Origin of the sequence: Tardiphaga sp. 37S4 (genome assembly GCF_021044645.1) — a bacterium.
GTDB classification, from domain to species: domain Bacteria; phylum Pseudomonadota; class Alphaproteobacteria; order Rhizobiales; family Xanthobacteraceae; genus Tardiphaga; species Tardiphaga robiniae.
Genome location: NZ_CP088008.1, coordinates 1,598,924 through 1,653,689, shown reverse-complemented (window position 1 = coordinate 1,653,689; position 54,766 = coordinate 1,598,924). Strand labels below are relative to the sequence as shown.

Genomic DNA, 54,766 nt, shown 5'->3' with positions numbered 1-54,766 from the left:
GCCCGATCTCTTTATTGCGGCGAGCAAGAGTTGTGCCAACAGCAGTACTAAGAGAGCGACGGCGGATGTAAACTAACGTGGCAGCGCGCCTCCTCCAGTGGCCTGCATTCTATTCATCATCCAGCATACCGCGGCACTGAGCGGCACCGTTCAAATTATAGCTGCTTGGCCTTTTCGATCACGCTCGTCGTCTGACTGCGCGAGGGTGGAACGCCGTTGCCATCGCCGTAAGCGGCCCCTTTGCGCGGGTCGCCGCGACGAATCTGCAAGCATCTGACCGCTCGACTGTATTTTAACCTATTCAATCTACAGTTGATCAAAGACTCGTCAGAAGTTGAGTAGTTCGGCGCGACGCCGCCAGACGGAACAAGACATGCTTGCAAATCTGAGCCTGAAGGCCCGCATTACAGCAGCACTTGCAGTGTCTGCGGCAGCAACCGCCCTCGCCGTGCTTTTCGGGGCCATGTGGATCATCGGTGGCATCGTCGATCGGGCCGATCGCAGTGAACTGCAAAGCAACTACGATGCCCTGCAGTCGCGATTGATGCAGGAATCCCGCCGGGCGGCGGCCATGAGCGCCGTGGTAGCAACCATTCCGGCGGTGCAGGACGCGGTCGCACGTAACGATCGTGACGCGCTGTTGCAGTTGTTCGGACCGGGCTTCGCCCAGCTCAAGTCGGACTACGGCGTCGACCAATTTCAGTTCCATACGCCATCGGGATTGTCCCAGTTCCGGGTGCATCAGCCTGCCAAGTTCGGCGATGATCTGACCGGCTTCCGCAAGACCGTGGTCGTGGCCAATTCGACAATGAAACCCGTTGTCGGCCTGGAAGGCGGCGTCGCCGGCCTCGGCATTCGAGGCGTCGTGCCGGTTGCACAAAAAGGCAAACATCTCGGCACTGTCGAGTTCGGGTTGACGTTCGGACAGGGCTTCTTCGACGAGTTCAAGCGCGCGCGCAGCGTCGACGTCGCGTTCTATCTCGCAGGGAATGACGGCTTCAAAACCTTCGGCGGTACGCTGGGCAGCACGAGTTTCTTCGATGCCGACGCCTATCGCAACGCCACGAACGGCAGTTTCATCGTCCGGCAGGGCGAGATGAAGACGACACCCGTGGTCGCCCTGCTGGGACCAATCAAGGACTTCTCCGGTCAATCCATCGGCGCCGTCGAGATCGTCATGGACAACAGCGAATATGCGGCGTCCATCGCGCACGCGCGTCTGCTGGCCGCCAGTATCGCAGCGATCTGTCTGGTGCTAGCTGCCGCCGGGGGCCTTCTGATTGCCCGCGGCATTTCGCGACCAATTCTTGCCATCACGCAGGCGATGCGCGAACTCGCCGAAGGAAATCTGTCGGTCGCCCTGCCGCAACATCGCGGCAAGGACGAAGTCGGCCAGATGGCGCAGGCGGTCGAGGTCTTCAAGCAGAACGCAATCCGGGTCAGTCACTTTCAGGCCGACCAGGATGCGAGCGCTGCACGCGCCGAGCAGGAAAAACGTGCGATCTTCGCCTCGCTCGCCGACAGCTTCGAGGGCAATGTCCGCAAGGTCGTCGACCACGTCTCATCGGCTGCGGCAGACATGCAGAACACGGCGCAGTCGATGTCGTCAGTGGTCGAACAGTGCCGAATCCAGTCCAACGAAGTTTCCGATGCGTCATTGTCGGCGACCGACAATGTGCAGACCGTCGCTGCAGCGTCGGAAGAGCTGTCGTCCTCGATCGGCGAGATCAACCGGCAACTGGCGCAATCTTCCGCTGCGGTCGGAAAGGCCGCCGACAGCGGACGGCGCTCCAATGCGCGCATGCAGAGTCTGGCCGCAGCGGCCCAGAAGATCGGCGAGGTCGTCGCCTTGATCAATCACATCGCCAGCCAGACCAATCTCCTGGCGCTGAATGCCACCATCGAGTCGGCGCGCGCCGGCGAGGCTGGCAAGGGATTTGCGGTCGTGGCGGGTGAAGTCAAATCGCTGGCGACCCAGACCGCCAAGGCCACCGAGGAAATCCGCGCCCAGATCGCGTCAATCCAGGGCGAGACCAACGCCGCGGTGGAGGAGATCCAGGCGGTCTGCGCCACCATCGACGAGGTCGACAAGATCTCGTCGGCTATTGCCGAAGCTATTGAAGAACAGGGTGCTGCAACCCAGGAGATTGCCCGCAATGTCAATCAAGCAGCGGCGCGTACCGACGACGTGTCTCGCAACATCTCCAGCGTGACGTCGGGCATCTCCACGACCGGCTCTGCGGCGCAGGAGGTGCTGGGCTCGGCAACAAAACTCGCATCGCAATCGGAAGTGCTGCGCAACGAAGTCGACCGCTTCCTGGCGAGCATCAGGGCCGCTTAAGAAGCGACGGCGCTTTAGCCGCCCTTCTTGCCGTCGACGGCGAACTGCTTCAGGAACGCGGTGAGATCCTTGATCTCCTGCTCGTTCTTGATGCCGGCAAAGCTCATCTTGGTGCCGGGGATCTTGCCCTTCGGGTCCTTGATATAGTCGGTGAACACCTGATCATCCCAGGTCAGGCCGGAATTCTTGTTGGCGTCGGAATAATTATAGCCCGCGACAGTGCCGGACTTGCGCCCGAATAGACCGTTCAGGATCGGCCCCACGGTGTTCTTCGCGGTCTCGCCGACCTGATGACAGGCGCGGCACTTGTTGAAGGACTTCTCCCCGGCTGCAACATCCTGCGCCATGGCATCGGTCATCATCAGTGCGAGTGACAAAGCGAGCAGCGAAAAGCGAAGCGTCATCCTGATCAAACCTCAAATGGAGTGATTGTTATGGCGTGTGCGCCATCGTGACATAGACGAGTGCCCTCGCCTGCTACTCGACCTTGGGGCCGGACTTGCCGTCAGGCGTGACGTCGATGGCCATGGCCCGCCCGGTGACCTTCGGCGCCGGCCGGCAATCTTTCATGCATGGGGTCTTGTTCCAGAACTGCTTCTCTGAGGTCTCACGATCGTCCTCAAAGAACGCCGCTGCATTCGGCATCTTGATCGACGTGAAATTCTTCTCGTTGAGTTCGAATGTCTCGTCCTTGACGATATCGTTCATGCTGAGAATGTAGGCCGTCAGCGCATAGACCTCATCATTGGTCAGCGACTGCGCATTGCCGTAGGGCATCGCGCGCTTGATATAGTCGAACACGGTGGACAGATCGGGCCAGAATGAGCCGACGGTCTTGTCCGGCCGATCCGCCTTCAACGTCCCGGCGCCGCCGGCAAGCACCGGCCATCGACCGACGCCCTGTCCGAATTCGCCGTGACAGGACGCGCACTTCTCCTGAAACAGATCGTCACCCTGCTTCACAGTGCCCTTGCCGACCGGAAGACCTCGCCCGTCCGGCCGCACGTCGGTGTCCCAGGCCGCGATTTCCTCAGCGGTGGCCGCCCGCCCCAGCCCGAGCTTCGCAGAGGGCTTGACCACGTCGCGGCCCGCCATCTGCTGGGCAGCGCTTGGCGCACTCGTGCCGCCGAGCAGACATGCCGCCAGCACCAGCGTCAGGGCATTAGCCGATTTCGACATTTTCAGTCTCCCCGCCCGAACGCACCAGCCAGGTCTGAATGCCGTTATTGTGGTAGATCGAATTGACGCCGCGCACCTTGCGCAGATCGTCCTTCGACGGCTGCACGTAGCCAGTGGAGTCGATGGCGCGAGACTGGATCATCAGCTCCTGTCCGGTCCAGTCGAAATCCACATAGAAGCGCACGACGGATTTGTCGAAGACCGGGCCGTCGATGCGCGCGGTCTGCCAGTTGCGGCCGCCATCCATCGAAACATCGACGCGCTTCACGGTGCCGCGCCCGGACCACGCGAGCCCGCTCAGCACATTGCGGCCCTTGTGCTTCAATGGCGCCTGCGGCGACGGATTGGTCACCACCGATTTCGCATCCATCACGAATGTATGCTTGCGGGAATTTCCGTCGGCCAGCAGATCCGTATATTTCGACGTCTCCTCGCGGGTCTGCCACGGCTGGTCGCCCGCCTCGATGCGGCGCAGCCACTTGACCCACAGATTGCCTTCCCAGCCGGGAATGACGGCGCGCAGCGGATAGCCCTGCTCAGGACGCAATGCCTCGCCATTCATGGCGAAGGCAATCATGACATCGTTCAGCGCCTTCTCGATCGGCAGCGAGCGGTTCATGCCAGCGGAATCGGCGCCCTCCAGCATCAACCATTTGGCATTCGGCTTCAGCCCGGCCTCATCCAGCAACACTTTCAAAGGCACGCCGGTATACATCACGTTGTGGATCATGCCGTGCGTGAACTGGCAGCCATTGAGCTGACTGCCGCGCCATTCCATGCCGGAATTGGCAGCGCATTCGAGGAAGTACACCCTGTTGATGCGCGGCATCCGCTTGATGTCGTCCATGGTGAACACCAGCGGCTTGTCGACAAGCCCGTTGATCATCAGCCGATGATCGGCAGGATTGATCTCGGCGACGCCGCCGTGATGACGCTCGAAGCACAGGCCGGACGGCGTGACGATGCCGTCGAGTTCGTGCAGCGGCGTGAAGTTGACCGACGATTCAGCAGAAGCCGTCAGCCACGGTACGTCGCGCCGGATCACATTCTTCTCGAATTTCGAGGGAACGCCGTAGGGATGTTTGTCGACGCCGTCGCCAAGATAGCGCTGCCAGTCCTGCACATCCGTAATGAGCGCTTCGGATTTTGCCGTCTCACCCGCGAGCGCCGGAATCGCCGAAAGTGCTGCACCGGCACCGGCCAGGCTTGCCGCGCCGAGAAAGCGGCGGCGATTGAGCGTTTCCGCTGATGTTCGATCAGTCATGCGACAAGCTTTCCTGTCTCTGCAATACGACGCCTGAATCAGGCCCCGGTCACCTTGACCGCGGTGTTGGGTTCGATCCTGACGGTTGAGACCTTCGCTACATGCGCCGCGACCACGTCCCAGATCGGCGGTCCCTGCGTATTCTCGTTGATGCTGGCCCAGCCCGAGACCGTGTAGGTCTTGCTGGCCTCGATCGGCTTGCCGGACTTCAGATGGGTCATCCCGGAAATGCGCGATCCCATCGGCTTGGAGATATCGATCGCGTAGCCCATGCCGCCCATGCGGACCATGTCGCCGCCACCCTGGAAGTACGGATCGGGATGGAAGATGTTGTCGGCGACATCTTCCAGCACTTCCTTGATCTGGGTGCCGGTCATCTGGTTGCGATAACAGTTCGGATAGGTGATCGCGGTGGCATTGGTGATCTGCTCCCAGGTGATCGCATCGCCGGGGATCAGCGTGCCTCCCCAGCGGAAGCCGGGCGACAGCACGATCTCCGCATCGCGCTCGGACATCATCGCGTTGCAGATCAGATCGTCGAAGGTGCCGTTGAAATTGCCGCGGCGATACAGCAGCGAATCCGTCTTGCCGATTTCCCGCGCCAGATCCCCCGCGAAAGGCGCCCTCACCTTCTCCACCAGCGCGGTCATCGCCGGATCGGGTTTGATGGCATCGGCGAACACCGGCATCAGCTTGAAGCGGATATCGGAGACCTTCTTGTCCTTCACCTCGATATCGAGGCGCGAGACGAACTTGCCGTGCGAGCCGGTGGCGACCAGCACCGTGTTGCCGACCTTGATCAGGCCGGGCATCGCGTCATGAGTATGCGCCGTCAGGATGACGTCGAGCCCCTTCACGCGGCCAGCCAGCTTGCGGTCGACATCGAAGCCGTTATGCGACAGCAAGACGACGATGGAGGCGCCGGCAGCGCGCGCTTCGTCGACCTGTTTCTGGATGTCCTCTTCGCGGATGCCGAATTCCCAGTTCGGGAACATCCAGCGCGGATTGGCGACGGCCGTGCGCGGCAATGCCTGGCCGATCACGGCGATAGTGGCGCCGCCGCGCTCGAACATCTTGCGCGCCTCGAACACCGGCTCCTGCCATTCGTTGTCGCGAATGTTCTGGGCAAGGAAGGCGAACGGCGCGCTGTCGGCGATCTGCTTGACGCGCTCGGCGCCGTAGGTGAATTCCCAGTGGCCAACCATGGCGTCGAGTTTCAGGGCCGACATGACGTCGACCATGTCCTGGGCCTTGGTCTGCAGTGACGTCCAGCTGCCCTGCCAGCTATCGCCGCCATCCAGCAGCAGCACCTTGTCATCGCCGCGCTCGGCGCGGACGGCGCCTATCAATGTCGCGATGCGGTCCATGCCGCCCATGCGGCCATAGTTTTTGGCGAGTGCGACGAAGTCATCGGCGGTCAGTGCGAAGGCGTCGGCCGAGCCGGCTGCGATCTTGAAGTAGTTGCGAAACTCTGCATCCGTGAGATGCGGCGGCATGCCCTTCACTTCGCCGACGCCGAGATTCACTGACGGTTCGCGGAAGTGCAGCGGCATTAGCTGCGCATGCGTGTCGGCGACGTAGAGGATTGTCACCGTGCCCAGCGGATCAAACCGCAGGATATCGGCCTGTGTCAGGCGCTGCTGCGCCGCCGCGCGGCCGAGCGAACCAAGGCCGCTTCCGATCGTCAGCGCAGACGCAGCCGCCGTCGCTTGCAGGAAATCCCGCCTCGATATCATGATCCACCTATGATCCCTTCCGCTATGGAAGGGTGAATGTTCAGAAGAACGTCAGATCCAGGGTCTGCAATTCCAGGATCTGCAATTCAAAGTCTGCAATCCGTCAGGCCACGGTCAGCTTGTTGGTCGCGACATAATCGGAGCCGTCGTCATCCTTCCAGGTGAAGGTGAATTCGCCGGACTCGGCAGCCTTGTAGAAAAACGACTGATAGGGATTGGCCGAGATGGCGGGATTCCAGTCGGCCTCGAACACCGTCTTGCCATTGAAGGCGGCGGTGAACTTGTTGATGATCTTGCGCGGCACGACCTTGCCGGCCGCATCCTTGCGCTGGCCGGATTCCATTTCGTGAGAGATCAGCGTCTTGATCTCGATCAGCTCGCCCGGCTTGGCCTGGGTCGGAACGCGAACGCGCGGGGTTGGTTTGGTTGCCATGAGAAAGTCCTCGCCTGATAAATCTGTTCTGTGAACGAAGCCGCGCGACTAGCCGCCGCAGCCGCCGATCGTGACTTTCACATTGGCCTTCGCCATGTGCAGCTTGCCGTTGGACATTTCGGCGATGCAGACGATGTTCTGGGTTTCCGCAAGACGCATGCGGGTCGATGCCGAGGCCTTGCCGCAAGCCGGCGTGAACCGGTAGCTGACGACGGCCGGCAGCGGATTGCCTTCGGCGAACACATGCACCGACTTGACATAGTCGGCGTCGGTCATCGGGCTTTCGACATCGACATTGACCGGGACCACAAGGCCGTTCTCGGCGATCTCGGGCACATCGAGCTTGATCTTGCCGCTCTCGAATTTCTTGTCGCCATACAGCTTCTTGATTTCGGCGGCGACCGCCTGCTCATCGGCCAGCGACAGTCTGGGAGCAAGGATTGCTGCGAGGCCGGCGATCGCGGCCATGGCCAGCGTTTCGCGACGGGTCTTCTCGACCGACTTCAAAATCATGAGTGCTTCCTCCTGCGGGATTTGAGCAATCCCTTTACAATAGTATCGCTTGACGATTCCAAGTCTGATCTATCTTATCTGGGACATATCATTATATTCTTTTTCTTGAATGTAAAGATCTGAAATGCACAAGTGCCGCACAGACGGCGATGTGGGAGGGGACAGATGAGGAAGACCGTCATTCGGTCAGCGGCAGCGGCCATTCTGGTACTCTGCGCGGGGAGCTTCGGCGTTTACGCTCAGGACGCCAGCGAGAAAGAGATCGAACGCTATCGCGAGATGATCTCGGACCCGATGTCCAATCCCGGCTATCTCGCCGTCGACCGCGGTGAAGCGCTGTGGAGCGAAGCCCGCGGCACCAAGAACGTCTCGCTCGAAACATGCAATCTCGGTCTCGGCGCCGGCAAGCTCGAAGGCGCCTTCGCGCAATTGCCGCGCTACTTCGCCGATGCCGACAAGGTCATGGATCTCGAACAGCGCCTGTTGTGGTGCATGCAGAACATTCAGGGACTTGATACCAAGGATGTCGTCGCGCGGCGCTTTTCCGGCCCGGGCCGTGCGTCCGACATGGAAGACCTCGTCGCTTACATCGCCAACAAGTCGAACGGCATGAAGATCGACATTCCGCTGAGCCATCCCAAGGAGCAGGAGATGGCGGCGGTCGGCGAAGCGCTGTTCTATCGCCGCGGCGGCGTCAATGATTTCTCCTGCGCCACCTGCCATGCCGACGAAGGCAAGCGCATCCGGCTGCAGGGATTGCCGAACTTCTCCAAGCCCGGCAAGCCGGCGCAGGAAACCATGGGCGGCTGGCCGACCTACCGCGTCTCGCAGGGCGCGCTGCGCACCATGCAGCATCGCCTGTGGGACTGTTTCCGCCAGCAGCGCTGGCCCGTGCCGGAATACGGCTCGGACGTCATAACCGCCCTCACCTCTTTCCTGCAGAAACAAGCGGTGGCCGGCGAACTCAACGTCCCATCGATCAAGCGATAAGGAGCCCGGGATGAAACGCGTTTTGACACTCGCCGCGCTCGTTCTCGCAGCAGGCTCGCTCACGACATCCGCATCGGCGCAGACCGCTGCCAAGGCGCCGGATCCGGCCCTCGTCGATGCCTATATGAAATCGACCTTCGGCAAGGCACCGCCGGAATGGCAGGCACGCATCGAGCCGGACGAGACGCTGAAGGCCTGCAACGCCTATCACAACGAGGTGCCCAGCGCGGAAGCCGACAAGATCACCGCGCGCGAACTGGCGCGGGTGGTCTATCCCGCCGACGGCAAATTTCTCGGCAACTGGAAGGAAGGCGCCAAGATCGCCAATAACGGTCGCGGCGGCCAGTTCTCGGATCCGCCTGACACCGTTGCCGGCGGCAACTGCTACGCCTGCCATCAGATGGAGCAGAAGGAAGTCAGCTACGGCACGCTCGGGCCGAGCCTGACCAATTACGGCAAGGATCGCAAATACGATCCGCAGGAAATCAAGAACGCCTTCACCAAGGTCTACGACTCGCAAGCCATGTTCGCCTGCTCGAACATGCCGCGCTTCGGCGTCAACAAGGTGCTGAGCGAACAGCAGATCAAGGATATTGTGGCTTTCCTGTTCGATCCGGAATCGCCGGTCAACAAGTAACCGAAGCTGAGAGTGCACGACATGACGATGCGAAACGCATGGATTGCCATCGTCCTGTCGATGCTCTCGTCGACGGCGGTACGGGCGGAAGAAGCCGTCGTCAGTTACAAGTCCCTCGGACTTGAGCTGGCGCTCGACGCCGCCCGTGCGGCGCTGAGCGACTGCCAGAAGCGCGGCTATCAGGTGGCGGTTGCTGTGGTCGATCGCTTTGGCACGCCGCAAGTCCTGCTGCGCGATCGCTTTGCCGGGCCGCACACGCCGCCGACCGCGACCGGCAAGGCATGGACCTCCGCGACGTTTCGCAACAGCACCACCGAACTCAATGCGATCAGCCAGCCCGGCATGATGCAGGCAGGATTACGTAACCTACCGAATGTCGTGATCATCGGTGGCGGCATGATGATCGAAGGCGGCGGTTCGATGCTAGGCGCCATCGGCGTCTCGGGAGCCCCGGGTGGCGATGCCGATGAGGCTTGCGCCAAGGCCGGCATCGCCGCGATCCAGGACAAACTGGATTTCTAGCTCGACCGCGCGCCTACGCCTGCTTCTTCAGCCATTCCGGAAACGTCGCGGTCTCGTAGCCCTTCTGGCGCACGTAGCGGAACATCGCCAGAAACTCGGTCGGCTCCAGCAGCCCGGGCATGCGCGCGACTTCCCGCGCCTGTCCGCTTTTCGATGCCAGTCCCGCGACGGTCTCCGGAAAGAACTGGATCGTCGGCGTGAAGCGAATGCCATAGGCTTCGCCAAAGGCTTTCTCGCCGCGCTTGCGGCCGTCGAAATCCGTCACCTCGCGCGCGCCGATGTGATTGAGATGCAGGATTTCGAAATTGTCGCGGATGTAGCTCTCGATCTTCGGATCGGTCATGTAGCTCTCATGCATGCGCTTGCAGGCCGGACAGCCCTTGAGCCCCCACATGATGGCGAAGCGCTTGCCCTTGGCACTCGCGCCCGCCAGATCCTCGGAGAGATCGAGGAAGCTCTCCAGATACCAGTCCATCTGATAGAGCCCGTCATCACCAAGCGTCGCCTTTGCGGATGCCGGTGCAGCGCGTAACCCGACCACGCCGAGACCGATCGCGGCCAGGGCGTGCCGTCTGGTGATCACGCCAGTTACCTCAGACATTCGATCCTCCCGAGCCACACATCATCCGATCGTGCCGAAGGCCGGAAAGGTCTCCAGCATCCAACCAGAAATCCGCGGCATGGCGCCAGTCAAAAACAGAACGCCGGTCAGGACAAGGCCGGCACCGATCACCTTCTCGATAGCCAGCATATGGCGACGCAGCCGCGCCATCAGCCGCATGAAAGGCCCCGAAAACAGCGAAGCCAGCATGAAGGGAATGCCAATCCCCATCGCATAGGCCGCGAGCAGAAGTGCACCCTGCGCCGGTGCGCCTTCAGCACCTGCGACCATCAGAATAGCCGCCAGCACCGGCCCGACGCAGGGCGTCCAGCCGAAGGCGAATGCGAGGCCGACCAGATAGGCGCCAAGAAAACCCGCCGGTCTGCGCACCGCTTGAAAGCGCGCTTCGCGAAACAGCAACCCGATCCGGAAGATGCCGAGAAAGTGCAGCCCGAGAATGACGATCAGCACGCCGGCGACGATGCCCAGTGTCTCGAAATGCGCCGTGATCGCCTTGCCGATGAGCGATGCCGATGCGCCCAGCGCAACGAAGACCGTCGCAAACCCCAATACGAACGCAAAGGACAATGCGACCACACGACCGTTCGGGCGCCAGCCGGCCTGACCACCGTGGTCGTCGAGTTCGTCCAGGCTGACGCCTGCCAGAAAGCAGAGATAGGGCGGCACCAGCGGCAGAACGCATGGCGACAGGAACGACAACAGCCCTGCGCCCAGTGCACCAAGGAACGAGATTGAGGACACGACGGCGGATCCGGTTCTGGCATAAATATTCAAATTCGTGTATGTGTAACACATGACGTGGAAATTGCCTCTTAAAACCTCGTTGATCGCGACTTTGTTGGTGATGACTGCGGCGCTGTCGCCGCGCATCGCTGATGCGTCCGAACTACTGATGTTCGAGCGCGATGGCTGCGTCTGGTGCGCGCGCTGGAATCGCGAGATCGCGCCGGTCTATGACAAGACCGACGAAGCCAAGCTTCTTCCGCTGCGCCGCATCGATATGGATCGCGACAAATCGCCCGGCGTTGCACTGGCGTCGCCGGTGCGTTTCACACCGACCTTTCTGATCGTCGACAACGGCCGCGAGATTGGCCGCATCACCGGTTACATGAACGACGAATCTTTCTGGAGCCTGCTCGGGAAGTATGCTGCCAGACTGAGCAACTCACAGCCCAACGCCAATCGTTCCTGATCCTCTTCAAACATTCGCGGGACACGCACGCTGCCATGGCTTCTATCATCCCATCCGAACTCGAAGACGAACTGCGCGACGGTGCGGAATATTCGCCCGAACTCGACCAGTTGATGCGCAAGGCCCGCAAGGCCAGCAATTTCCTCAAAGCGATCTCGCACGAAAACCGCCTGCTGCTGTTGTGTCTGCTGGCGGAGCGAGAGCGGTCGGTGTCGGAGCTGGAGAACATCCTGTCGCTGCGGCAGTCAGCCGTGTCCCAGCAACTCGCGCGTCTGCGCTACGACGGCATGGTGGAGACCCGCCGCGACGGCAAGACGATCTATTACAGCCTGGCCAATGACGATGTGCGAAGCGTCATCTCGGTCATCTACGATATTTTCTGCGCCACACCGGCGCCGACCAAGAAAAAATAACGCCGCCGATCCGGCAGGCGGAGGCGCGCGGCCCGTAAGGCCAGCGCACCTCGCATCGGGAGGAAACCCATGCAGAACATGTCTGCCTGGTTATCGGCGCTGGCTGGCTTTGCCATCGGCGCCATCGCGGGATTTGCCGTGCGACGCGCGCGCCTTTGCACATTTGGCGCCATCGAAGATGCGTTGATGGGCGGCGACAATCGCCGCCTGAAGATCTTTGGGCTGGCGCTGGGTGTCGCCGTGCTCGGCACTCAGGCCTTGGTGCTCACCGGCTTTCTCGCACCCGAACACACCACTTACGTTCCCACCGCATTGCCCCTCATTGCGATCGTCATCGGCAGCATCATGTTCGGCACCGGCATGGCAATGGTTGGCACTTGCGGCTTCGGCTCGCTGGTCCGGCTCGGCACCGGCGATCTCAGGAGCCTGATCGTGATCCTCGTGCTGGGTGCGACGGCCTATGCCACTCTGCGCGGACTGTTCGCCGATCTTCGCATTGGCGTGCTTGAGCAGCTATCGATCGGGATGCCGGACGGCATACGCTCCGATTTTGCATCGCTGCTGACGCAAGCGACCGGCCGCGATCTGCGCGTGCCGCTCGCCATCATTGTCGGCAGCGGCCTTTGTTGGCTGGCACTCAGCGACAAACGCCTGCGCCGCGCGCCGCGCCTGCTCACTGCCGGTGTCGCACTCGGATTGCTCACGATTGCCGGCTGGATCGTCACGGTGGGATTGAACGACGATTTCGCTGGCCCGCCCCGCCCGCAAAGCCTGACATTCGTATCGACGATCGGAAAAGCATTGTATGCCGGGGTTCTGAATGTCGCGAACTTCGCCGATTTCGGCGTCGGCAGCGTGTTCGGCGTCATTGCCGGTGCATGGGCTGCAGCGTGGTTCGCGATTGAACTGCGATGGGAAGCCTTCGACGACGATCACGAAATGCGCCGTCATCTTATCGGTGCCTGCCTGATGGGTATCGGCGGCATTCTGGCGGGCGGCTGCACCATCGGTCAGGGCATCACCGCGGGATCGATGCTGGCGCTGTCCTGGCCGATTGCAGTCGGCGGCATGATACTTGGCGCGCGCATCGGCATTGCGATCCTGGTCGATGGCTCGCCACGCGACCTCATCCAGCGCAACTGGATGCTGCTGGCGCGGAAAGCGCCGCCGTCCAAGTAGTTATAGCGTTTTCGAGCGAAGTGGATGCCGGTTCGCGTTAAGAAAACGCGTCACAACAAAAAGGCCAGGGCCCGGTTCTCATGCAATCAGAACCAATAAGGCTCTAGCGTCAGGGTTTGAGGTAGCTCCAGCCGGCTTCCTGCAACTCAATCAGCCGAACCGCGCCCGATGGCACCACCGTCGCCTCGGATACAACACTGATAGCCTTGCCCTCGCGCTTCTCCATGCCCTCTTTGGTATTACCGCAGGCGATGAATTTGACGCTGGACGGGAAGCTGGCATCGACGATCTGCTTGATGCGGTCCTTCACCGGCGAGGTGTCGTCGCGCAGCATGTGCAGACCCGGACCATAAGTGACGATCTCGATCTGAACGTCCTCACCCTTGGCCTTGTAAAACTCGATGACATTGGTCGCGTTATTCAACGCCAGATTCATCAGAGCCGGATCGTTCTGATTGACCTGAATGGCGACGCGATGCTCCTTCGCGCCCGCTGCATAAGTGGACAACGCGATCAGTGACAACAGGACGGCTCCGGCAATCGATCTCAACAATGATCGCATCTCAAAATTCCTTTTCAGGGACATACAATTTCAGGGACGCACAATCGTGAAACCGCGCTCGGTCAGATCCAGCAGATGGCCGACGCCGACCTGCACTTCAACCGCATGCGGATTGATCGCCGGCCGCTTGCCGGTGTCGCGCTCGATCGTATCCAGCGTGTTGCCACAGACGCTGAAGCGCACGCCTTGGGTGATCAGACTATCGACCAGTGCGCGGTGTTCGTTGGTGTCGCGCAGCAGATCGATGCCGGGGCCGAAGGTGACGACTTCGACGGCAACCTTGTCCGGTCCATAGGCTTTCAGGAGATTGCTGGCGACGCTGAGAACGAGGCGTTCTTTCTTCGGATCGGAATCGGACAGCTGCAAGGCGATGAAATGCTCGGCGAAGGGCTTGTCCGGCGCGGCATCCTGCTTGGCGGGCCGCGTCTGTGCAGTGACCGAGCCCGTTGCAAATGACACCAGCGCAAGGACCGACAAAAAGAAAAACAGCCCTCGCCTCTTCATTGCGCACAAAACCTCTGACGATCAGGGGATTGATTAGCAATCGCCCTGCGCCAGCGCAATCAAACTAACGAAGCGGACTAGAGAGGATTTATTGCGTCGCAAACACAGGACGCAGTGCCAGGCCGCGGATCGCAACTGCAGCGCCCGCAAAGATACCCGCAGCCGCAACGAAGGATGGCAATGCGAGCGTTGACACACCCGTCAGCCCCTGCCCGATCGAACAGCCATAAGCCATCGCACCACCGATCCCCATCAGCGCGGCACCTGCCATCGAACGGCCCGTATGGCGTGCCGACGTATAGCCCTCAAGCTCAAAGCGTCCGGTCAGCAAGGCCGTGAGAAGACTGCCGACGAACACACCCGCTACCAGCGCGATGCCGAAATTCAGCGTCATGCCGGTCGACAGCATGATGAATTGCAGCGTATCGGCAGCCGGCGACACGAATGTCAGCGACGCCACCGGAATCGGATCGAACTCATCGGCACCAAGCCAACCGGTCGTCAGCCAGCCGGCGATCACCAGGAGGCCCATCACAAGACCGGCCGCGAGTTGCCCCGGCGAACGTCGGAACGCACGATGCGACAGTGCGAAGACCAACAGCGCAACGCCGACAATCAAAGTTGCTACGACGCGCGCCGTCGCGTCAGACAGGCCGAGCGTTCCGAACAGCGACGGGAGAGAATTCACCCCAGGCGTCGTCTGCGTCCATTGCAGGATCGACAGCCGCATCGGCGCGAGCAGGCCCTTCAATGTCATCTGTGCGGTAACGCCAATCATCGCGATCACGACCAGCGAGCGTAGATTCCCCTTGCCGAGCAACACCAGTGCACGTGATGCACAGCCATTCGACAGCACCATGCCCAGGCCGAACAACAGCCCGCCGACGAAGATCAACGGCGCCGAGAATGACGGCTGCAGATAAAGCGACTTGGCGATCTCGACGATCCCCGCGCCGGCAATGAATTGTGTGCCGACAACCGCCACGGCAACCGCCAGCGCGTAGCTGCGGATCTTGCGTCCGTCGTCATGCGCCCACCAGTCGCGCAGGCTGCTCATGAGGCAGAACCCGCTCAGCAGACCGACCACGCCGAAAACGGCGCCAATCGCAAAACCCGCGATAACCGGGAGCGCAAACATCGAATGATCCGAACGTGATTTTGAGGTGATGACACTGGATTACTACCGGCAGTTTCAGAGGCGGTCCAGTTGACGCATGATTTAAGGAGGAAGTTCTACGGACGGTGAAAAACAGGAAACATAATTCCATCAGATCCGGAAGCACGATGCAGAATGACTATCGCTCTGGGAGCGGCAGAGATCGCCACACGCGTGTTTCGCACCCAATTTTCGAAACGGCATTTTCGATCTTGCCCGGCTCAACACGGGGCATAGCGCTCAGTTCTTTGGAGGACGCGGCAAGCGGATCTGAAGCTTCATCGATCAAAGCAACATCAAGGGCTAGGCTCGCGCTCCCGAATAAGGACGGCGGGGCTCGGCGAAGGGTGCACGCCACCGGTCGCACGGCCGTGCAACGCTGAGTTCATGCGACAGAGAAAGTTGAACGAAAACTTCTCCAAGTCAGACCAAGAGATCTTGGAGATGATTTTATGAAGCGACTGCTCGTTTTCACGATGCTGTTTCCGCCACTCGTGCTGTTCGTCTACATCACAGCCGATCAGTTGTTGCGTGATGGTTTTCCCGACATCGGGTTCCTGGCGTGGCTGGCGGGAATTGCGTATGTGCTCGCCGTCATTCCTGCTTGGTTGACGGCAGGAGTGGACTGGGCGCTTTCCGGCCAGCCGCTTTACGTGCGGCTCATCGCGACGATGCCGGTGGCTGCTGTCCTGGCCGAGCTTGTCGCACGCTACATGGGCCAGCCATATTTCGATGTGTCCGTTGCGATAGCGGGAGCAGTTCCAGCCGCGGTGTGTTCGTGGCTGTCAGATAAACCAATGAGAAGCGTGCATGCGTGAGCAAGCTTGGCGCCACCACGGTCATGACCCATCTGCGCAAGTCTTGACGGCCACACGTGTTGACGCAGCCGTCCATCGCCAAGTTGTCTATTTTTATAGACAACACGCCAATGATTGCGGTAGCGTTTACAAACCTTTCGCAGCAATCACGGGGTGTGCTTCAGTCGTGGCCTACAGTATCTACGGGACCCCTCACGGGCAGCCGGAGAAGGTCTGCTACGGAACCGTACAGACCCTCGATCAGACGGCGAGCGAGCTACGGAAGCTGCGTGAAGCTGGCGTCTTGGACGTCTACGCTATTGGCTTCGATCCCGAGACCGCCCACCTGCGGAAGCCGCCGTCGGACCCCAAATCGAATTAGGCAGGCGCGTTCGGAACCAGGCAAATATGCGCTGCTTCGCGAATAACACCGAAAATGGAATTGCTTACAGGATTGCCTGCAACCCACCGCCCCGCAGGGCCAATTCGTCAGTGATTTGAAAATGGTGGGGGAAGAAGGACTCGAACCTTCGAAGTCATAAGACGGCTGATTTACAGTCAGCTCCCTTTGCCACTCGGGACACTCCCCCGCCTGACGCCATCGGACCCAAGCCCAACAAGACCTTGGCCCAACACGGCAGTCCCACCGAATAAGTGGCTGGACGGCCATGGATGACGTTAAAACGCGCGCCCGTAAACGGGCTCCCGGTTGGCGCGTTTATGACGGAAGCCATGGGGCAAAGTCAACCGACCCTGGCAGGAATATCCCCCCTTCCCGACCTCTTTCCGGGGGCCCCAAATTGCCATTATTCGGCATGCGTGAGACAAGCCAGCCATGAGCGATCGAGAACGAAAACAGCGATTCCAGCGTGGACCTGACAAGGGACGCGACGGCCAAAGCAGTCAAAACCGGGACAAACCGCGCGATCAGGGCCGGGATCACGGCAGGCGGCCGCCCCGGCGTGGCCGGGAATCCGGCGGTGACGGCCCGGCCATCCTCTATGGCTGGCATACCGTCACCATGGCGCTGGCCAATCCGCAGCGGAAAATTCTCAAGCTGATTCTGACCGAGAACGCCGCCCGGCGTCTTGCCGAGGAGAAGATCGATACCCGCGTGGCACCGATCCTGGTCCGTCCGGACGAGATCGATCGCCGGCTGGGGCCCGATGCCGTGCATCAGGGCCTCTTGGCCGAGGTCGAACCGCTGGAATCGCCGGATCTGGACAGCCTGCCCCAGGACGGCATCGTGCTGGTGCTCGACCAGATCACCGACCCGCATAATGTCGGCGCCATCCTGCGCTCCGCCGCCGCCTTCGCGGTCAAGGCGATCATCACCACGGCGCGGCACAGCCCGGAGGCCACCGGCGTTCTCGCGAAATCCGCATCCGGTGCGTTGGAACTGGTGCCGATGATCACGGTGCCCAATCTGGCGCGGGCGCTGAACGAATTGAACGATCTCGGTTTCATGACCGTCGGTCTCGACAGCGAAGGCACCGAGAACATCAGCGCGATCCCGCTGCAGCAACCGCTGGCGCTGGTGCTCGGTGCCGAAGGCAGCGGATTGCGACGGCTGACGCGAGAGACCTGCAGCGTCGTCGCGCGGCTCGACATGCCCGGTGAGATCAAGAGCCTCAACGTGTCGAACGCCGCCGTGCTCGCGCTCTATGTCGGCGCCAGCAAGCTCGGCCTGATGGGCTAGAGCGTTTTCGAGTGAAGTGGGTCCCGGTTCGCGTCAAGAAAACGCGTCAAAACAAGAATCCCTCTATCCAAAACGAGAACGCCCGCCCGCATTGCTGCGAGCGGGCGTTCGTCGTTCGATCATATCAGTACGCGCGGCGATGCTGCTGCGACTGGTGATAACCACGCTGCGGTGCTGCGGCGCGCGGCGCATACATCACCTTCGGCGCGCCATAGCGATGCGCCTGATGATAACCGGTGCGCGACACGTAGCTGCGCTGCGTAGTGCCGTAACGCGTGCGCGGCTGCATGCTGTAACCGTAGCGATAGCTCGGGCGCGCACGATACTGGCTGCGCGACGGATAGCTGTAGATCGCCGGCGCGCGATAGGCCGGACCATAGGAGTAGTTCACCGGATTGGCATAGGGGCCGCCGTAATAGCCGCGACGATAGCCGTAACCGTAACCTTGACCGTAACCCTGGCCATAGCCGCGCCAGCCGATCGCGGTTTCCTGATAGGTCGGAACCGGCGCGAACATGCCCGGGCCGCTGAAGGTCGGGCCCTGATTGGCGTAATAATACTGACGCGTCACCGGCGTCGGATCGGGCAGCCGCTCATAACCGGCGCCATAGCCGCAGGGGCTGACATAGGCCTGGCCGCAAGGCGAGCAGCCGTTTGAGGTGAACAGGCCTCCACCGCAGGCCATTGCAGGCGCTGCGCCGGCCGTGGCGGTGACAACGGCAAATGCCACAACCCATTTTGAAATCACGTTACGCATGAATACTCTCTCCTGTCGGGTGTCTTTTTTTGGTGTTGGTGATTGGTCGGTCAGCGTCGGAATTCCGGCGGTGCGACGATGACCTCAGGTGGATTGAACGGCACTTCATTATGCCGCTCCATCGGCGCGGATTTCGCCGACCAGTGCTCGTGGAAGCTCTCGGCCGGCTGCGGCAATTTGCGATTGGCCGGCGGCTCGATTTCCAAACGCCCGTAGCCGGGCTTGTGGCCGAGGCTCGGATAGTAGTGGCCGACATTCGGCACCGGATCGACGTAACGACCGCCATAGACTGTCGGTTGAATATGAATGCCGCGCTGCAAGCCCCAATCGCCTTCGATCACGCGATAGGACGCATCGACGCCGTTGATGATGATCGGCACGCCGGGACGACCGGGCACGACGATGTTGAAACCATCGGCGGCTGCAGCCGGAAGCGTGGTCGCAATCACAAAAAGCAGTGCTGAAAGGGTTCGCATGGCCATGTCCTGCATCTCGGCGGTACGATATTCGAACGCCTGGCAGGATGGGTTAAGGGCGCGGTCTAAACTGCCGGTAAGCCTAACGCGCAAGCATCAGGCGAAGTTCAAATGCGCGGGATCGCAGCGTGGATTCGTTAACGCAACGCGCCCGCACGGCGATCTGATCCCGGTCGAAAGACGTCAAGCGCGCGCCGCACACATCTTGCGCGTTGCCTTGGCAACGTGGTCTGATCCCTTCAGCCGTCGTTGTCGCAAACATCTGCAGTCGTCATGTCCGGAGAGCCCCGATGAAGTTTCTCAGTGCAGCCATCATCCTGTCGACGCTGGTCGCGACCCCTGCTTTCGCGCGACACTGGAAACATCATCACAGCGCCGAAACCTTCGTCTTTGCCGCACCCGGCCAGCCCTACCGGATCCAGTTCGGGCACAATTACGGTCCGGGTCTGCAGCCGGGCACCTTCGCCTATTACGACGGTCCCCTCGCCGCCCGCTGCAAGCAATCGGCCGCGGCCTATCGCGGCCAGGACGGCCGGGCGTATCCCTGCTTCTGATTAAGGTTCAACAGGCCGGTTGACGGGTGGGCAGATTGGCCACTGCGATCGAACTACTCAACCTCCGCCGCGTTGCCGCGTCGGAGGTGGCACATGCCCTACGCGCTATTCGAAGACGACCAGAAGCTCAGCCAGGAATTCCCGACCGAGGAGGACGTCTGGCAACATGCCGACGAAGCCGGGCTCGTTGATGTTGTGGACGGCAAGACGGTGCTGGAGGACGGCTACACTATTCAGCCATGCAGCACCGAAGAGGACACGGGCAAGCCGATCGCGGTACCGCCGGCAGTGACCTAGGAACGACTCTCACAATCCTTGGTTGGAAGACTGAGCGTCCTGAGCGCAGGATGGACGTTCCGAAAGTCCTGCCACCTCTCTAGGGGTGGTGGGGCTTTTGCTGTCGTAGCCATTGGTATGCAGTAGCCGCACAAACTCATCCATGGACGCGTTCAGTCGCCTGGCGCGCTCTTCAGATTCGGGCGTTGAGGTGCTGCCGAAAAGCCGGGTGATGGATTCGCGAAAAGTCATGCGATTCCCCTTACTCATTGAGACGCGCTTTGGTCGCGCGAACGGCAAATTGGTTCAACTCGCCGCGGGGCTTATTTAACGGTTTAGCACACACGCCGCTTGACGGCGAATCACATGAAGGATTCTCTATCCCCGTTCAGGGAGGCGGAGATGGAAGACCACTTCACTCACCAGTATTTCAGCCGGCAGTGCTTCGAGCGACATCACGCACGCGAGGTTTGGGAGCGCGCCCTCTGCGCAGGCGCCCTACTCTTCGGCCTGACGGCCTCGTTCGCAGCCTGTCTGTTTATTTGATTATTTGACGCCCGTTCGCCTTCGGCGAACCTCCCACAGCCAGCCGCCCAAAGGCGTCAGCAGGCCGCTTGGAGACGCATTGGCGCTGACACGACGACGGAGCCAATTCTGCACTGTGCCCCGTTAGGCTTAACCCGCTGACGCGCTTGCACTAACGTCGCTCAATCTAAATGATGACGCCATGAGTTGGGTCGAAGAGCGCGATCATTTAATCGCGGAGACATTGGCGTTTGTAAAAGAGGTCTCGGGCAACCAGCCCGAGCTGGCCGCGAAGTTGACCGTTGCGGTAGACGCCGAGATGAAAGCCGCTGAAAATCCGAAGCAGATCGTCCCGGAACCTGCGCAGCCGATGAAGCTGACTGATCTCCGGGAAGACATCCGCAATCGCGTTGCATCATTCAAGGCACGGCAACAGGAAATGCAGGACAAGCGGGAGGCCGATTATCAGGAGGGCATCGCAAAAGTCCGGGCTACCTTGGAACAACGTTCATAGGTTGAACCCATGGCGAGCCGGTGCGAAAAGACCGTTTGGCCAAATTATTGAAATGGTGGTGCCGGTTGAGAGGATTGAACTCCCGACCTTCGGTTTACAAAACCGCTGCTCTACCGCTGAGCTAAACCGGCAACAAGATCAATGGGTTAATTGATTTTCCAAGATCGAAATGGGACGTCCGGATCAGTCGCCTGCCCGCGTCGCGCAGTCAGATATCAGAGTTGTCCGGCAAGGGCTACTCCCGCGCGCGCCAAACCGGCGCATGGGCTTACAGCCACGCGTAAAGCAGCAGCAGATTGACCGCACAGGCGGCCATCAGGGCGACCGTCAGTGCCACCTGCACCCCGTCGCTGCGGATATTGTCGATCATTTTCATCGCCCGACAACCATCAAGCGATTCTGGCAAGGGAGTCTCGAACCTTATTTTTCCCGGGATTCAGGACTCGTTTACTTTCGATTCCTGGTGCGGGGGCAGCGGAGAGCTCGACTGTCTACTGCCCCGCGCTCGTCATTCCGGGGCGCGCGTCGCCGGCGAAGCCGGCAGAGCGCGAACCCGGAATCCCGCTGTGTTTGGCGCGATCGTAGTCTCCCACGCTGAGATTCCGGGTTCGCGTCCGGCAAGTGCCGGCCGCGCCCCGGAATGACAATTTGTGGCCAGGGACGCGCTAAACATTTTTTCCTATCTAGTGTTGACAATATCCCGCCATGGATTATATTCCCCTCCGTCCGGCCCCACCGAGAGGGGCGATCGCGATCGTCACGTTCGCGGGGCAGGATGCGGTGGACGCCGGAGATGCGGCGTCACGCGGTTTGGGGGTAACGTCTGTCTTCGGGCAGGACGGATCTGCGCCAGCACTGCCACTGGCAAGGAGACGGCCGACCTTCGGATGGAAAGATCCCTGGACAGTGTGACGGACGACCAAATCGAAACGCGTTCGGCCAAGTGCTTTGCGGCTACCCTGTCCCTCCGCCCTGGGACATTAATTTTGGTGATGGGACCGTTCGCCATGGCAGATGCGCAGGCAACCGAAAAAACACCGTATGCGGAACGTCGGGCACTTGCTCGGCGCCTCCGAAAGTCCTGATGCACTCTAGATTGCGGAAGACCGCATTCGCATCAGGCCCAAGGGTGCAACGGGCACCCGGCGTTCCGCACGCCCTCTCACAAGAGGGTGGGAATGCAAGCGACGACGGCGCCCCCGCGCCGTAAACAATGGGGGCGATGACGCATGTCTGAAGAGCAGTGGCTGTTTGACAGTTGAATCTACGACGGCGCGATGAAGGCGCCGCACCCACAGGTGTCATCCCCGGGCTTGACCCGGGGATCCAGCTTGGCCCGCACACCGTCGCACAAGAAAGATGGATGGCCGGGTCAAGCCCGGCCATGACGTGGAGAGGATGACGATCGCATTGAAGCGATAATCAGCGACGCGCAGCGGCACATGACGAATCCCCACACAGAAAAAGGCCGGCGTGATGCCGGCCTTTCCGTCAAAGATCGAATCGATGTCGTACTTGCTCAGTACTTGGCGACCACCGGGCCGCCCCAGCCGAAGCGATAGTTCAGGCCGGCCTTTATGGTGTGCTCGTCGTTGTTGAAGCTCGTCGAGCCGCCGGGAATGGCCGTCGAGGTGATCGTGGTGTTGCCGAAGTTATAGTACTGATATTCGACCTTGCCCGACCAGTTCGGCGAGAACATGTATTCGAGACCGCCACCGACCGTATAGCCGTCCTTCTTGTTGCCATCGATCACAGCAACCGCGGGAGCCACAGCGGCGATGGTCAGGTTGTTGTTATCCTTCCAGGCGTAACCGCCCTTGGCGTAGAGCAGTGCCGGACCCCAGGTGTAACCGAGACGACCGGTGACCGAGCCGAGCTGATCGTTACCGCCGCCCGTAATGGTCGTGCCATTCGGGAAGACGAGGCTGGTATTGCTGCTCGCCAGCCAGCTGTACTGGGCTTCGACACCGACCACCCAGTTGGTGGCGAACTGATAGTCGAAACCGCCCTGCACACCGCCCATGAACCGGCCGCTATCGCCGACGAGGCTGTTGCCGTCACCGAAGGCGCCGCCGAGATGGCCGCCGATGTAGAAACCGGTCCAATTGTAGACCAAAGCCGGCGCCGTATAGGCCGGGGCCTTGGTATAGGTCCGCGCCGGAAGGTCGGCAGCGAAGGCTGAAGACGAGATCGCGGCCACGGCAACGATGGCCGACGCGCTGAGCAAAAGCTTCTTCATGGTTGTTCCCCTGTGTTGCGTAATGACCATCGAAAAACAACGTGGCGGCAGTTTGGTTGCTTCACGGCAGGCGTTGCCACATCGATGTTTGCCGACTGCGACAAAGCAGCAACACTTTTGGATTTATTCATTTTCAGGCGGAGCGAAATGGCTTTTGGTTCAATGCTCACACGAACTTGATCGGGTTTTTCAGTGTCCAGATACCCACGCCGGGCTGCGGCAATCTCGTGGCGACGTTGCGGTCAGTTGAGGGCGCCAACGTCGACATTGATCGTGCTCGCATCGAGCACCGACAGCAGACCTAAAGAGCTGCCAACAACGCGCTACCGCGTCATCTTTTCCATTTCGGGGAACGGCGCGTAGGTGGCGCCGGCACAGGCCTCAGTGACATTCTCGACAATGCGATCGAGGCGCTTGTCGACATAGGATACCGCCCGCTCCTGCGGCGCGGTGTATCTGCCGTCGAAATCCTTCGCCGTATAGCGCACGCAACTGACATAGCGCAGGCGCCCGCCAACGGTGCGTTGCACCGGCTCCGCCATCATGGCGTCACGAACGCCGACCGGATTGTTCAAATAGGTCTTGAAGAACGCCAGAAGGTCCACGCGATAATTGGTCGGAAATGGCTGCGCGGCCACGCCCTGATCATCCGTGAAGCTGATGCCACCGGCGCCGCCTCCTCCGCATGCTGCAAGCCACAGCGGCAACAGCACCGCTGCTGCCCGTCTCGAAGATATCCCCAAATGTCGTCTCATCCGTCGTGCCGTCTCGCTTGCGTAGGCATATCCCCGTCATGCCTCTCCTAGACGGTTCGCTCCGGAATTGGAATTCGCATCTCGGTGACGGACCCGCGCAAACGAACCGGCCTGCTGCACCTCAGGGATGTTATGCATCCCAGGGGATAGGTACAGCAGGCCGGCCGTTGAAACTCCGCGATCGCGGCTGGGCAATATGAGGCCGCGACCGCGGAGCCCCCTCAGCCGCGCTTGTGCACGACTGTGGTCTGGATGGCGGTGTGCTTGTGAACTTTGTGAACGCTCATCTTCTTGTGGAAGCGATGATGAGGACGGGCATGGCGGTGATGATGGCGGACCATTTTCGCATTTGCGTTCAGCACGCCGGGCTTGGCCTGCACCTTGTTATCGGCCGACGTCACCGGCTTGGTGATCGGCGCCGGCGTGGTCTTGGCGATACCGGCAGCCATCGCGGGAGCGGCAAGCATGGAAACTACGATCAACGCGGTGGAAATTTTCTTCAACATGGTCGTCTCCTGTCGGTCTCGATCACGAAGTTGACCGGTCGGTTGGCCGGGCTTGTCGATCAATGCAGTCAGACTAGCGACGCTGCGCTGAACCCACTCTGAGGAAGCCGGACAGGCTTCGTTCATCTCGGTGACATCCTCGTCATGATCGCTGGGTCAGGCGTCCTGCCCCAAGTCTGCTGCCACAAGTCTGCTCCCCACGTCGGCACAAGCGGGAATGAACACCCACGTCCGGTGTTCACAACCTGAGACTTCCGTGTCAGATTATTGCTGTTGCAAACAGGAGCGCTGCATGACCCACCTCGCGATCAGGCTGACGACGCTGGCAATGTTTTCCGTGGCCGTTGCCGCCACGCCCTTCATGACCTCGGCCTATGCCGCAGGCGGCGATACGCCTTCCGCACCGCCGGCGTCCGACACCAAGGGCACCAAGGACAAGAAGAAGAAAACCGAGACCAGGAATCCGAACAGCGAGAATGCCGCGTTCCTCGCCGACTATCGTGCGGCCTATGCCACGGTCTATGACAAGCAGGACTACACGGCCGCCATTGCGCAGCTCAAGGCGCTCGGCCAGGACGACCGCGCCGATGTCGCCAATCTGATCGGCTACTCCTATCGCAAGCTCGGCGACTACAAGGTCTCGCAGATCTGGTACGAGCGCGCGCTGAAGGCGGACCCCGCCCATGTCCGCACCTGGCAGTATTACGGCTTGTGGCAGGTCGAACAGGGCAACCGCGATCAGGCGCAGTATCATCTCAACAAGATTGCTTCGCTGAGCGGCAAGGACTCCGCCGAATATAAATCGCTCGCTGCTGCGCTGGAAAAGGCGCCCGGCTCCGGTCCCACCTACTGATCCCATTCGCGGATCAGTCAGCCGGTGCAATCCTTCGGATTGTGCCGGCTTTGTTATGGCTGAGAGATCAGCTCATATTCGCGGCTGGGACGCTCTCCTCACATTGAGACCTCTGATGGATCCCTGGCTGAAGCCCGCACTCGACTACATCCACGACTGGCTCTCATTCCAGATGGCAACGACGCAGCAACCCGGCTGCCTCGTGGCCATCGCGCATCGCGGCAAGATCGTCGCTGAATATGCCTTCGGTCATGCCGACCTCGCGACCGGCGAGAAGCTGACGCCGCGGCATCGCTTCCGGATCGCCTCGCATTCGAAAAGCTTCACATCTGCCGGACTGATGAAGCTCCGCGAGCAACGCAAATTGCGCCTCGACGATCCCGTTGGCGACCATGTGAAAGCCCTGCATCCGCAGGTCGCTGCAACGACTATCGGACAATTACTGTCGCATAGCGCCGGCCTCACGCGCGACGGCGTCGATGCCGGGCAGTTCATCGACAGCCGCCCCTATCTCGACAAGAAGGAGCTATTGTCCGAGCTGCAGCAACCGCCCGCGATTGCGCCCGGCACGCGGCTGAAATATTCCAACCATGGCTTTGGCCTGCTCGGCCTCGTCATCGAAGCTGTCACCGGCGAGCCCTATCGCGACTGGATCAGGCGCGAGATCATTGATGCCGTCGGCCTGCGCGAGACCCAGCCCGACATGCCGCTGGCAAAGGGCGCGCCCCTCGCGCAAGGTCATACGCCGCGGCTTCCGCTCGACCGCCGTCTGGTCATTCCCGGCGACACGCCGTGCCACGCCATCACGCCTGCTGCGGGCTTCGTCAGCACCGCAGCCGACGTCGCGCGCTTCTTCGCGCAGCTTGCACCCAATGCAAAGCACAGCGTGCTGTCTGCGGCGGGCCGGCGTGAGATGACGCGGCGGCACTGGCGCAATCCGCACGCAACTATCGAGAGCTATTACGGCCTCGGCACCATGAACGGCACCACCGCCGGCTGGGACTGGTTCGGACACAATGGCGGATTTCATGGCTATATCTCGCGCACCGCCGTGATCCCGGCCTGCGAGCTGACGATCTCGGTTTTCACCAATGCCACCGACGGCTGGGCGCCCATCTGGGTTGATGGCGCCATGCATATCCTGCGCGCATTCGCCCGGCGCGGCGCGCCGCAGAAGCGCGTCCGCGACTGGACGGGACGCATGTGGACCTCAGGGAGCGCGTTTGATCTGGTGCCCATCGGAGACCGGGTGCTGGTCGCCACGCCTCAGGCGATCAATCCCTTCATGGACGTCGCAGAGATCGAGGTGACCGGCAAGGACAAGGGCACGATCGCCGCGGCCGCGGGTTATTCCAGTTATGGGGAAGCAGTCCGGAGGGTCCGTGGCAAGACCGGGAAAGTGACCGAGGTTTGGCTCGCCGGCAGCAAATTGAGGCCCGAAAAGGCGGTCGCGGAGGAGCTGACCCGCAAATATGGAGCAACCGGGCGCCGCTCGCCCCGTTAACGATGCGGCGCTCCCTGCAGCCCGGCCGTCTCAAAGACCTGCTATCCTTTCGCTCGACAAGCCCCAGCGAGGTCGGCTAGACGACCCCGCGCAATCACGCAGCATGAGCCGGCGATCCCCTGATGAACCCGTCCAAGCGCTATGACCGGATCGCCTTCGTGGCCAGTACCAGCGGTGAAGCGCAGGCAGCGCTCGACCAGCTGACGCAGCTCTATGGCAATGCCGATCCGGAAACCGCCGATATCATCGTAGCCCTCGGCGGCGACGGGTTGATGCTGAAGACGCTGCACGACTTCATGCGCACGGGCAAACCGATCTACGGCATGCATCGCGGCACCGTCGGTTTCCTGATGAACGAGTTCTCAACGCTTGATCTGCATGCGCGCCTCGCTGCGGCGCGCGAGACGTTGATCAACCCGCTGCTGATGCGCGCCACGGACGTCCATGGCGGCGTACACATCCATCACGCCATCAACGAGGTCTCGCTGTTTCGCCAGACGCATCAACTGGCGCGCCTGCGCATCCTCATCGATGAACGCGAACGGATGGCCGAACTTGCCGCCGATGGCATCCTCGTGGCTACGCCGGCCGGCTCGACCGCCTATAACCTGTCGGCGCAGGGTCCGATCCTGCCGATCAATGCCGCGCTGCTGGCGCTGACACCGATCAGCGCGTTCCGCCCGCGGCGCTGGCGCGGCGCGCTGCTTCCCAATACGGCGATCGTCGCAATCGAGGTGCTGGAAGGCGAAAAGCGCCCGGTGGCCGCCGTCGCCGACAACGAGGAAGCCCGCGACGTCCGGCGGGTCGAAATCATCTCCGACAGGTCGATCTCGATGCGCATGATGTTCGACCCCGGCCACAGCCTGGAAGAACGTATCCTGAGCGAACAGTTCGGATACTAGAATTCATCCAACTAATACCGCCGAGGGACTTATGCCGTTCGATTTCGTCCTTGTGGCAGGCCCCTTGGTCCGAGGATCAAGTTGGGAGTCGACGGCCGAACATCTGCGGGGGGCAGGATGCCATGTCCAAGTACCGGACATATTGGCTTACCATGCCTCGCCACCTGCATGGAGCGCATGGACCCAAAGTCTTCTCGATCATATCGTGCCGAGCAACCAACTGATTGTGGTGGGACATAGTTCTGCAAGTCATCTTGCTGTCGATCTGGCGACCAGGCTGCCCATGCGTGGCGTCATCATTTTCGATGGCGATGTGCCCCCATCGCATGGCGCAGCCTCACCCGTCAGACCCGCCTTGCACGACCACGTGAAAAGCCTCGCCGGTGCCGACGGGACGCTTCCGATTTGGTCACAATGGTTTTTTGGGGATGCCCGTCGCGCATCTCTGGTTGGCATTGATATCTTGGCCAGAGATCCCGTAGCCTTCGCGCAATTCGAAAGTGAACTTCCCAAAATGCACGTCGATTGGTTCGATGACACGATCGAACTCCCGCGCTGGGATCATGTGCCTGCCGGCTTCATCCAGACTTCAACAATTTACGATCATGCAGCCGCAGAAGCTCAGCGACGCGCCTGGCCAGTTACGAGGCTAAATGGCACGCATTTGCATCCCATGCTCCGCCCCGCAGAGACCGCGGACGCGATTCTTGGAATATCGCGTCGACTTGGGACGTCCTCATAGCGGACTGGGCTCCTGCAGTGCCTCAACTATTCGTTAAGACGCAGCGCGGTATGGTTAACGTCGGGTAACGGTCCCAGCCCGGTTCGAGCCGCATCATGTTCCGTATCGACTTCAACAAGCTGCGTTTTCTGGTCTGCGACGACAATCCGCACATGCGCCGCATCCTGCGCACGCTGCTGCATTCGTTCGGCGCCCGCGAAGTCTATGAAGCCGAGGACGGCGCCACGGCGCTAGAAATGTACAGCCACTATGTGCCGGACATCGTGATCGCCGACTGGGCGATGCCGATTTTCGACGGGCTGGAACTGGCGCAGATGATCCGGCAGCCGGACTCCAAGGGCAATCCCTACGCGCCGATCATTATGCTGACCGGACATTCCGAGAAACGCCGCATCACCATGGCGCGCGATGCCGGCGTCACCGAATTTCTGGCCAAGCCGATTTCGGCCAAGGGTCTCTATCTGCGCATCATGAGCGTGGTCGCGCATCCCCGCCCCTTCATCAAGACGAAGAACTATTTCGGGCCCGACCGCCGCCGCAACACCACCGTCGCCTATATCGGACCGGAACGCCGCAATGGCGGTGAAGCCGAGGTTCTGCAGCAGCCATCGCTGCTGGATAAAGCCCGTGTCACTGGCTAGCGCAATGTTCGGAGAAACGACCATGGCCAAGAACAAAGCGCCGGCGCCGCCGAAGGTGCAGGCTTTCGCCGATCACCAGGTCATCACGCCGCCGAACACGCTGAAGCACGCGATCCGCCGTGTCATCGATCGCGAGCTCGACGATCCCGTGGCGCGCGCCGAACAGGCGCTGGCCAATCTCTCCGGCGAGTTCAAGACCTGGATGCGCAGCGAATGCGACCGCCTTGCCGCAGCACATGCCGCGATCCTGAAGAAGGGCTTCGATACGCACACCCGCGGCGAGCTGTTTCGCGCCGCTCACGACATCAAGGGCGACGCCTCGACCTTCGGCTTTCCTGCCGCTGGCGTCGCCGCCGAAAGCCTGTGCCGGATTCTCGAACACGCCCCCGATCTCGATGCGGTGCCGGCGGATCTGATCCAGCACCATATCGATGCGATCCAGGCCATCGTGCGCGAACACAACACCATCGAGAAGGCCGGCGTAGCCAACGAACTCAGCGCCCGCCTGCGTGCCGTTGCGGATGACTATCTGACGCTGGTCAATCGGGATCGGCCGGACCATCTTGAGATGATCTCGGCGCCGAGCATCGTTCCGAAGGAATAGCTGCTTTCGTAGGATAGGTAGAGCGCAGCGAAACCCATCACAGCAATTCCAGAAGATGATGGGTTTCGCGAAGACGCTCTACCCATCCTACGGCTTCATGGCGATTTTGGATACTTACGCCGCGATCAGCTGATACTCGTCGCGCGCATTCGCCTGTTCGGCCAGTTCATCGCAGAACACCCGCGCTTCCTCGCGGGCCGATTCCGTCGCGAAGCGCCGCAGCAGGATCAACAGCGGCTCGGACGCCGCCTCATCGGTCTCGCACACCGTCAACACCCGCTCGACCATGCGACGACGCAGCCGCACGGCGCCGCCGACAGAGCCGATGAAACCGATTTCATTGCGCGCAGCCAGCGCGGCGCGGAAGGCAGGGAATGTCGACTCCGGCAGACCTGCGCGGGCAAGCAATGCGTTCAGCCCGGCACCGACGCCGTCATAGACCAGCGCGGCCACGCGGCTCTGCGGCAGGCCGGACAGCTCCACCAGCGCCTGGTCGAACAGGTCGAGATTGCCCGACAGCAGGGCGCGGAGGATCAGGCCGACGGTCAGTTGCCCGGCTTCGCGCAAGTGATGGACGAGATCGCGCATCTCGTCGCCGCGCGAACGCGAGGCAATGTTGACCGTGGAGCGCGCCATCGCCTCGTCGGCAACGCGCTCGGCACGATCCGGCGACAGCCAGTTGCGTGCAACGACGAAGCGGGTCAGCGTTTCGGAGAGCTTGGCCACCAGTGCGAGGCGCGTCGTGGCTGGCAGGTCGCCAAGGGCTAGCATCGCTTCGCGGATGGCGGCGAGATGACCGTGACGCTCGACGATACGGTCCCAGGAGAATTGCGCCAGTTCGGCATACGGATTTTCAATCAGTTCGAGCGCAGCCGCGGCAGAGCCGACTTCGGCAATGGCGGCGCAGATCGAGATCGGCAGATTGATGCGGCGCGCGACCGCGCATTGCAGTTCGCTGTTCCCCGTCGCGACGATGTCGACCAGATCGGCATCGATCAGCAGCGGCGAATGTTCGAGCACCGGCAGCGACACACAGGGCTGATCCACCGACAGCGCCTGCACGATGGCCGGGGGCGCCGACGGCGCGCGGGCAAAAACCTGCGCCATGGCCTGGCGCACCAGCGGCGATGCGTCATCGAGCAGCATCAGCAGCGCGCCTTCGGCGGCGGCACGGTCGTCGTCTGAAAGATCAGAAAAAATCCAGGCCCGCGCCAAAGAGCGCGTTGCCTCTGCCCGCTCGCTGGCTGGAGCGGTCCGTACCCAACTGATGAACTGCCGAACAATCATGGTTCTGCCAGCCTACGCAACAAGATCAACACCGAAACGCGATGCCACTGTCAGAGAAAATAAACCATCCCACTTAACAAACGGTTCACCATAAGCTTATGGGTTTGTTGAGGTTTTATTAAGGGATCGGACACGCGGGGAAATCTGTGGCTCCCGGTGAATATCACACACTCCGCCCTCATCCTGAGGAGCGCGCCCTTGCGCGCGTCTCGAAGGATGGCCGCTAGCGGCGATGCCTGCCAACAGCTCATGGTTCGAGACGGCGCTGCGCGCCTCCTCACCATGAGGGGACGGAGCTAACTACTAAAAGTCCCGGCGCGATCGCTGAACAGATCGAGCGGCTTGGGCACGCCGACTTCAGGTGCCTTCGGCAGCGACGTGGACGTCAGTGACGTGCGGTTGCCCCACAATTCCTGCACGGCCGGCGACACAGGTTGCGCACGATCGCCGCCCTGGAACAGCGACCGGAAAATCGGCTGTTCCTGCACGGCCGTCGATGACTGATCGGACGCAAAGCTTGCGACCTGCGCGGTGCTCAGATCCGGGAAGCGCGACAGGAAAGTCGCATTGCTGGCAGGCGTCAGTGGCGAGACCGCCTGCGCCGTCACCACGCCTGCGGATGCCATCGCCGTCCGCGTCGCCGTGGAATTCGCAGCACTGTCATAGCGCGCCGACAGCACCGAATAGACCTGAGACACGCTGCGCGCGCTGCCGCTCTGATCGTAGAAGATTGGCCGGTTCGCTGCGGCGGCATTCGGGAATAGCGCAGCGCCCGATGCGCTCGGATTGTTCGCCGCATTGTTGATCAGCTTCGATGCACCACTGACGCCCATGAAATGCGCCATGTATAGTTCGGAGTCGCTGGGACGGCGCCCGATCTCGCCAGTGAGCTTGAAACTGTTGGACTGCGTCAGCACGCCGGCCATCGCTGAACTCGCGACGGGATCGTCACGCAGTTTCAGGATCTCGGCCTTCGCAGCCGGATCGCTCACCGAATAACTTCCCGACGGCGACTTGGTGATGGCGTCGGCATATTTGCCGTAGCCGAGCTGCGTGCCGGCTTCCTTCACGGTGCCGAGCCAGGTCTGCTCGATGAACTGGAACAGGCCCTTGGCCGAGGATGTCGAAGCCGTGGCCGAGGGATTGAAATTGGATTCCATCTTGGCGGTGGCGAGCAGATATTCGAAGCTCGTGCCCGTGATGCCGGCAGCATTCTTGATCGCGCCGGTCACCTGACTGCGCGTTGACGAGAGTGCTGATGCGAGGTTGGTCGCGTCGACCGCCATAGTGTGGTGCCCCGCTGCCGCGAAATGACTACCGGGAATCGCGCCCTGCCAGCCGTGCGGAAGCCGCGGACACAGTGGGACATTCATGGTTAACGAAACGCTAAGGCGGTTTTGGCGCCCAACACCTCCATCCGTGGTTGCATATTTTACAGAGCATTAACGCGAGGGTGTTTCCGTATGTGTCTGACGGAGATTCGCTCCCGTCGGCAGCGGAAATGGAGCTCACGATGGTTGCGGTCGCAAACGCGCATTCGACGTCGACCCAACCGTGGGACAAAGCGGCCCCCGCCGCCGTTGCGCCCGCCAAGCCATCCGTCTCATCCGACAAGCCCGCATCTGCGCCGGCAGCCCCTGCCGCCTTCGTATCGCTGTCAGACCGCGCCAAGGCGATTATCGAAAAGGCCAAGGCCGATCAGGCCGCGACCGAGGGACTCACCGATACATTCGACGAAATGCTGACGAAGCGGACCGACGCCCTGGCCGACCGCCTCTCCAAAGCGTTCGAGAAAATGAACATCCCGCCGGAATATGCGACGCATATGAAGGTCGACAAATTCGGCAACGTGACTGCCGAAGGCCCCTGGAAGGCCAAGATCGAGAAGATGTTCAGCGACGATCCGGCGCTTGCCAAGGAGATGAAGGAAGTCTCGGGCCTGAATGCCCTGAAGGCCGCGCAAGCTTCGCTCGATCTCTATAACGAGCAGAAAAAATCGACCAATAGCGAAGCGAAACAGGCGGAAGCCTGGAAGAACTACAATCTCCGTTCGATGAACATCCAGACCCTGTCTGGCGTGATGACCATGAAGGACGGCAAGCTCAGGTCGGCGGCCGTCGATTACATGGACATGATCGCCGATCCAACCGGCATCAACGCCGCCAAATCCCGGCAGGATTTCGCAAGCCGGCTGGCGTAACCCAAGATCGGAGCCAGTTCAGCTTCCGTAGACCGACGCCGGATCGAACACCTTGTCCGCATCGATGAACGAGACCTTCGCTGCCCCGCCCTCGCCCTTGGTGATCGCGCGGTAGAAGCATGAGCGACGGCCGGTGTGGCAGGCGGCTCCGCCGATCTGCTCGACCTTGATCCAGATCGCATCCTGGTCGCAATCCATCCGCATCTCGACCACGCGCTGGGTCTTGCCCGAGCTCTCGCCCTTGCGCCATAGCGCCTTGCGCGAACGGCTGTAATACCAGGCATCGCCGGTTTCGATAGTGTTGCGCAGCGCCTCTTCATTCATATGCGCCACCATCAACACGTCGCCATTCGCCACGTCGGTCGTCACGACGGTAACGAGACCGGCAGCGTCGAATTTCGGCGTGAGCACGAGGCCTTCTTCGAGATCATGGCTGTGCGCGTGCGATGTATTGGACACGGGAAAATCTCTCGCTGTGGTCGTCAAACGAAAATCGGGCGCCTGATGCGCCCGATACTCTAGCAGCAAATCACGATCGTCGCGCGATCAGCGCGACGTGGGTTTAGCGCGACATGGACTGGATCATCGACATGAACCGCGCCTGCTCGGCAGGATTGTCGCGGAAATTGCCGGTGAAACGCGTGGTGAAAGTGCGTGAGCCTTCCTTGCGGATACCGCGGGCCGACATGCAGGTGTGCTCGGCCTCGACCATCACCGCAACGCCGCGCGGCTTCAGCACTTCATCGACCGCAGCAGCAAGCTGCGCGGTCAGATGCTCCTGGGTCTGCAGCCGATGGCCAAAGATATCCACGAGACGCGCCAGCTTGGAGAGACCGACGACGCGCTCCACCGGCGTATAGGCAATATGCGCCTTGCCGTAGAACGGCATCATGTGATGCTCGCAATGGGAGACGAAGGCCATGTCGCGGATTAGCACGAAATCGTCATAGCCCGCGGTCTCGCCGAAGGTTCGATTCAGAACCTCGGCCGGGCACTGATGATAGCCCTGGAACAGCTCGTCATAGGCCTCGACCACGCGGCGCGGGGTGTCCATGAGGCCTTCGCGCTGCGGATTCTCGCCGATATAGGCGAGCAGCGTCTGCACGGCCTGCTCCGCCTCGGCGCGCGAGGGCCGCAGCTGGTCGGGATTTACCGCCGCAGCCAGAAATTCGGCGGGATCGAGCTCCGCCGGCCGGAATTCCTGCACTTTGCTCTCGGTCGGCTTGCCATCCGGGGATTTGCCGCGAAGCGGCTTGATCACAGCGTCCATCTTTACTCCGTTCGACCGGCCCCACGGGAGGCCGGAGTGTCACCGGGCAGACGGGGCGGCAAGGCCGCCGGACGCCTGAGTCCGTCAATAAAACATCGTCTCGCGACAATAACACCGAGGCCGCCGAACTGAATTCTCAAATTCCGGCGATCTGGAGAACGCCCGGCGCTCTGTTGGCCGGGCTCCGCCCTATATAGTGGACCATTACGACTGTTGCCAGCCATCAGGCTACCCACTCATCACATTTAAATCGTTGGTCTTTTTCCTATTATTCCCAGCACGCCATTCAAGGGCAATGCGGGCGGTTCCCATGTGAGCCTAGGGTGATGACCCGATACTTCAGAAGTGCACGGAGGAACAATCTTGGCAGCGCGCATCGCGTCAAACAGCTCCCCGCGCGACTCTTTTGGAGGACGCTGGTTCGGAGGGAGGTGCGAGAAACAGCGCGAACGATCCGTAACCCAGGCATCGGTTGGAGGAAAAGGCGATGGCGGCATCCTGCAAGTATGAAATCAGCATTCTGAAACACGACGAGCAAGAAATCGTTCTTGCTACTCATCATCCCGCCATCGGCGAATTAACGCGCGACAAGCTGGAGAGCCTTCGTTCGAGGCTACGGGATTTTCATGGCAAGGAGCACACCCTAGCGCGGCATCGACAGCGCGAAGCAAGAGGAAAAGCCGAGCCGAGGGGCAGCAGCTTTTCGGGAACAGCCGAGCATGCAACTCAGCGCAAGCAAGTCTTCGTCGCTGCTATAAAACGCGTTAGCAAGGAGCTGAAGCGCCTGCAGAACTTCGAAGCAAAAAAGGAACTCGGAGAGGCCGCCAGGCGCGCATTGGCCCTGCGACGGGCACAGCAATTCTCTCGACCTCAAAATGATCTTCGCCCTGGTGAAGGAATGCGCTCCATCCCGAGCCGGCGCCGGAATATCAAGATTCCGCCTTCACGGATTGGGAGGGTGTCGCAGGCGAACAAGCGCGCGCAGGCTCGGCGCGACGTCAGCCGCGGAAGCGATTAAGCGGCGCGGAGGGATCCGAGATTCTTTTTTGTCCGTCCCAAGGACGAGCGCCGGCTGATCGAAGGCATCCAGCCTTTGGATCTGTTCCCATCACGGATCGCATGTGATCCGATCGGCGTACCTTCTTTCTGAAGATGTTGGGCGATCGCTAGAGTGTCCCTACATGACGGGGACGGCTGCGACGTGCAAAATCCGTGCGTCGCCGAAAACATAACTGCTCACAGACCATTGAAACTGCTGATCTTTTATTTCATGGAATGGACGCTATATAGAGTCCAGTTCCTCGCGCGCCAAAGACGTGATCCCGGTGACCGATGGCACAGTTAAGGTCCGAACCAGATGCTGAACGACATCTATAACAAGCGCATCATCGAGCTCGCCGGTAACATTCCCCGGCTGGGCCGCCTCCCTGCCCCCGATGCGTCAGCCACCGCCCATTCCAAGCTTTGCGGATCGACCGTCAAGATCGATCTCATGATGGATGCCGATGTGGTCACCGACTTCGCCCATGACGTGAAGGCTTGCGCGCTTGGCCAAGCCTCGTCGTCGATCATGGCGCGTCATGTGGTGGGCTCGACTGCGGAAGAATTGCGTGCGCTGCGCGAGACCGTGCGCAAGATGCTGAAGGAAAACGGCGCACCGCCATCGGACGGAAAGTGGGCAGATATCGCCCTGCTCGAACCGGTGCGCGACTACAAGGCGCGCCACGCCTCGACGCTTCTCACATTCGATGCGGTCGTGGACGCCATCGGGCAGATTGAAGCCAAGTCAAACGCCGGAGCCAGTCACCCGACGCCGGCATAACGCCAGCGCGGCTATTTCCCCGACGGTGCCGATGCGACGCCGCCAGTCGGCACCGAGGCCTCGGCCGTCTTGGTTGACTTCGTCGAAGACACGACCGGCGCCGAAGCGACCGGGGTGTTTTCATTCTCTGGCCCGCTCACGAAACGATCCTGTACCGACTTCGGCACCAGTGATGCAACCGGCGCCTCCTGCTCGCGAGGCTCGGGCAACACATCACCGACACTATGGCTGGTGACCAGATTGGTCAGCTTCAACTCGGCTTCCGTAAGCCGATGCAGATCGTCCCACGGCGGCACGCTGAGCGACAATGACAAGAGATCACCCGTGCCTCCCATGTCGAAAGTGTATTTGGCGAGACGGCCGATATCCCGCTCGACGATCATCAGGTCATTTGCCGTATAGCTCGCAGCCTTCGGGTCGTCGGCGCGGTCGCCCATCCAGATCTGATGGACGCGCACAAGGGATTCCTCGGCCACATAGCGGGTCTTGCCCGCCAGCAGCAGGAACACGCACATGGATTCGCAATAAGCCTGCGGCACGACCGCCGGCTTCATGACGCCCGAGGATGATTGCAGGTCGACCGTGATACCGACTGTGGTGCGCAGACCAAGCTTGCGCCAGCGCCGGCCCATGGTGATGGCGTCATTGACCGAGCCGCCGCTGGAATCCAGCACCACTGTCGCGTCAGTCAGATCGCGGCCTTTGGAAAACTCGTCGAAATCCCTGACGGTGTCGCCGGTGACAATCCCCACCGCGCCGATCCAGCCACGGCAATTCGGCTCGCAGGCAACCCAGGTGAAGCGCATCGGGAGTTTGCGTTCTTCGAGAACGGCTGCAGCTTGGGCAGACGTCGCGACCGAAGCCAGCAGGCCGGCCGCGAGTCCGGGAAGAACGATGCAAAAGGCCGCGGCGCGAAACAGCGCCGAACTACCTGATCGAAGCGACCTCATACGTCCCAAGTCGGTTCCTTCCCCGCACTCTCATGAGCAATGGCAACGGCCCCAAACAACGCTCATGATTCTGTCACACGGGCGTTACGTGAAAACCTAACGAGCTTCGCCGCAGCGTCCAGTTACTTTTGCTGCACTGCATGCAATAAATTGGCAGGTGTGTCTCCAATGCATAAGTAGATGGGTTCCATGCAAAGGAACCGGGCAAAACCCGGCTGATCTGATAGCAATCCGACCATGAAACATTCATCCATGTGCCCGAACTGCGTCGGTACTATTCAACGGCTGCCGCGCAATGCCGGTCGCGGCATGATCTGGATATACCGCCACACGCTGTCTCCGCTCGTCGGCTACAATTGCCGGCACCTGCCAACCTGTTCGGTCTATGGCGACGAAGCGATCGAGCGCTACGGATTGTGGGCCGGCGGCTGGATGACACTGGCCCGGCTGCTCCGCTGCCAGCCATGGGGCACTTCGGGTATCGATAACGTGCCGGCCAAGCTGTCGCCCGATGCCCGTTGGTATACACCGTGGCGCTACGCGCGCTGGCGCGGTGTCAATGACAGCGCAAATTAGAAACTTACGCAGACATTGCCGACCTTCGTGAGCACCGACTCCTGACTGAACTGCCGCTTATAGCTTTCCGCGATGGCAACGAGGTCGGCACGTTTCTGAGCGTCGTCGGCGAAAGTGATCAGAACGACCTTTGCCCTTTCGCGGACATCAACATTACGCACGCCGTCGCGCCACTGCCCGTCTCCATCGATGACGGTGAGACCATCGGGAAAGCGGGGTGTGATTTCCCTTGCGACGAAATTTGCAAATGCAGATTCGCTGATACCAGGCCGATCGCCAATGTTGCGGCCGAAGATCATCTCCGCAGACACCATGATGCGCGACGGCGGCAGACAGGCTTGCGGCGGCAGCCATGCACAGCCGCTCATCAGCACACTGACTGTTAATGTAGCAAGGCATGCGGAGAACAGTTGGCGGATATGTCGCGGCACGCCGAACCTCAAATTATCAAAGCTATTTTTACAAAATGCCTACTGGTGGGATTGTTGAATAACATTTGATACCATAGGGTGCCGCCACTTCATCTCGCCAAATTCATCTTCACTTAACATCATTGCCCGGGGCACTCAGGTGGAAGACGGCCTATACGAAGTACATTTTCATACTATTCATGGCACCGGGACCGGCGTTGTCTATGCAATCGGCGGAAAGCTGCGCGGCGGCAACTCCGCTTTCGCCTTCATGGGCAACTATCAAAACAGAGGCGAGACCATCTCTGTCAAGGTGTCATCGAAACGCTACAACCCGGATCAAAGCTTCAAGTCGGTGTTCGGCTTTGAAGGTGTCACACTGGCATTGACCGGTCGCGTCAATGGCGACCTGCTCGATTTCGAAGGCAGTGCGCTGCAATTGCCCGGCGTGCCGTTCAAGGCGCAACTGACCCGCATCTGCGACTAAGCGACACGTCCCGACATTTTACGGCTGAACGCGATGGCCACCAGTGCCGTCGTCAGGAAACCCATCGCGACAAACCCCGACGCGTGGAAGTATCCGCCGGCGAACAGCGCGCCACCGATGCCCGATCCAATCGCCTGGCCGACATAGAGCATCGATGTATTGAGCGAGACCGACGCCGCACCGGCCGACGGTGCCGCCATGATCAAGCGGACCTGCTGCATCGACGTGATGGCGCCGAAGCCGAGCCCCCAGATCGCGACGCCGAGCGCCATCACGGGCAGATGGCCTGCGCCGAGTGTCCAGACCGTCATGCCGGCCAACACCAGCGATGTCGATAGAATGGAGGTTCTCAGCGGCCCCCAGCTATCGACGATCCGCGTCGCCGTCATGATGCCGAGAAAACCACAGACGCCGTAGATCGCGAAGACGGATGCCGCCGCATCGTGCCCTGCGCCCGCGAGACGTTCGAGCAGCGGCGCCATGAAGGTGAAGATCGAGAACTGCCCGGCGATCTGCAGCATGGTGATCGACAGCAACAACAGCACGAGCCGGTTGCGCGCCAGCGACGACCATGTGCTGAGATCGACGGTGGCGCCGAACAGCCCGCGCGGAATCCGCCACACCAGCAACACGAGACTGATGCAACTCATTACGCCGACGCAGCCATAGACCTCGCGCCAACCGAAGCGGCTGGCGATGAACGTCACCAGCGGCAGACCGACCGCAGCGGCGAGGGTCCAGCCGAGAAAGACATAAGCAACGCTGCTACCCCGCTTCTCCGGCGGCACCAGCATGCCGACCACGCCTGCCGCCTGCGGAGTATACGGTGCCGCAGCGATGCACATCACCAGGCGGATAGCGAGCAGCACCGCATAGTTGGGCGCAAGGGCCGAAGCGAGATTGCACACGGCCACGACCGCGATGACGCCGATCAACATGTGCCGCCGCTCGATCCGGCTGGTCAGCCACGACATCAGCGGCGAGCAGATGCACAGCATCACTGCGCCGAAGGTGATGAGCAGTCCTGCCTCGCGGATGGTGACGCCGAGGCCGGCCGACAATTCACCCAGCATCGCCGTCGGCCCCAGCAGGCCGATGCCGGTGACGAAATTGCCGATCATGAGTGCGGTGGGGGCGTAAGGGCGGGAGACTGTCAAGATATCGCATCTTATGGATGCAACTGCATGCAAGTCAAACCTGCAAGCCAAGCGTGCAAATCAGATCAGCCAGACTGGTGTTGCAACGCCCGAATCGGCTGCTATACCGCTCGTCCGCTTACCTGCGCCCGTGTGCAGGAGTGAGCCACAGGAGAGAAGACATGACTGAGAATGAAGGCTCGGGATTCAAGTTCGGCCTCGCCAACCTCACCCCCGCCGAAACCAACAACATCACCGTTACATTCCCTGACGGCGCCAAGCGCGAATTCGCCAGGGGCACGACCGGCTTCGAGATTGCCAAGGGCATCTCGCCGTCGCTGGCCAAGCGCACCGTTGCTATGGCGCTGGACGGCACCGTCTCGGATCTCTCCGATCCGATCGACGCCGACGCCAAGATCGATTTCATCAACCGCGACGACCCCCGCGCGCTGGAGCTGATCCGGCATGACGCGGCGCACGTGCTCGCCGAAGCCGTGCAGACGCTGTGGCCGGGCACCCAGGTGACCATCGGTCCGGTGATCGAGAACGGTTTCTATTACGACTTCTTCCGCAACGAGCCATTCACGCCCGAGGACTTCGGCGCGATCGAGAAGAAAATGCGCGAGATCATCGCGCGCGACAAACCGTTCACCAAGGACGTCTGGGATCGCGAAAAGACCAAGCAGGTATTCCGCGACAAGGGCGAAGCCTTCAAGGTCGAGCTGGTCGACGCCATTCCCGGCAACGAGCCGATCAATATCTACTACCAGGGCGACTGGTTCGACCTCTGCCGCGGCCCGCATATGACCTCGGTCGGCAAGGTCGGCAACGCCTTCAAACTGATGAAGGTGGCCGGCGCCTATTGGCGCGGCGACAGCAACAATCCGATGCTGACGCGAATCTACGGCACGGCCTTCGCCAAACAGGAAGACCTCGACGCGTATCTGAAACAGATCGAGGAAGCCGAGAAGCGCGACCACCGTAAATTGGGTCGCGAACTCGACCTGTTCCACTTCCAGGAAGAAGGTCCGGGCGTCGTGTTCTGGCACCCCAAGGGCTGGACCATCTTCCAGGCGCTGATTGCCTATATGCGCCGTCGCCTCAATGGCGACTACAGCGAAGTCAATGCGCCGCAGATCCTCGACAAGGTCCTGTGGGAGACCTCCGGTCACTGGGAATGGTACCGCGAGAACATGTTCGCGGCGCAGTCCGCCGGCGACGAAGCCGAGGACAAGCGCTGGTTCGCATTGAAACCGATGAACTGCCCCGGCCATGTGCAGATCTTCAAGCACGGGTTGAAGAGCTATCGCGACCTGCCACTGCGCCTTGCCGAGTTTGGCGTGGTGCATCGCTATGAGCCATCGGGCGCCATGCACGGCTTGATGCGCGTGCGCGGCTTTACCCAGGACGACGCCCATGTGTTCTGCACCGAGGCCCAACTCGCCGACGAATGTCTCAAGATCAACGACCTGATCCTGTCGACCTATTCGGACTTCGGGTTCGGCGACATCGTGGTCAAGCTGTCGACGCGGCCGGAGAAGCGCGTCGGCACCGATGAGATGTGGGATCACGCCGAGCGCGTGATGGCCACCGTGCTGTCGGTGATCGAGAGCCAGTCCGGCGGCCGCATCAAGACCGAGATCTCGCCTGGCGAGGGCGCGTTCTACGGACCGAAGTTCGAATACGTGCTGCGCGACGCCATCGGCCGCGACTGGCAGTGCGGCACCACCCAAGTCGACTTCAATCTGCCGGAACGCTTCGGTGCGTTCTATATTGACGCCGACGGATCGAAGAAGGCGCCGGTCATGGTGCATCGCGCGATCTGCGGTTCGATGGAGCGCTTCATCGGTATCCTGATCGAGCACTTCGCCGGCAACTTCCCGCTCTGGCTGTCGCCGGTGCAGGTGGTGGTCACCACGATCACCTCGGAAGGCGATGAATACGCCAAGGTCGTCGCCGCGGCCGCGCGAAAGGCTGGCCTCCGCGTCGAGATCGATCTGCGCAACGAAAAGATCAACTACAAGGTCCGCGAACACTCGCTGGCCAAGATCCCTGCCCTGCTCGTGGTCGGCAAGAAGGAAGCCGAAACCGGCCAGGTCTCGGTGCGCCGCCTCGGCAGCGACGGCCAGAAGGTCAGTTCGCTCGAGGAAGCCCTCGCCGCACTGGTCGATGAGGCGACACCGCCCGACGTGAAGCGCGCACTGGCGGAGGGCTGAGCCGATGAGCGACGATGAAGAGATCGAGATCGAAGCCTATCCGCTTCGGTCCTATCAGCTGATCGCCGATCCCAACCGGCCGGACGTGGTCGCGCTGGCATTCGAGACTGAGCGTGGCCATAGCCTCTATCTGGCCTCGCGGGCCGTGCTGGAGGATCTGGGCCGGGATATGCTGGACCGCGCCTCCAAGATGCCGGAGCACAAAACGGTCAGCTAAGCGGATGCGCGCGGTCACAATCCGTCTAAATCAGCAAGGCCCGCCTCGTGGCGGGCCTTTTCGCGTGGTAAGCGGTCATTCAATTCCTGCGAATTCTGCGCATCCTCATCTGTGAGAACTGCCTGTGCCCGACATCATCGACTTCCTGAAGACCCGCCGCTCCGTCAAGCCGCGCGAAATGACCGGCTCCGGCCCCTCATCCGCCGAACTAGAAACCATCCTGACCATTGGGGCACGCGTGCCGGACCACGGCAAGCTGGCGCCATGGCGCTTCATCATTTTCGAGGGTGACGCCCGCAAACGCGCGGGCAACGTCATCGCCACCGTGTTCGCACGGAAGAATCCCGATGCACCGGTCGAAGATATCGAGGCGCAGAAACACAAGCTGACGGAAGCGCCGCTGGTGATCGGCGTGGTGAGCATCATCAAGCCGCATCCGAAGATTCCGTCATGGGAGCAGGAACTGTCCGCAGGTGCGAGCTGCATGAATATTGTGTCGGCCGCCACAGCCATGGGTTATGGCGCCAACTGGCTGACCGGCTGGATGGTCTATGACCGCGACGTGCTCGAAGGCCTCGGCCTCGCCGCCAATGAAAAACTGGCCGGCTTCATCCATATCGGCGGCAAGCCTGACAAGGTGATCGAGGACCGGCCGCGGCCAGAACTCAAGGACGTCGTGACCCGGTTCTGAACCGGATTTACGCGGCCTGGGACGCCTGGCTGCCAAACCGGCGCAGCAGGTTCTCGATTTCCGATGCTGGCTTGGCAGGGCTGAACAGAAAACCCTGCACCTCGTTGCAGCCTTCCGCGCGCAGCCAGTCCAGCTGATCGATCGTCTCGACGCCCTCAGCCGTCGTGGTGATGTTCATGCTGCGACCAAGCCCGGAGATCGCGCGCACGATGGCAACGCAATCCGGCCGCTCGATCAGATCCTTCACGAATGACCGATCGATCTTGATCTTGTCGAACGGAAAACTCCGCAGATAGCTCAGGCTGGAATAGCCGGTGCCGAAATCATCCATCGAGATGCGGACGCCCAGCGCGCGCAACTGATGCAGGATCGCGAGATTGGCCTCGGTTTCCGCGAGAAAAACCGACTCGGTGATTTCCAGCTCAAGACGATGCGGCGACAGGCCGGAATAGGCCAGCGCAGCGACCACGACCTGCACCAGGTTGCGACTGCGGAACTGCACCGGCGAGAGATTGACCGCGACCTTGATATCGTCCGGCCACTTGGCAGCTTCGGCGCAGGCCTTGCGCAGCACCCACTCGCCGAGCGTGACGATGAGGCCGATGTCTTCAGCAACGGGAATGAAATCAGCAGGCGAGATCATGCCCTTGTCGGGATGTTTCCAGCGCAACAGCGCCTCGAAGCCGGTGATGCGGTCGGCAGCCAGATCCACCAACGGCTGGTAGTGCAATTCAAAGTCGCCATCAGCGAAAGCGCTGCGCAGATCGAGCTCCATGTCGCGGCGCTTCTGCGCCTGACGATCCATCTCGCGCTCGAAGAAGCGATGCACGCCGCCACCTTCGGACTTTGCGCGGTACAATGCCATGTCGGCATTGCGCATCAGCTCTTCGCTGGTATCGCCATCGCCCGGTGACATGGCGATACCAATGCTGGCGCCGATCACGACCTCGACGCCGTTCATGTCATAGGGCGCGCTGATGATCTCGATCAGCCGCGCGGCAAAATCGTTGGCTTCGTTGGGCGTGATATCGGCGGCCAGCACCACAGCGAACTCGTCGCCGCCGAGCCGGGCCGCAAGATTGTTGCCGCGGACCTCGGCGCGCATCCGCGCGGCGACCATCTTCAGCAGCCGATCCCCCATCGGATGACCGAATGAGTCATTCACGTTCTTGAACAGATCGAGATCAATGCAGAGAACCGCGACATGTTTGGTCGGATTGTCGTGATCCAGCGCCTGGGCCAGACGCTCCTGATAAAAAACACGATTCGGCAAATCCGTCAGCGCATCGTGATGCGCCATATGCGCCACACGCGCCTCGGCCTTGCGACGCTCAGTGATGTCGACAACAGCCACGAGAAAGCCGTCGCGGCCTTCGAACATCACGCGGCGGCCATAGGTCAGCACCTCGATTTCGCTTCCATCGGCCTTCAGATGGCGCCAGTTCCGGTCCGACTGATAGATATCTCCAAGCTGCATTAGCGCGCGCGTATGAAGCTCCCATTCATCGCGCGGCCAGATTTCCTTGAGCTGCATGCGGAGGAAAGTGGCGCGATCGTATCCGTAATGCGCGACAGCCGCGTCATTGACGCTGAGAAAATCCATCGTCTCGGCATCGAACACCCACATCGGCATCGGATTGCTGTCGAACAGCAGCCGGAACGAGGCCTCGCGGCGCTTAATGTCGGTGACGTCAGACACAGTCAGCGACACCAAGTCGCCAAAAGCGGTGGCGCTGAGCCGAAGGTTGCGATCATCGCTGTCGATTTCGAGCTGACCGCTCTGGCCATTGGCGATCATGGACAGCAGCCATTTCGTCACGCTCGGCAGCGACAATGCGTGGCCGCCTGCGCTCAGCTTGCGCCACTGAAGGTCGGTGGGTGATACTTTCAGCAGGCGCGAAGCGCCCTGATTATGATGCACGATCTGGAAGTCAAAAGCCTGGCTTGCGGAATCCCGGATTGCCGCAAGCGACACGATGCCTTCGTCCGTCGACGAGAAGATCGCATCGACCAGATTGTAACGGGTGCCCTGCTCGTTGACATAGACGCCGACCAACCGGCCACCCCAACGTGACGCTGTCGGCAGCGCCAGAATGTCATAGGTGTAGACGAGACCGTCACGCACGCAATGCGCCACCATCAGATGCGGCCTGTTGGCCTGCAACGCGCAGTTTGCGGCTTCCGTTAGCGCACGCACGCAATCAGGTGCCAGCACGTCGAGCGGAATGCCCCAGCGATCGTCACCCAACCACTGTTGCACATAGCGGCCACTGCGTGACACTTCGAGCGTCTCACCTTCGACTTTCAGCAGGACGATGTGATCGGCCATCCGCCCAAGACTGCCGAGCATCACTTCTTCATAGCCGGGCAGAATCTGGCCGGGACGAACGGCCGCCCGCCATTTGCGTTGCAAGGCGGGAATGTCGTCGAACAACTTGACGTCCGGGCTTCCGGATAACTGTCTGGCCGCGATCACGACATCCCCTTCGGAACACTTGTAGCGATACTTGCTATTCGGACTATGGGGATTAACGTCATGTAAACGTTCCGCGGCCGCGGACGGCAACGACCTGCTATAACGCGACAAACTGGCACGATGGTTAGTTGGCGATTCAGGACCATGACACGCGCATGACAATTCATTCGCGTTTGAAGCGTGTTGTCTGCAACGAGATCTTTGTTCTGGAAGATTGTTGAGTAGCTTGCGAGCAGCAGTTAGCGCGCGACGACTTCGATCTCGCCGTCGACACCGTTCACGACGTTAAAGGGACGCTCGAACACCTTGCCTTCGTTCTTGGCGATGGCGCGGTACTCGCCTTCCGCCAGTGTGACGCGCGGGAAGGCACCGATCGATTCCTTGATGACGTCGCCGGCCGGCGTGATCACCGACCATGCGGTGTTGGCCAGGGCCTCGCCGCCCTTGTCGCTCACCAGCTTCATGGTGATGACCGCCGCACGATGCGTGATGGTCACGTCGGTGAGCTTGCTCGCCTGCACGCGGATGTCGGAGCGCACCACCGAATTGGCGTCGCCGTAATTCGAGATGATGTAGTAGGTGCCTTCCTGCAGCAGCACGACATCGCCGGCGGGAACACTCGGCAACAGCGGCGTGCGCTCGCCGCCTTCGAACTGGCTGCCTTTGTAGATCGAGAACGAGATCTGGTTCTGCGGAATCTTCGTGGTGCCGACGCGGCCCTCGATCCGCAATCCGCCTGCGGGCAGCACGAACGCTTCACGATCGGTCTCGGACTTGATGGTCACCGGACGAACGGCGCTCACAAGGCCCAGCGCCACATGGACCACATAACTGCCCGGCGGCAGCACGATATTCGGCGTGGCGCCGCGATCCTCGCGGATCAGCTTGAAGGCACCAGTCTCGTCCGGCCTGTCGGAATAAACCCGCCAGACCAGCCCGCTATTGATGACCGGCATATCCTTGCCATAGCGCGCCGTCAGCGCCAGCACGCCCTGTGCGGGCCCCGTTGGAGCAGCCTGGACTGGCGATGGCACGGGCGGCGCGACATTGGCGACCGGCGGCTGCGTCAGCGGCGCCGGCAACAGGGGGGTGGAAGCAGGACCGGACGGCGGCGCGAGGCTGATGGCCGGACCCGACGGGACATCCGGGATCGAGCCCGGCGGAACCGGTGCCGGACGGTCCGAAAAGAACTGCGCAGATGCGGTTTGGGGCAATGCAACAGCCTGCAGCAGAGCGAGGGCCAGCACCATGGCCAGCCGTCCGCTCCGGCCGGATGTTCGCAAATCATGGCCCTGTGCAGTCATGGTCATGCTTTTCACCCAAAACGCGACAAATTCAAGCCTTGACGCGGATGTCCCGCCGCCAGACCCACAATCGCGTGAGGTTCCCCATGAACCGGCGCACCGGGCGGTAACGGGTCGCTCTGCAGTCACATTTGGTGCCTAAACCTCGCAAACGCGACATAAATCATGAATTAGCTACCGTCTGGAATGATGGCGCAGCTGCATTTAATATCGGCGGCGTCGAGGAGCTTAGTGTGCTGGAGATTTTGATGGGGCGCGGCCAGAATGGCGCGAACGGTCGCGACAAGCCTGGTTTGGGAAGCGTTCGACGTCCGATCATCGGTCTGGCGCTGGGCGGCGGTGCGGCACGCGGTTTCGCCCATATCGGGATCCTCCGCACTTTGCTCGCCCATGGCATCGTCCCGAACGTCGTGGTGGGCACCTCGATCGGTGCCGTAGTTGGCGGATCCTACGCCGCCGGCCACCTCGATACGCTCGAGGAATGGGCGCGCAGTCTGCAGCCCCGCAATATTCTCAGCTATCTCGACATTCGCCTGAACGGCTCAGGCCTGATCGGCGGTAACAAGCTGGCCGCACAGCTCGAGGCATCGCTGGGCCATACGCTGATCGAAGATCTCCCGCTGAAATTCGCCAGCGTCGCCACTGAAGTTCGCACCGGTCATGAAATCTGGCTGACTCATGGTCGCCTGGTCGATGCGATGCGTGCGTCCTATGCGCTGCCGGGCATTTTCTCGCCGGTACTGGTCGGCGATCGCTGGCTGGTCGATGGCGCGCTGGTCAATCCGGTGCCGGTATCGGCGGCGCGCGCGCTGGGCGCTGAGATTGTCATCGCAGCCAATCTCAGCAATGACGTGTTTGGCCATTCGACCACGATTTTCGACCATGGCACGGGACCTGAAATGGCCGAGCCCATCATCGAAGTCGAAGAGCCGAAGCGCGGTTTCAGCAAGTTCTTCTCGGCCGAGCGCACCATGAAACGCGAATTCTTCGGTGGCGGCGGACGACCGGGCATCTCTACCGTAATGGTCGATGCCTTCAACATCATGCAGGATCGCATCACCCGCGCGCGCCTTGCCGGCGATCCGCCGGATCTCCTGATCGCACCGCGCGTTGGCCGCATCGGCTGGTTCGATTTCCACCGCGCCGAAGAAATGATCACGCTCGGCGCGCGTGCTGCAGAACGCGCCGTCGAGTCCATTCAAGAGGCGATCGAAATCCTCGCCCCCGAAGTGGCAAACTCACCTGCGCCCGTCGTTGCACAGAAGCCGACCACTTCGCAGAGCTGAGCACGGCGGGCTCAGGCCGTCGCGATATATTCGCGCAGCGCTTCCTGTTCACGCTCGAATTCGCGCAAGCGAAATTTGACGACGTCACCGATCGAGATCAGGCCAACGACCTTCTCGTCCTCGATAACGGGCAGATGCCTGAATTTTCCGGTCGTCATCTTTTCCATGATTGCACCGACCGTGTCGGCCGGTTTGCAGCCAATAACCTTGCGCGTCATTACGGCGCTCACGTCTTCATCCAGCGCTGAGGCGCCGCGTTCTCCGATCACCCGCACGATATCACGCTCAGACAGGATACCATCGATGTGGTGATGGCTCATCACCAGCACGGCACCTATTCTTCGCTGTGACAGCATCTGCACCACCGACGAGACCTTATCGTTCGGCGAGACGCTGATGATCTGGTGGCCTTTGGAATCGAGAATTGCACGTACCGTCATTGTCGCCTCCTAAGTCGACCATGCCCTTTGTCGGGCGTGGTCTTTCATTCTAGGGTCGTCAGACAGATGCAGTGTAACAGCGCAGTTCAACAGTCGTTCAGATGTGGTGATCGCACTGAAACACCGTTCGCGCCGGGAACGGGATCGACCTCAAGGGCCGAACCTGCCAACGTGGGTCACCTGTCGAATACATAAGATGGATCAAATGCGTCGGCCTCGCAAGAAGCCGGTACGCGCTTAATGCAGGTCGGAGATGTCCGGAGACGACGTTTGCGAACCCGTGCGCTGCAACCTCGGAATAGGATCGAACAGCGAGAACAGCAGCAGCCCCGCGAAGAAGCCGCCGATATGCGCCTGCCACGCAACGCTCGCCCCTTCCGCGCCGATCGCAATCGAGCCGACGCCAAAGATGATGTTGACGCCAAACCAGACCGCCAGAAATCCGATCACGCGCGGATCGCGCAATGAACGCAGTAGCGGAAGCGCCGGCACGCGTGCCGCCTCATCGGCATCGCCGCGGTTAAACGACAGGAAGCTGCCGCGCACGAAGGCAAAACGGATGGCCGCGGCCATGGCGCCGGAGACCGAAGCCGAGGCGCCGATCATCGGGGCGAGTGCGTGTTCATGGGTAACCAGATGCGCGGCGGCGCCAGCCACAGCCGTCACCGCCATGAAGATGAAGAAGCGGACCGCGCCGAAGCGCCGTGCCAGCGCACTACCGAACGGCAGCAGCCACAACACGTTGAAGCCGATATGGCTGAGATTGGCGTGCAACAGGGAGTAAGTGACGAAACTCCATACCTTGGCGCCATTGCCGCCGGGAAACGGCATCGACAGCAGCGTCTGGTCGTAGCGCTTCGGAATGAAACCGAAGACCTCAATGGTCCAGTATTCCAGATCCACCGGCAGCAACATGCGGATAATGTGGATCACGGCAAGCAACCCGACATAGGCCGTCAGCGCCCCCGGCAGGGTCAGGATCGGTTCGCGCGGGGGAGCGGGGGAATCCAAGGTGTCCAAGGGGATAACGGCCTGTCAGCGGCTCTGGCGAGCGATGCCCCAGATAGTCGGCTTTGCCGGTACCGCGCAAGCTCAGGATCGCCGCAGGACAGCAAACCCGCTTGAAAAGAAAAGGGAGAGCCTCTGAGAAAGGCTCTCCCCGGGTCCGTCTTGATCTTTTCCCGCGGATGGATGTCCCGGTGTGCCGGACGAGCCGACATCCCCACCCCTCCCCGCGTGACGACCAATTCTGTTTTCAGCCACCTGTTTATCGAAGCGCGTCACGAACTGCTGGAGACAGTCCGCTCCGCTCTGGAGTGAGCAGGAGACTACCGGCAATCCCCGCGTTGCCAAGCGCATGCTTAACTTAGAGTTAACGGCGAACCGGTCCACCCGCTCCGAAACCGGACGGTTAATGAGATCCTAACAATCATAGTAAACTTAACCTTAACGGCGGATATCCGCCCGAACGCGGTGGAAAACGCGCCTTCGGCATGGACGCTGCAATGACTGATCTGCACAACATGTAGCGGCGAGCGATGGATGGATTCGGGACAGAAATGTCCCCGATCCACTGCAAGCCGGGTCAGGATCAGGCGAATGAAACATCCATCCAGCCGCGCGTTCTTCGCCTATTGGGACGACAAACGCGGTTTTGCACGCGCTCCCGATCGGAGTGAGCTGGAACCCGGCCCCGTTCGCGAGTTGCTGGGCGACATTTTCGTACTGTCTTATGATAAGCCCGTCGAATTCCCGTTCCGCGTGGCCGGCACAAGAGTTTGTGCCCTGCTGGGCCGGGACCTGAAGAACCAGCCGTTTCCGTTGCTGTTCGCGCCCGAGTGTCGCGACGAGATCCGGGACATGATCACCGTCGTATCCGAGGAGCAGCTCGTCGCCGTTGCTGGCGTGACCGCAATGACCGAATTCGGTCAGAAGGCGCATCTGGAACTGCTGTTGCTGCCATTCGCGACGCGCGCGCATTCCCCTATCAGCCTGACCGGCCTGCTGGCGCCCATGTATGAAGTCCGCGGCCGGCTCGGCGCATTCCAGCTGACGTCGTTCCGCTATCTCGCCCACCAGCCGCAGCGCTTTGCGCCGCGCGCCCTGCGCAAACTGCAGGTTGCCCGCGGCCTGATGGTTTATGAAGGGCTGCGCTGAGCACCTTCTACGGACGCTGCTCATTATAAGTGTCGCGTAGAATAATCACGCCAACTGGTTGCGCCAGTTCGGTATTTGCTAACGCGGCGTTAACCCTACGGGCCGTAGGGTCGGTCGAAACTCGACCAGCATGACCGGCACGACACTGATGGCGTTCGCGCAAACAAAATCGATTCTTCCGTCTGCAGAAGAACGCCGTCGCTTTCAGCGGGTGAAAGTGCACCTGCTTGGCCGCTATATGCTGCCGGATCGCCGCGAATTTCCGTGCCAGGTCATCAATATGTCGCCCGGCGGCCTCGCGCTGCTCGGTCCCGGCATCGGCAATGTGGGCGACCGCGTCATCGCCTATCTCGACCATATCGGCCGCGTCGAAGGTAAAATAACCCGGATCATCGACAACGGCTTCGCCATGACCGTGGGTGCGACACCGCGCAAACGCGACAAGCTGGCAGCCCAGCTGACCTGGCTGGCCAACCGCGACATTCTCAATCTGCCGGAAGACCGCCGCCACGACCGTATCGTGCCGCGCAATCCGATGGTGCTCCTCACCCTCGAGGATGGCGTCCAGATGAACGGCCGCATTATCGACCTGTCGCTGTCCGGCGCCGCTATTGCGGCAGAGAAGCGTCCGCCGCTGAACTCGATTGTCATGCTCGGCCGAATCCAGTCCCGCGTGGTCCGCCATCTCGAAGAAGGCTTCGCGCTGGAGTTCTTCCACGAGCAGTTGGCAGAGACGCTCGAAGACAGCGTCAACGCCCGGTAAACGGCCGAACGCCCCCGATCCTCGTTTTTCAATGTCCTGAAGGCGCCATCCGCGTCAGCGGATACCGTTGCTCGTCATCTGCAGGCGGTCGCGAGGAGTTAATTTCACGCCGCTTTGCGCACGCAAGTTCCTGAATTGCAGCATTCAAGCCATTAACGCGTAAAATTTGACTCAAATACAATTAGCTAAAATTTGAATCGAATTCGATTCAAGTATAGTTCGAATTCGCCGCGCCTTTTACTTGTAATCGCTTCAATTGTACTTGAGCGATTTAGCGGCGACGAAAATCCTTTGTGCGAAACATGGTCCCAACAAGAAAACGGGGGCCACAATGTTTGGTAACAAGGGGCGATACTTCGGACTGGCCGTTTTAGCAGTCCTTCTTGGAGTGACTTCGTCGGCACGTGCCGGCAACGAAAAACTCTACGCAAGCCTGGGCGACAGCACACGCGCGCCGATCGGCTGGGTCGAATTCTGTTCAGACAATCCGACCGACTGCCGCGGCGGCGCAAGCCAACCACGCGACATCGTCATCACGCAGACTGCGTGGAAGGATCTGGTGCGGGTCAATCGCTGGGTCAACGAGACCATCAAGCCGATGACCGACATGGATCATTGGGGCGTGATCGAAAAGTGGTCGCTGCCATCAGACGGTTACGGTGACTGCGAAGACTATGTACTCCTGAAGCGCAAGATGCTGATCGAAGCAGGCTGGCCACGTGAGGCGCTGCTGATCACCGTTGTGCGCGACAAGAAGGGCGAAGGCCACGCCGTGCTCACGGTGAAGACGGACAAGGGCGAATACGTTCTGGACAACCAGAATGAGAACGTCCTCGCCTGGACCGAGACCGGCTACCGCTTCGTCAAACGCCAGTCACAGAGCGATCCGAATGTGTGGGTCTCGCTCGGCGACAACCGTCCTGCAGTGGCTACGGCCAGCGCGCGGGATCGCTAAACAACACGAATTCGAGACACGCGACCCGGTCACATCCCCACCCCTCCCCGTCCCAGACCGGATCGCGCGCGGCCAGCTCTCCCCCAAGAGCTGGCCGCAACTTTTTGGGGCTATGTAAACGCTGATTTTATTGGTGTTTCCTGCATTCGACGTGCAGCTATCGTGCAGAACGACTCGCGAACTGCGCAGCCCGACCCGTGGAAAATCCGTGGAATTTGTTCACGGTCTTTCCCCGCCTGTTCACAGGCGCGGGCATGAACGACCACATCGGAGATAAGTTCGGCTGGCTCACCGTCCTCCGGCTTGTTCATACCCCGCCTCATAGGTGGTCTTGGGAGTGCCGTTGTGTTTGCGGCGCGGCGGTTATTGCCCGAAGGGATAGGATCAAATCTGGGCATACCGTCTCGTGCGGCTGCATGAAGGGCTACCGCCACGGCTTCGCCCGCACCCAGATCTACCGCACATGGCAGAGCATGCTTCAACGCTGCTGCAATCCGAAATCAGCGTCATTTCCTGGGTACGGCGGCAGAGGGATCACTGTCTGCGACCGCTGGAAGACCTTCGAAAATTTCCGCTCCGATATGGGCGATCGCCCGTCTCCCGCGCATTCCTTAGACCGAATCGACAATGAACTTGGCTACTCGCCAGAGAATTGTCGTTGGTCCACGCCACGCGAACAGGTTCTGAACACCCGACGCGGCCACGCCAAACGAATCCGAGACATCCTCCCGAAAAGGAACAGCCACATGCCCTTCGATCTAGTCGAGACCCGGAAGACCCTCATCGCCCTCCGCGTTACCCACCGCGGCAAGCCGGCCTACACGCACCGCTTCAGCGATGCTGTGAGCATGTTGGAGAATGAGGAACGCGCCCGCGCCGAGGGTGACACTGCATTGGCAGACCTGCTGCGTGGAAACGCCATCCGCAAGCTCAAGGAGATCGAACAGCTAAAGCGGGATGGCGGGCGCTTTATCCTTCAGCACCACATGAACGCTGATCAGTAGCCAACTCTGTATTCACCCTAACGCTCTTGGAGAGCATCATGGCCTTATCACTTGCAAAGCGTCTGAATATAGAACCCGATCTCGACTTCTCATTGCCACGCTGCCCGTTCTGCGGATCTGGTGCGGAGGTGCAGTTCTGGCACGGCGGCCGTCCGAGCAAACGGATGATCTCTTGCAGTGGCAACCTCAACGAATGCGACGTCCGCCCGGCGGTCACTGGAGAGACGCTCAAGGAAGCTCGCGAGCGCTGGAGCCGACGCGCCTGACACCGCCACGTATTCGGAATAAGAGCTTTCACCCCACAACAGGAGACGACAAATGTCAGACGATATAGCAACCTACGAAACAATGCAGGACAATGCTGAGCGTGCCGGCGATATATTCAAAGCCGAATGGCTCGCGCGATTTATTTCTCGCTTCTCGGAGCGCATGAGGGCATCGGGCTACGACGGCGAGCCGGATCTAGCCGATATCTCAAAGCAACACGCCGACGCGGCGTGGGACTGCCGCGATGCCGACGACGAACCGGAAGCGGCAGCGGATGCCGAGTTCGAAGCGCTGGCGGACAGCCTATGACCATCGCGATCATCGAATGGAGAACGATCATGAGACATATCCAGGTCTGGTTACGCGAAGTCGATGGCGGCACGAACAACGCGTGTTGGGTCGTATGCCTGAGGGGAGATCCTGGCGCGGTCTGCTTTACGGGAGATGCCCCGCCTGTGCCCAAGAAACCTAAATCGGATCAGCCGCGCCGCCGCGATGACTGGCACTATGATAGCCAAGGTTACTGCGACAATCCCGGCCGCGGATACTGAAACGATCCTGACCGAAGATGGAGAGACACATGAACATCCTTGACCGTACCGCCGACGGCGTAACTCACGAGTGCTGTGAATGCTCACGCCCCTTCAAAGGCGAGGGCTGGCAAGACTACTGCGCCGAATGTCACGCCAAGGCAGAGGTCGATAGCCCGCTCAACAAACTCTGGGCGTGCACGACTTGCAACAGCACTTTCCCCGCGGGGGATGTAAAGGTCAGCGGATCAGCGCCGGCAAACGACCCGTGGCCGTGCCCGCGCTGCGGTAGCAAAACCATTACGCCGGCCGATGGTGCGACCAGGCAAACCGCCGAATACTACGGCGAGTTGCCGCCGATGCACTTACGCTCTTGAGCAGAGACTGACCATGCCATCAAGAACCACCGCCGAACAAATGGCAGCAATAGCTGTGCGAATGCAGGTCGCGATCAAGGCCGGCAACATGAAGGCTGAACATGGGTCTGACGTGACCATCGACATCGGATCAGGCGAACGGGTCAACATTTTCAACGACGCCGGAACTGCCGACTATACGATGAGTATGGCACTCGCGACGGGCAACTTGGAATACGGCACCGACTTTGGACTGTCGGGCAATGAGGATTTTGACCGACCAGAAACTTATACCTTCCCGCCGGATCCTCTCGACTTAATTGACGAAGAAGCAACGGCAATCATCGAACAGGCCTGCCACAATGCGTGGTGACACCAG

At 60.8% G+C, this 54,766-nt stretch carries 62 protein-coding genes and 2 tRNA genes; 34 read left to right on the top strand and 30 right to left on the bottom strand.

From position 1 onward, the window contains the following. The first annotated feature begins 373 nt into the window (after positions 1-373). Positions 374-2,341 (top strand): methyl-accepting chemotaxis protein, encoded by a 1,968-nt coding sequence (locus LPB73_RS08005; RefSeq protein ID WP_231080240.1) that lies wholly within the window; start codon positions 374-376, stop codon positions 2,339-2,341. Positions 2,342-2,355: 14 nt separating this feature from the next. Here LPB73_RS08005 and LPB73_RS08000 read toward each other — a convergent pair whose 3' ends face one another. The 6 genes from LPB73_RS08000 to soxY form a co-directional block, all read right to left on the bottom strand. Beyond that, positions 2,356-2,745, bottom strand: coding sequence for a c-type cytochrome (locus LPB73_RS08000; RefSeq protein WP_231080239.1), 390 nt, complete (start codon positions 2,743-2,745; stop codon positions 2,356-2,358). A gap of 73 nt (positions 2,746-2,818) precedes the next feature. Continuing rightward, positions 2,819-3,520 (bottom strand): c-type cytochrome, encoded by a 702-nt coding sequence (locus tag LPB73_RS07995; RefSeq protein ID WP_231080238.1) that lies wholly within the window; start codon positions 3,518-3,520, stop codon positions 2,819-2,821. Next, entirely contained in the window at positions 3,504-4,784 is a 1,281-nt protein-coding gene (gene soxC / locus LPB73_RS07990) for a sulfite dehydrogenase (RefSeq protein ID WP_231080237.1), read from the bottom strand. The genes LPB73_RS07995 and soxC overlap by 17 nt, the downstream gene beginning before the upstream one ends. Before the next feature lie 38 nt (positions 4,785-4,822). Beyond that, on the bottom strand, positions 4,823-6,520 hold the full coding sequence (gene soxB, locus LPB73_RS07985; RefSeq protein WP_231080236.1) for a thiosulfohydrolase SoxB: 1,698 nt from the start codon (positions 6,518-6,520) through the stop codon (positions 4,823-4,825). A gap of 103 nt (positions 6,521-6,623) precedes the next feature. Continuing rightward, a complete protein-coding gene (gene soxZ, locus LPB73_RS07980; protein WP_089264796.1) occupies positions 6,624-6,953 on the bottom strand; it encodes a thiosulfate oxidation carrier complex protein SoxZ in 330 nt (109 codons plus the stop codon). A 48-nt stretch (positions 6,954-7,001) separates the two neighbouring features. Further along, positions 7,002-7,466 carry a thiosulfate oxidation carrier protein SoxY gene (soxY, locus tag LPB73_RS07975; RefSeq protein WP_231080235.1) on the bottom strand — a complete coding sequence of 155 codons (465 nt, stop codon included), beginning with the start codon at positions 7,464-7,466 and terminating at the stop codon, positions 7,002-7,004. Positions 7,467-7,631: 165 nt separating this feature from the next. Here soxY and soxA point away from each other — a divergent pair, with 165 nt between their 5' ends. The 3 genes from soxA to LPB73_RS07960 are packed head-to-tail and all read left to right on the top strand — an operon-like array spanning position 7,632 to position 9,615. Continuing rightward, positions 7,632-8,456, top strand: coding sequence for a sulfur oxidation c-type cytochrome SoxA (gene soxA, locus LPB73_RS07970; RefSeq protein WP_231080234.1), 825 nt, complete (start codon positions 7,632-7,634; stop codon positions 8,454-8,456). Between the two features lie 10 nt (positions 8,457-8,466). Continuing rightward, positions 8,467-9,093, top strand: coding sequence for a sulfur oxidation c-type cytochrome SoxX (gene soxX, locus LPB73_RS07965; protein ID WP_231080233.1), 627 nt, complete (start codon positions 8,467-8,469; stop codon positions 9,091-9,093). A gap of 21 nt (positions 9,094-9,114) precedes the next feature. Continuing rightward, a complete protein-coding gene (locus tag LPB73_RS07960) occupies positions 9,115-9,615 on the top strand; it encodes a GlcG/HbpS family heme-binding protein (protein ID WP_231080232.1) in 501 nt (166 codons plus the stop codon). Positions 9,616-9,628: 13 nt separating this feature from the next. On the opposite strand, the gene LPB73_RS07955 is transcribed toward LPB73_RS07960, so the two are convergent. Continuing rightward, on the bottom strand, positions 9,629-10,216 hold the full coding sequence (locus LPB73_RS07955) for a SoxW family protein (protein ID WP_231080231.1): 588 nt from the start codon (positions 10,214-10,216) through the stop codon (positions 9,629-9,631). Positions 10,217-10,237: 21 nt separating this feature from the next. After that, positions 10,238-11,032, bottom strand: coding sequence for a cytochrome c biogenesis CcdA family protein (locus tag LPB73_RS07950; protein WP_231080230.1), 795 nt, complete (start codon positions 11,030-11,032; stop codon positions 10,238-10,240). Between LPB73_RS07950 and LPB73_RS07945 the strand changes: the two genes are divergently transcribed. From LPB73_RS07945 to LPB73_RS07935, 3 genes are all read left to right on the top strand, one after another. Then, complete coding sequence (locus LPB73_RS07945) at positions 11,031-11,429, top strand: thioredoxin fold domain-containing protein (RefSeq protein WP_231080229.1); 399 nt, start codon at positions 11,031-11,033, stop codon at positions 11,427-11,429. The genes LPB73_RS07950 and LPB73_RS07945 overlap by 2 nt on opposite strands. A 35-nt stretch (positions 11,430-11,464) precedes the next feature. Then, positions 11,465-11,842 (top strand): ArsR/SmtB family transcription factor, encoded by a 378-nt coding sequence (locus LPB73_RS07940; protein ID WP_068731992.1) that lies wholly within the window; start codon positions 11,465-11,467, stop codon positions 11,840-11,842. 69 nt (positions 11,843-11,911) lie between these two features. After that, a complete protein-coding gene (locus LPB73_RS07935) occupies positions 11,912-13,021 on the top strand; it encodes a YeeE/YedE family protein (protein WP_231080228.1) in 1,110 nt (369 codons plus the stop codon). Between the two features lie 109 nt (positions 13,022-13,130). On the opposite strand, the gene LPB73_RS07930 is transcribed toward LPB73_RS07935, so the two are convergent. The 3 genes from LPB73_RS07930 to LPB73_RS07920 form a co-directional block, all read right to left on the bottom strand. After that, positions 13,131-13,583 (bottom strand): DsrE family protein, encoded by a 453-nt coding sequence (locus LPB73_RS07930; protein ID WP_231080227.1) that lies wholly within the window; start codon positions 13,581-13,583, stop codon positions 13,131-13,133. Positions 13,584-13,613: 30 nt separating this feature from the next. Continuing rightward, positions 13,614-14,087 (bottom strand): hypothetical protein, encoded by a 474-nt coding sequence (locus LPB73_RS07925; protein ID WP_231080226.1) that lies wholly within the window; start codon positions 14,085-14,087, stop codon positions 13,614-13,616. Positions 14,088-14,175: 88 nt separating this feature from the next. Beyond that, on the bottom strand, positions 14,176-15,225 hold the full coding sequence (locus LPB73_RS07920) for a YeeE/YedE family protein (RefSeq protein ID WP_175367989.1): 1,050 nt from the start codon (positions 15,223-15,225) through the stop codon (positions 14,176-14,178). Between the two features lie 470 nt (positions 15,226-15,695). On the opposite strand from LPB73_RS07920, the gene LPB73_RS07915 reads away from it, so the two are divergent. Further along, complete coding sequence (locus LPB73_RS07915) at positions 15,696-16,061, top strand: hypothetical protein (RefSeq protein WP_231080225.1); 366 nt, start codon at positions 15,696-15,698, stop codon at positions 16,059-16,061. Between the two features lie 483 nt (positions 16,062-16,544). On the opposite strand, the gene LPB73_RS07910 is transcribed toward LPB73_RS07915, so the two are convergent. Further along, a tRNA-Tyr gene (locus LPB73_RS07910) sits at positions 16,545-16,630 on the bottom strand. Positions 16,631-16,875: 245 nt separating this feature from the next. Here LPB73_RS07910 and rlmB point away from each other — a divergent pair. Then, complete coding sequence (gene rlmB / locus LPB73_RS07905) at positions 16,876-17,739, top strand: 23S rRNA (guanosine(2251)-2'-O)-methyltransferase RlmB (RefSeq protein ID WP_231080224.1); 864 nt, start codon at positions 16,876-16,878, stop codon at positions 17,737-17,739. A gap of 124 nt (positions 17,740-17,863) precedes the next feature. Here the strand turns inward: rlmB and LPB73_RS07900 are convergent, their stop codons facing one another. Together LPB73_RS07900 and LPB73_RS07895 are read right to left on the bottom strand one after the other, a co-directional pair. Beyond that, positions 17,864-18,496 (bottom strand): hypothetical protein, encoded by a 633-nt coding sequence (locus LPB73_RS07900; RefSeq protein WP_231080223.1) that lies wholly within the window; start codon positions 18,494-18,496, stop codon positions 17,864-17,866. Positions 18,497-18,546: 50 nt separating this feature from the next. Then, complete coding sequence (locus LPB73_RS07895; RefSeq protein ID WP_093762178.1) at positions 18,547-18,972, bottom strand: hypothetical protein; 426 nt, start codon at positions 18,970-18,972, stop codon at positions 18,547-18,549. A gap of 290 nt (positions 18,973-19,262) precedes the next feature. Between LPB73_RS07895 and LPB73_RS07890 the strand changes: the two genes are divergently transcribed. Further along, complete coding sequence (locus LPB73_RS07890) at positions 19,263-19,526, top strand: hypothetical protein (protein WP_093762074.1); 264 nt, start codon at positions 19,263-19,265, stop codon at positions 19,524-19,526. Between the two features lie 93 nt (positions 19,527-19,619). Beyond that, a complete protein-coding gene (locus tag LPB73_RS07885; RefSeq protein WP_089264883.1) occupies positions 19,620-19,823 on the top strand; it encodes a hypothetical protein in 204 nt (67 codons plus the stop codon). Positions 19,824-19,832: 9 nt separating this feature from the next. Here the strand turns inward: LPB73_RS07885 and LPB73_RS07880 are convergent, their stop codons facing one another. Next, positions 19,833-20,054 carry a hypothetical protein gene (locus LPB73_RS07880; protein ID WP_147421754.1) on the bottom strand — a complete coding sequence of 74 codons (222 nt, stop codon included), beginning with the start codon at positions 20,052-20,054 and terminating at the stop codon, positions 19,833-19,835. Between the two features lie 475 nt (positions 20,055-20,529). On the opposite strand from LPB73_RS07880, the gene LPB73_RS07875 reads away from it, so the two are divergent. After that, a complete protein-coding gene (locus LPB73_RS07875; RefSeq protein ID WP_231080222.1) occupies positions 20,530-20,841 on the top strand; it encodes a hypothetical protein in 312 nt (103 codons plus the stop codon). A gap of 56 nt (positions 20,842-20,897) precedes the next feature. Here the strand turns inward: LPB73_RS07875 and LPB73_RS07870 are convergent. The 4 genes from LPB73_RS07870 to LPB73_RS07855 all read right to left on the bottom strand — a co-directional run bounded on the left by LPB73_RS07870 (position 20,898) and on the right by LPB73_RS07855 (position 24,341). Then, positions 20,898-20,972 (bottom strand) — tRNA-Thr (locus tag LPB73_RS07870). A 1,388-nt stretch (positions 20,973-22,360) separates the two neighbouring features. Then, a complete protein-coding gene (locus LPB73_RS07865; RefSeq protein ID WP_089264886.1) occupies positions 22,361-23,080 on the bottom strand; it encodes an outer membrane protein in 720 nt (239 codons plus the stop codon). Between the two features lie 323 nt (positions 23,081-23,403). Continuing rightward, a complete protein-coding gene (locus LPB73_RS07860) occupies positions 23,404-23,835 on the bottom strand; it encodes a hypothetical protein (protein ID WP_414716874.1) in 432 nt (143 codons plus the stop codon). Positions 23,836-24,056: 221 nt separating this feature from the next. Then, the gene (locus tag LPB73_RS07855) at positions 24,057-24,341 is read right to left on the bottom strand and encodes a His-rich protein BRANT (protein ID WP_089264888.1); all 285 of its coding nucleotides are present in this window, start codon (positions 24,339-24,341) and stop codon (positions 24,057-24,059) included. A gap of 292 nt (positions 24,342-24,633) precedes the next feature. Between LPB73_RS07855 and LPB73_RS07850 the strand changes: the two genes are divergently transcribed. From LPB73_RS07850 to LPB73_RS07825, 6 genes are all read left to right on the top strand, one after another. Next, complete coding sequence (locus LPB73_RS07850) at positions 24,634-25,194, top strand: tetratricopeptide repeat protein (protein WP_231080220.1); 561 nt, start codon at positions 24,634-24,636, stop codon at positions 25,192-25,194. Between the two features lie 115 nt (positions 25,195-25,309). Continuing rightward, positions 25,310-26,698, top strand: coding sequence for a serine hydrolase domain-containing protein (locus LPB73_RS07845; RefSeq protein ID WP_231080219.1), 1,389 nt, complete (start codon positions 25,310-25,312; stop codon positions 26,696-26,698). A 122-nt stretch (positions 26,699-26,820) separates the two neighbouring features. After that, positions 26,821-27,600, top strand: a complete 780-nt coding sequence (locus LPB73_RS07840) for an NAD kinase (protein WP_231080218.1) — start codon at positions 26,821-26,823, stop codon at positions 27,598-27,600. Positions 27,601-27,631: 31 nt separating this feature from the next. After that, entirely contained in the window at positions 27,632-28,342 is a 711-nt protein-coding gene (locus LPB73_RS07835) for an alpha/beta hydrolase (protein ID WP_231080217.1), read from the top strand. 95 nt (positions 28,343-28,437) lie between these two features. Beyond that, entirely contained in the window at positions 28,438-28,983 is a 546-nt protein-coding gene (locus LPB73_RS07830; RefSeq protein ID WP_068731951.1) for a response regulator, read from the top strand. Between the two features lie 22 nt (positions 28,984-29,005). Beyond that, entirely contained in the window at positions 29,006-29,587 is a 582-nt protein-coding gene (locus tag LPB73_RS07825) for an Hpt domain-containing protein (protein ID WP_231080216.1), read from the top strand. 114 nt (positions 29,588-29,701) lie between these two features. On the opposite strand, the gene LPB73_RS07820 is transcribed toward LPB73_RS07825, so the two are convergent. Next, positions 29,702-30,874 (bottom strand): DUF2336 domain-containing protein, encoded by a 1,173-nt coding sequence (locus LPB73_RS07820; RefSeq protein WP_309944863.1) that lies wholly within the window; start codon positions 30,872-30,874, stop codon positions 29,702-29,704. A 296-nt stretch (positions 30,875-31,170) separates the two neighbouring features. Beyond that, positions 31,171-32,160, bottom strand: coding sequence for a transglycosylase SLT domain-containing protein (locus LPB73_RS07815; RefSeq protein ID WP_231080214.1), 990 nt, complete (start codon positions 32,158-32,160; stop codon positions 31,171-31,173). A 227-nt stretch (positions 32,161-32,387) separates the two neighbouring features. Between LPB73_RS07815 and LPB73_RS07810 the strand changes: the two genes are divergently transcribed. Continuing rightward, positions 32,388-33,074 (top strand): hypothetical protein, encoded by a 687-nt coding sequence (locus LPB73_RS07810; protein WP_231080213.1) that lies wholly within the window; start codon positions 32,388-32,390, stop codon positions 33,072-33,074. Positions 33,075-33,092: 18 nt separating this feature from the next. Here the strand turns inward: LPB73_RS07810 and hisI are convergent, their stop codons facing one another. Both hisI and folE read right to left on the bottom strand, forming a co-directional pair. After that, positions 33,093-33,533, bottom strand: a complete 441-nt coding sequence (gene hisI / locus LPB73_RS07805) for a phosphoribosyl-AMP cyclohydrolase (RefSeq protein WP_231080212.1) — start codon at positions 33,531-33,533, stop codon at positions 33,093-33,095. A 103-nt stretch (positions 33,534-33,636) separates the two neighbouring features. Next, positions 33,637-34,344, bottom strand: coding sequence for a GTP cyclohydrolase I FolE (gene folE / locus LPB73_RS07800; protein WP_175365506.1), 708 nt, complete (start codon positions 34,342-34,344; stop codon positions 33,637-33,639). A gap of 487 nt (positions 34,345-34,831) precedes the next feature. Here folE and LPB73_RS07795 point away from each other — a divergent pair, with 487 nt between their 5' ends. Then, positions 34,832-35,362 carry a hypothetical protein gene (locus LPB73_RS07795; RefSeq protein WP_231080211.1) on the top strand — a complete coding sequence of 177 codons (531 nt, stop codon included), beginning with the start codon at positions 34,832-34,834 and terminating at the stop codon, positions 35,360-35,362. 339 nt (positions 35,363-35,701) lie between these two features. Further along, the gene (locus LPB73_RS07790) at positions 35,702-36,166 is read left to right on the top strand and encodes an iron-sulfur cluster assembly scaffold protein (RefSeq protein WP_231080210.1); all 465 of its coding nucleotides are present in this window, start codon (positions 35,702-35,704) and stop codon (positions 36,164-36,166) included. Positions 36,167-36,177: 11 nt separating this feature from the next. Here LPB73_RS07790 and LPB73_RS07785 read toward each other — a convergent pair whose 3' ends face one another. Then, positions 36,178-37,116: a hypothetical protein gene (locus tag LPB73_RS07785; protein ID WP_231081104.1), complete on the bottom strand. Its 939-nt coding sequence runs from the start codon at positions 37,114-37,116 to the stop codon at positions 36,178-36,180. 237 nt (positions 37,117-37,353) lie between these two features. Here LPB73_RS07785 and yidD point away from each other — a divergent pair, with 237 nt between their 5' ends. Further along, positions 37,354-37,692: a membrane protein insertion efficiency factor YidD gene (gene yidD, locus LPB73_RS07780; RefSeq protein WP_231080209.1), complete on the top strand. Its 339-nt coding sequence runs from the start codon at positions 37,354-37,356 to the stop codon at positions 37,690-37,692. On the opposite strand, the gene LPB73_RS07775 is transcribed toward yidD, so the two are convergent. Then, entirely contained in the window at positions 37,689-38,123 is a 435-nt protein-coding gene (locus tag LPB73_RS07775; RefSeq protein ID WP_231080208.1) for a DUF3574 domain-containing protein, read from the bottom strand. The two genes, yidD and LPB73_RS07775, sit on opposite strands and share 4 nt — an antisense overlap. A 139-nt stretch (positions 38,124-38,262) precedes the next feature. On the opposite strand from LPB73_RS07775, the gene LPB73_RS07770 reads away from it, so the two are divergent. Beyond that, positions 38,263-38,589 (top strand): GrlR family regulatory protein, encoded by a 327-nt coding sequence (locus LPB73_RS07770; RefSeq protein ID WP_093762042.1) that lies wholly within the window; start codon positions 38,263-38,265, stop codon positions 38,587-38,589. On the opposite strand, the gene LPB73_RS07765 is transcribed toward LPB73_RS07770, so the two are convergent. Further along, positions 38,586-39,710 carry an MFS transporter gene (locus tag LPB73_RS07765; protein WP_231081103.1) on the bottom strand — a complete coding sequence of 375 codons (1,125 nt, stop codon included), beginning with the start codon at positions 39,708-39,710 and terminating at the stop codon, positions 38,586-38,588. The two genes, LPB73_RS07770 and LPB73_RS07765, sit on opposite strands and share 4 nt — an antisense overlap. A gap of 197 nt (positions 39,711-39,907) precedes the next feature. On the opposite strand from LPB73_RS07765, the gene thrS reads away from it, so the two are divergent. From thrS to LPB73_RS07750, 3 genes are all read left to right on the top strand, one after another. Beyond that, the gene (gene thrS, locus LPB73_RS07760; protein WP_231080207.1) at positions 39,908-41,941 is read left to right on the top strand and encodes a threonine--tRNA ligase; all 2,034 of its coding nucleotides are present in this window, start codon (positions 39,908-39,910) and stop codon (positions 41,939-41,941) included. Between the two features lie 4 nt (positions 41,942-41,945). Continuing rightward, positions 41,946-42,158: a hypothetical protein gene (locus LPB73_RS07755; RefSeq protein ID WP_231080206.1), complete on the top strand. Its 213-nt coding sequence runs from the start codon at positions 41,946-41,948 to the stop codon at positions 42,156-42,158. A gap of 124 nt (positions 42,159-42,282) precedes the next feature. After that, complete coding sequence (locus LPB73_RS07750; RefSeq protein ID WP_068731925.1) at positions 42,283-42,849, top strand: nitroreductase family protein; 567 nt, start codon at positions 42,283-42,285, stop codon at positions 42,847-42,849. 7 nt (positions 42,850-42,856) lie between these two features. On the opposite strand, the gene LPB73_RS07745 is transcribed toward LPB73_RS07750, so the two are convergent. Both LPB73_RS07745 and LPB73_RS07740 read right to left on the bottom strand, forming a co-directional pair. After that, positions 42,857-45,325 carry a putative bifunctional diguanylate cyclase/phosphodiesterase gene (locus LPB73_RS07745; RefSeq protein WP_231080205.1) on the bottom strand — a complete coding sequence of 823 codons (2,469 nt, stop codon included), beginning with the start codon at positions 45,323-45,325 and terminating at the stop codon, positions 42,857-42,859. A 239-nt stretch (positions 45,326-45,564) separates the two neighbouring features. Beyond that, positions 45,565-46,635 (bottom strand): hypothetical protein, encoded by a 1,071-nt coding sequence (locus LPB73_RS07740; RefSeq protein WP_414716873.1) that lies wholly within the window; start codon positions 46,633-46,635, stop codon positions 45,565-45,567. Positions 46,636-46,862: 227 nt separating this feature from the next. Between LPB73_RS07740 and LPB73_RS07735 the strand changes: the two genes are divergently transcribed. Beyond that, positions 46,863-47,915: a patatin-like phospholipase family protein gene (locus LPB73_RS07735; RefSeq protein ID WP_170849844.1), complete on the top strand. Its 1,053-nt coding sequence runs from the start codon at positions 46,863-46,865 to the stop codon at positions 47,913-47,915. An 11-nt stretch (positions 47,916-47,926) separates the two neighbouring features. On the opposite strand, the gene LPB73_RS07730 is transcribed toward LPB73_RS07735, so the two are convergent. Together LPB73_RS07730 and LPB73_RS07725 are read right to left on the bottom strand one after the other, a co-directional pair. Next, positions 47,927-48,355, bottom strand: coding sequence for a CBS domain-containing protein (locus LPB73_RS07730; RefSeq protein ID WP_093762031.1), 429 nt, complete (start codon positions 48,353-48,355; stop codon positions 47,927-47,929). 237 nt (positions 48,356-48,592) lie between these two features. Continuing rightward, the gene (locus LPB73_RS07725; protein ID WP_231080204.1) at positions 48,593-49,366 is read right to left on the bottom strand and encodes a rhomboid family intramembrane serine protease; all 774 of its coding nucleotides are present in this window, start codon (positions 49,364-49,366) and stop codon (positions 48,593-48,595) included. Positions 49,367-49,954: 588 nt separating this feature from the next. Here LPB73_RS07725 and LPB73_RS07720 point away from each other — a divergent pair. The 7 genes from LPB73_RS07720 (at position 49,955) to LPB73_RS07690 (ending at position 54,760) form a co-directional block, all read left to right on the top strand. Then, entirely contained in the window at positions 49,955-50,512 is a 558-nt protein-coding gene (locus LPB73_RS07720; RefSeq protein ID WP_231080203.1) for a PAS domain-containing protein, read from the top strand. 148 nt (positions 50,513-50,660) lie between these two features. Continuing rightward, on the top strand, positions 50,661-51,275 hold the full coding sequence (locus tag LPB73_RS07715; protein ID WP_093762168.1) for a PilZ domain-containing protein: 615 nt from the start codon (positions 50,661-50,663) through the stop codon (positions 51,273-51,275). 331 nt (positions 51,276-51,606) lie between these two features. Beyond that, on the top strand, positions 51,607-52,230 hold the full coding sequence (locus LPB73_RS07710) for a transglutaminase-like cysteine peptidase (RefSeq protein WP_120286917.1): 624 nt from the start codon (positions 51,607-51,609) through the stop codon (positions 52,228-52,230). Between the two features lie 416 nt (positions 52,231-52,646). After that, positions 52,647-53,234, top strand: coding sequence for a hypothetical protein (locus LPB73_RS07705; protein ID WP_231080201.1), 588 nt, complete (start codon positions 52,647-52,649; stop codon positions 53,232-53,234). Between the two features lie 348 nt (positions 53,235-53,582). Beyond that, positions 53,583-53,810 carry a hypothetical protein gene (locus LPB73_RS07700; RefSeq protein ID WP_231080200.1) on the top strand — a complete coding sequence of 76 codons (228 nt, stop codon included), beginning with the start codon at positions 53,583-53,585 and terminating at the stop codon, positions 53,808-53,810. After that, positions 53,807-54,052 (top strand): hypothetical protein, encoded by a 246-nt coding sequence (locus tag LPB73_RS07695; RefSeq protein ID WP_231080199.1) that lies wholly within the window; start codon positions 53,807-53,809, stop codon positions 54,050-54,052. The genes LPB73_RS07700 and LPB73_RS07695 overlap by 4 nt, the downstream gene beginning before the upstream one ends. Before the next feature lie 369 nt (positions 54,053-54,421). Beyond that, positions 54,422-54,760 (top strand): hypothetical protein, encoded by a 339-nt coding sequence (locus tag LPB73_RS07690; RefSeq protein ID WP_231080198.1) that lies wholly within the window; start codon positions 54,422-54,424, stop codon positions 54,758-54,760. The last annotated feature ends 6 nt before the right edge of the window (positions 54,761-54,766 follow it).

Excerpts from the sequence above, each read along its gene's own strand:
- LPB73_RS07695 (WP_231080199.1), top strand. The coding sequence starts at position 53,807 with ATGACCATCGCGATCATCGAATGGAGAACGATCATGAGACATATCCAG.
- LPB73_RS07875 (WP_231080222.1), top strand. The coding sequence starts at position 20,530 with ATGAGTTGGGTCGAAGAGCGCGATCATTTAATCGCGGAGACATTGGCG.
- LPB73_RS07960 (WP_231080232.1), top strand. The coding sequence starts at position 9,115 with ATGACGATGCGAAACGCATGGATTGCCATCGTCCTGTCGATGCTCTCG.
- LPB73_RS07790 (WP_231080210.1), top strand. The coding sequence starts at position 35,702 with ATGCTGAACGACATCTATAACAAGCGCATCATCGAGCTCGCCGGTAAC.
- LPB73_RS07830 (WP_068731951.1), top strand. The coding sequence starts at position 28,438 with ATGTTCCGTATCGACTTCAACAAGCTGCGTTTTCTGGTCTGCGACGAC.
- LPB73_RS07700 (WP_231080200.1), top strand. The coding sequence starts at position 53,583 with ATGCAGGACAATGCTGAGCGTGCCGGCGATATATTCAAAGCCGAATGG.
- LPB73_RS07715 (WP_093762168.1), top strand. The coding sequence starts at position 50,661 with ATGGCGTTCGCGCAAACAAAATCGATTCTTCCGTCTGCAGAAGAACGC.
- LPB73_RS07825 (WP_231080216.1), top strand. The coding sequence starts at position 29,006 with ATGGCCAAGAACAAAGCGCCGGCGCCGCCGAAGGTGCAGGCTTTCGCC.
- LPB73_RS07755 (WP_231080206.1), top strand. The coding sequence starts at position 41,946 with ATGAGCGACGATGAAGAGATCGAGATCGAAGCCTATCCGCTTCGGTCC.
- thrS (WP_231080207.1), top strand. The coding sequence starts at position 39,908 with ATGACTGAGAATGAAGGCTCGGGATTCAAGTTCGGCCTCGCCAACCTC.
- soxY (WP_231080235.1), bottom strand. The coding sequence starts at position 7,466 with ATGATTTTGAAGTCGGTCGAGAAGACCCGTCGCGAAACGCTGGCCATG.
- LPB73_RS07845 (WP_231080219.1), top strand. The coding sequence starts at position 25,310 with ATGGATCCCTGGCTGAAGCCCGCACTCGACTACATCCACGACTGGCTC.
- LPB73_RS07900 (WP_231080223.1), bottom strand. The coding sequence starts at position 18,496 with ATGCGTAACGTGATTTCAAAATGGGTTGTGGCATTTGCCGTTGTCACC.
- LPB73_RS08005 (WP_231080240.1), top strand. The coding sequence starts at position 374 with ATGCTTGCAAATCTGAGCCTGAAGGCCCGCATTACAGCAGCACTTGCA.
- LPB73_RS07930 (WP_231080227.1), bottom strand. The coding sequence starts at position 13,583 with ATGCGATCATTGTTGAGATCGATTGCCGGAGCCGTCCTGTTGTCACTG.
- LPB73_RS07690 (WP_231080198.1), top strand. The coding sequence starts at position 54,422 with ATGCCATCAAGAACCACCGCCGAACAAATGGCAGCAATAGCTGTGCGA.
- LPB73_RS07835 (WP_231080217.1), top strand. The coding sequence starts at position 27,632 with ATGCCGTTCGATTTCGTCCTTGTGGCAGGCCCCTTGGTCCGAGGATCA.
- LPB73_RS07940 (WP_068731992.1), top strand. The coding sequence starts at position 11,465 with ATGGCTTCTATCATCCCATCCGAACTCGAAGACGAACTGCGCGACGGT.
- soxB (WP_231080236.1), bottom strand. The coding sequence starts at position 6,520 with ATGATATCGAGGCGGGATTTCCTGCAAGCGACGGCGGCTGCGTCTGCG.
- LPB73_RS07945 (WP_231080229.1), top strand. The coding sequence starts at position 11,031 with ATGACGTGGAAATTGCCTCTTAAAACCTCGTTGATCGCGACTTTGTTG.
- LPB73_RS07890 (WP_093762074.1), top strand. The coding sequence starts at position 19,263 with ATGAAGTTTCTCAGTGCAGCCATCATCCTGTCGACGCTGGTCGCGACC.
- soxA (WP_231080234.1), top strand. The coding sequence starts at position 7,632 with ATGAGGAAGACCGTCATTCGGTCAGCGGCAGCGGCCATTCTGGTACTC.
- LPB73_RS07860 (WP_414716874.1), bottom strand. The coding sequence starts at position 23,835 with ATGAGACGACATTTGGGGATATCTTCGAGACGGGCAGCAGCGGTGCTG.
- LPB73_RS07925 (WP_231080226.1), bottom strand. The coding sequence starts at position 14,087 with ATGAAGAGGCGAGGGCTGTTTTTCTTTTTGTCGGTCCTTGCGCTGGTG.
- LPB73_RS07935 (WP_231080228.1), top strand. The coding sequence starts at position 11,912 with ATGCAGAACATGTCTGCCTGGTTATCGGCGCTGGCTGGCTTTGCCATC.
- LPB73_RS07785 (WP_231081104.1), bottom strand. The coding sequence starts at position 37,116 with ATGAGGTCGCTTCGATCAGGTAGTTCGGCGCTGTTTCGCGCCGCGGCC.
- yidD (WP_231080209.1), top strand. The coding sequence starts at position 37,354 with ATGAAACATTCATCCATGTGCCCGAACTGCGTCGGTACTATTCAACGG.
- LPB73_RS07895 (WP_093762178.1), bottom strand. The coding sequence starts at position 18,972 with ATGCGAACCCTTTCAGCACTGCTTTTTGTGATTGCGACCACGCTTCCG.
- soxZ (WP_089264796.1), bottom strand. The coding sequence starts at position 6,953 with ATGGCAACCAAACCAACCCCGCGCGTTCGCGTTCCGACCCAGGCCAAG.
- LPB73_RS07995 (WP_231080238.1), bottom strand. The coding sequence starts at position 3,520 with ATGTCGAAATCGGCTAATGCCCTGACGCTGGTGCTGGCGGCATGTCTG.
- LPB73_RS07955 (WP_231080231.1), bottom strand. The coding sequence starts at position 10,216 with ATGTCTGAGGTAACTGGCGTGATCACCAGACGGCACGCCCTGGCCGCG.
- soxC (WP_231080237.1), bottom strand. The coding sequence starts at position 4,784 with ATGACTGATCGAACATCAGCGGAAACGCTCAATCGCCGCCGCTTTCTC.
- LPB73_RS07915 (WP_231080225.1), top strand. The coding sequence starts at position 15,696 with ATGAAGCGACTGCTCGTTTTCACGATGCTGTTTCCGCCACTCGTGCTG.
- LPB73_RS07710 (WP_120286917.1), top strand. The coding sequence starts at position 51,607 with ATGTTTGGTAACAAGGGGCGATACTTCGGACTGGCCGTTTTAGCAGTC.
- LPB73_RS07705 (WP_231080201.1), top strand. The coding sequence starts at position 52,647 with ATGAAGGGCTACCGCCACGGCTTCGCCCGCACCCAGATCTACCGCACA.
- LPB73_RS07855 (WP_089264888.1), bottom strand. The coding sequence starts at position 24,341 with ATGTTGAAGAAAATTTCCACCGCGTTGATCGTAGTTTCCATGCTTGCC.
- rlmB (WP_231080224.1), top strand. The coding sequence starts at position 16,876 with ATGAGCGATCGAGAACGAAAACAGCGATTCCAGCGTGGACCTGACAAG.
- LPB73_RS07765 (WP_231081103.1), bottom strand. The coding sequence starts at position 39,710 with ATGATCGGCAATTTCGTCACCGGCATCGGCCTGCTGGGGCCGACGGCG.
- LPB73_RS07885 (WP_089264883.1), top strand. The coding sequence starts at position 19,620 with ATGCCCTACGCGCTATTCGAAGACGACCAGAAGCTCAGCCAGGAATTC.
- LPB73_RS07730 (WP_093762031.1), bottom strand. The coding sequence starts at position 48,355 with ATGACGGTACGTGCAATTCTCGATTCCAAAGGCCACCAGATCATCAGC.
- LPB73_RS07880 (WP_147421754.1), bottom strand. The coding sequence starts at position 20,054 with ATGACTTTTCGCGAATCCATCACCCGGCTTTTCGGCAGCACCTCAACG.
- LPB73_RS07850 (WP_231080220.1), top strand. The coding sequence starts at position 24,634 with ATGACCCACCTCGCGATCAGGCTGACGACGCTGGCAATGTTTTCCGTG.
- LPB73_RS07815 (WP_231080214.1), bottom strand. The coding sequence starts at position 32,160 with ATGGCGGTCGACGCGACCAACCTCGCATCAGCACTCTCGTCAACGCGC.
- LPB73_RS08000 (WP_231080239.1), bottom strand. The coding sequence starts at position 2,745 with ATGACGCTTCGCTTTTCGCTGCTCGCTTTGTCACTCGCACTGATGATG.
- LPB73_RS07720 (WP_231080203.1), top strand. The coding sequence starts at position 49,955 with ATGAAACATCCATCCAGCCGCGCGTTCTTCGCCTATTGGGACGACAAA.
- soxX (WP_231080233.1), top strand. The coding sequence starts at position 8,467 with ATGAAACGCGTTTTGACACTCGCCGCGCTCGTTCTCGCAGCAGGCTCG.
- LPB73_RS07795 (WP_231080211.1), top strand. The coding sequence starts at position 34,832 with ATGGCGGCATCCTGCAAGTATGAAATCAGCATTCTGAAACACGACGAG.
- LPB73_RS07740 (WP_414716873.1), bottom strand. The coding sequence starts at position 46,635 with ATGACCATGACTGCACAGGGCCATGATTTGCGAACATCCGGCCGGAGC.
- LPB73_RS07820 (WP_309944863.1), bottom strand. The coding sequence starts at position 30,874 with ATGATTGTTCGGCAGTTCATCAGTTGGGTACGGACCGCTCCAGCCAGC.
- LPB73_RS07950 (WP_231080230.1), bottom strand. The coding sequence starts at position 11,032 with ATGTGTTACACATACACGAATTTGAATATTTATGCCAGAACCGGATCC.
- LPB73_RS07810 (WP_231080213.1), top strand. The coding sequence starts at position 32,388 with ATGGTTGCGGTCGCAAACGCGCATTCGACGTCGACCCAACCGTGGGAC.
- folE (WP_175365506.1), bottom strand. The coding sequence starts at position 34,344 with ATGGACGCTGTGATCAAGCCGCTTCGCGGCAAATCCCCGGATGGCAAG.
- LPB73_RS07865 (WP_089264886.1), bottom strand. The coding sequence starts at position 23,080 with ATGAAGAAGCTTTTGCTCAGCGCGTCGGCCATCGTTGCCGTGGCCGCG.
- LPB73_RS07920 (WP_175367989.1), bottom strand. The coding sequence starts at position 15,225 with ATGTTTGCGCTCCCGGTTATCGCGGGTTTTGCGATTGGCGCCGTTTTC.
- LPB73_RS07840 (WP_231080218.1), top strand. The coding sequence starts at position 26,821 with ATGAACCCGTCCAAGCGCTATGACCGGATCGCCTTCGTGGCCAGTACC.